This window comes from Gallibacterium sp. ZY190522, assembly GCF_054166015.1.
On the sequence record NZ_CM135118.1, the window covers coordinates 2,240,858 to 2,298,528 of the forward strand.

At 39.7% G+C, this 57,671-nt stretch carries 46 protein-coding genes and 1 pseudogene (2 of these 47 running past the window's edge); 25 read left to right on the forward strand and 22 right to left on the reverse strand.

Annotated features, from left to right (window positions below; genetic code table 11):
• Nucleotides 1–91: the 5' end (the start) of a DNA repair protein RecO gene (gene recO, locus ACXPAV_RS10860; RefSeq protein ID WP_302508653.1), read on the reverse strand. Its footprint begins 641 nt before the window's first position; 91 of the gene's 732 nt are visible here — the first part of the coding sequence; the start codon lies at nucleotides 89–91; its stop codon lies beyond the left edge, outside the window.
• Between the two features lie 180 nt (nucleotides 92–271).
• On the opposite strand from recO, the pseudogene ACXPAV_RS10865 reads away from it, so the two are divergent.
• From ACXPAV_RS10865 to ACXPAV_RS10880, 4 genes and pseudogenes are all read left to right on the forward strand, one after another.
• A pseudogene (locus tag ACXPAV_RS10865) lies at nucleotides 272–1,296 on the forward strand (YeeE/YedE thiosulfate transporter family protein).
• 38 nt (nucleotides 1,297–1,334) lie between these two features.
• Entirely contained in the window at nucleotides 1,335–1,556 is a 222-nt protein-coding gene (locus ACXPAV_RS10870; RefSeq protein WP_039094712.1) for a sulfurtransferase TusA family protein, read from the forward strand.
• Nucleotides 1,557–2,094: 538 nt separating this feature from the next.
• Nucleotides 2,095–2,601: a hypothetical protein gene (locus tag ACXPAV_RS10875; RefSeq protein ID WP_264779969.1), complete on the forward strand. Its 507-nt coding sequence runs from the start codon at nucleotides 2,095–2,097 to the stop codon at nucleotides 2,599–2,601.
• On the forward strand, nucleotides 2,496–12,545 hold the full coding sequence (locus tag ACXPAV_RS10880) for a GA-like domain-containing protein (RefSeq protein ID WP_458003468.1): 10,050 nt from the start codon (nucleotides 2,496–2,498) through the stop codon (nucleotides 12,543–12,545). The genes ACXPAV_RS10875 and ACXPAV_RS10880 overlap by 106 nt, the downstream gene beginning before the upstream one ends.
• 184 nt (nucleotides 12,546–12,729) lie before the next feature.
• Here the strand turns inward: ACXPAV_RS10880 and ACXPAV_RS10885 are convergent, their stop codons facing one another.
• The 11 genes from ACXPAV_RS10885 to rhlB form a co-directional block, all read right to left on the reverse strand.
• Nucleotides 12,730–14,268 carry a YifB family Mg chelatase-like AAA ATPase gene (locus tag ACXPAV_RS10885; RefSeq protein WP_458003469.1) on the reverse strand — a complete coding sequence of 513 codons (1,539 nt, stop codon included), beginning with the start codon at nucleotides 14,266–14,268 and terminating at the stop codon, nucleotides 12,730–12,732.
• A gap of 144 nt (nucleotides 14,269–14,412) precedes the next feature.
• Nucleotides 14,413–15,375, reverse strand: coding sequence for a lipoyl synthase (gene lipA / locus ACXPAV_RS10890; RefSeq protein ID WP_039094271.1), 963 nt, complete (start codon nucleotides 15,373–15,375; stop codon nucleotides 14,413–14,415).
• A 9-nt stretch (nucleotides 15,376–15,384) separates the two neighbouring features.
• Nucleotides 15,385–16,095, reverse strand: a complete 711-nt coding sequence (lipB, locus tag ACXPAV_RS10895) for a lipoyl(octanoyl) transferase LipB (RefSeq protein WP_458003470.1) — start codon at nucleotides 16,093–16,095, stop codon at nucleotides 15,385–15,387.
• 13 nt (nucleotides 16,096–16,108) lie between these two features.
• Entirely contained in the window at nucleotides 16,109–16,384 is a 276-nt protein-coding gene (gene ybeD / locus ACXPAV_RS10900) for a DUF493 family protein YbeD (protein ID WP_039133744.1), read from the reverse strand.
• Nucleotides 16,385–16,521: 137 nt separating this feature from the next.
• Nucleotides 16,522–17,706 carry a serine hydrolase gene (locus tag ACXPAV_RS10905; RefSeq protein WP_458003471.1) on the reverse strand — a complete coding sequence of 395 codons (1,185 nt, stop codon included), beginning with the start codon at nucleotides 17,704–17,706 and terminating at the stop codon, nucleotides 16,522–16,524.
• Between the two features lie 22 nt (nucleotides 17,707–17,728).
• The gene (locus ACXPAV_RS10910; RefSeq protein ID WP_458003472.1) at nucleotides 17,729–18,565 is read right to left on the reverse strand and encodes a septal ring lytic transglycosylase RlpA family protein; all 837 of its coding nucleotides are present in this window, start codon (nucleotides 18,563–18,565) and stop codon (nucleotides 17,729–17,731) included.
• A gap of 43 nt (nucleotides 18,566–18,608) precedes the next feature.
• Nucleotides 18,609–19,721 (reverse strand): rod shape-determining protein RodA, encoded by a 1,113-nt coding sequence (gene rodA, locus ACXPAV_RS10915; protein ID WP_458003473.1) that lies wholly within the window; start codon nucleotides 19,719–19,721, stop codon nucleotides 18,609–18,611.
• Nucleotides 19,718–21,628, reverse strand: a complete 1,911-nt coding sequence (gene mrdA, locus ACXPAV_RS10920; RefSeq protein WP_458003474.1) for a penicillin-binding protein 2 — start codon at nucleotides 21,626–21,628, stop codon at nucleotides 19,718–19,720. Before mrdA ends, rodA begins: the two co-directional genes overlap by 4 nt.
• Before the next feature lie 5 nt (nucleotides 21,629–21,633).
• Nucleotides 21,634–22,104, reverse strand: a complete 471-nt coding sequence (rlmH, locus tag ACXPAV_RS10925; protein ID WP_458003475.1) for a 23S rRNA (pseudouridine(1915)-N(3))-methyltransferase RlmH — start codon at nucleotides 22,102–22,104, stop codon at nucleotides 21,634–21,636.
• A 2-nt stretch (nucleotides 22,105–22,106) separates the two neighbouring features.
• On the reverse strand, nucleotides 22,107–22,409 hold the full coding sequence (gene rsfS, locus ACXPAV_RS10930) for a ribosome silencing factor (RefSeq protein ID WP_039133722.1): 303 nt from the start codon (nucleotides 22,407–22,409) through the stop codon (nucleotides 22,107–22,109).
• A gap of 60 nt (nucleotides 22,410–22,469) precedes the next feature.
• Nucleotides 22,470–23,669 (reverse strand): ATP-dependent RNA helicase RhlB, encoded by a 1,200-nt coding sequence (rhlB, locus tag ACXPAV_RS10935; protein ID WP_458003476.1) that lies wholly within the window; start codon nucleotides 23,667–23,669, stop codon nucleotides 22,470–22,472.
• Nucleotides 23,670–23,832: 163 nt separating this feature from the next.
• On the opposite strand from rhlB, the gene rho reads away from it, so the two are divergent.
• Nucleotides 23,833–25,095, forward strand: coding sequence for a transcription termination factor Rho (gene rho, locus ACXPAV_RS10940; protein ID WP_013746151.1), 1,263 nt, complete (start codon nucleotides 23,833–23,835; stop codon nucleotides 25,093–25,095).
• Between the two features lie 151 nt (nucleotides 25,096–25,246).
• Here the strand turns inward: rho and proA are convergent, their stop codons facing one another.
• The 3 genes from proA to ACXPAV_RS10955 all read right to left on the reverse strand — a co-directional run bounded on the left by proA (nucleotide 25,247) and on the right by ACXPAV_RS10955 (nucleotide 28,912).
• The gene (proA, locus tag ACXPAV_RS10945; RefSeq protein ID WP_458003477.1) at nucleotides 25,247–26,506 is read right to left on the reverse strand and encodes a glutamate-5-semialdehyde dehydrogenase; all 1,260 of its coding nucleotides are present in this window, start codon (nucleotides 26,504–26,506) and stop codon (nucleotides 25,247–25,249) included.
• 9 nt (nucleotides 26,507–26,515) lie between these two features.
• Nucleotides 26,516–27,610, reverse strand: coding sequence for a glutamate 5-kinase (gene proB, locus ACXPAV_RS10950; protein ID WP_458003478.1), 1,095 nt, complete (start codon nucleotides 27,608–27,610; stop codon nucleotides 26,516–26,518).
• A gap of 105 nt (nucleotides 27,611–27,715) precedes the next feature.
• The gene (locus ACXPAV_RS10955) at nucleotides 27,716–28,912 is read right to left on the reverse strand and encodes a sugar transporter (RefSeq protein WP_065231276.1); all 1,197 of its coding nucleotides are present in this window, start codon (nucleotides 28,910–28,912) and stop codon (nucleotides 27,716–27,718) included.
• Between the two features lie 199 nt (nucleotides 28,913–29,111).
• Here ACXPAV_RS10955 and ACXPAV_RS10960 point away from each other — a divergent pair, with 199 nt between their 5' ends.
• The 10 genes from ACXPAV_RS10960 to rpoC all read left to right on the forward strand — a co-directional run bounded on the left by ACXPAV_RS10960 (nucleotide 29,112) and on the right by rpoC (nucleotide 42,469).
• Nucleotides 29,112–29,888 carry a threonine/serine exporter family protein gene (locus tag ACXPAV_RS10960; protein ID WP_039133707.1) on the forward strand — a complete coding sequence of 259 codons (777 nt, stop codon included), beginning with the start codon at nucleotides 29,112–29,114 and terminating at the stop codon, nucleotides 29,886–29,888.
• Nucleotide 29,889: 1 nt separating this feature from the next.
• Nucleotides 29,890–30,357: a threonine/serine exporter family protein gene (locus tag ACXPAV_RS10965; protein ID WP_039133705.1), complete on the forward strand. Its 468-nt coding sequence runs from the start codon at nucleotides 29,890–29,892 to the stop codon at nucleotides 30,355–30,357.
• Nucleotides 30,358–30,500: 143 nt separating this feature from the next.
• Complete coding sequence (secE, locus tag ACXPAV_RS10970) at nucleotides 30,501–30,917, forward strand: preprotein translocase subunit SecE (RefSeq protein WP_458003479.1); 417 nt, start codon at nucleotides 30,501–30,503, stop codon at nucleotides 30,915–30,917.
• Nucleotides 30,918–30,919: 2 nt separating this feature from the next.
• Complete coding sequence (nusG, locus tag ACXPAV_RS10975) at nucleotides 30,920–31,471, forward strand: transcription termination/antitermination protein NusG (RefSeq protein ID WP_039133699.1); 552 nt, start codon at nucleotides 30,920–30,922, stop codon at nucleotides 31,469–31,471.
• Between the two features lie 107 nt (nucleotides 31,472–31,578).
• Nucleotides 31,579–32,007, forward strand: coding sequence for a 50S ribosomal protein L11 (rplK, locus tag ACXPAV_RS10980; protein ID WP_458003480.1), 429 nt, complete (start codon nucleotides 31,579–31,581; stop codon nucleotides 32,005–32,007).
• A 3-nt stretch (nucleotides 32,008–32,010) separates the two neighbouring features.
• The gene (gene rplA, locus ACXPAV_RS10985; protein ID WP_458003481.1) at nucleotides 32,011–32,700 is read left to right on the forward strand and encodes a 50S ribosomal protein L1; all 690 of its coding nucleotides are present in this window, start codon (nucleotides 32,011–32,013) and stop codon (nucleotides 32,698–32,700) included.
• 258 nt (nucleotides 32,701–32,958) lie between these two features.
• A complete protein-coding gene (rplJ, locus tag ACXPAV_RS10990) occupies nucleotides 32,959–33,456 on the forward strand; it encodes a 50S ribosomal protein L10 (RefSeq protein WP_013746164.1) in 498 nt (165 codons plus the stop codon).
• A gap of 52 nt (nucleotides 33,457–33,508) precedes the next feature.
• A complete protein-coding gene (rplL, locus tag ACXPAV_RS10995; protein WP_458003482.1) occupies nucleotides 33,509–33,880 on the forward strand; it encodes a 50S ribosomal protein L7/L12 in 372 nt (123 codons plus the stop codon).
• A 248-nt stretch (nucleotides 33,881–34,128) separates the two neighbouring features.
• On the forward strand, nucleotides 34,129–38,166 hold the full coding sequence (gene rpoB, locus ACXPAV_RS11000) for a DNA-directed RNA polymerase subunit beta (protein WP_039172822.1): 4,038 nt from the start codon (nucleotides 34,129–34,131) through the stop codon (nucleotides 38,164–38,166).
• Between the two features lie 73 nt (nucleotides 38,167–38,239).
• Nucleotides 38,240–42,469, forward strand: a complete 4,230-nt coding sequence (rpoC, locus tag ACXPAV_RS11005; protein ID WP_458003483.1) for a DNA-directed RNA polymerase subunit beta' — start codon at nucleotides 38,240–38,242, stop codon at nucleotides 42,467–42,469.
• A gap of 91 nt (nucleotides 42,470–42,560) precedes the next feature.
• Here rpoC and ACXPAV_RS11010 read toward each other — a convergent pair whose 3' ends face one another.
• Complete coding sequence (locus ACXPAV_RS11010) at nucleotides 42,561–43,163, reverse strand: IS256 family transposase, variant Zn-binding type (protein ID WP_458003484.1); 603 nt, start codon at nucleotides 43,161–43,163, stop codon at nucleotides 42,561–42,563.
• Nucleotides 43,164–43,168: 5 nt separating this feature from the next.
• Nucleotides 43,169–43,483, reverse strand: a complete 315-nt coding sequence (locus ACXPAV_RS11015) for a transposase (RefSeq protein WP_458004428.1) — start codon at nucleotides 43,481–43,483, stop codon at nucleotides 43,169–43,171.
• Nucleotides 43,484–44,001: 518 nt separating this feature from the next.
• Here ACXPAV_RS11015 and ACXPAV_RS11020 point away from each other — a divergent pair.
• Together ACXPAV_RS11020 and ACXPAV_RS11025 are read left to right on the forward strand one after the other, a co-directional pair.
• Nucleotides 44,002–44,226: a hypothetical protein gene (locus ACXPAV_RS11020; RefSeq protein ID WP_458003485.1), complete on the forward strand. Its 225-nt coding sequence runs from the start codon at nucleotides 44,002–44,004 to the stop codon at nucleotides 44,224–44,226.
• Nucleotides 44,227–44,301: 75 nt separating this feature from the next.
• Nucleotides 44,302–44,580: a hypothetical protein gene (locus ACXPAV_RS11025; RefSeq protein ID WP_458003486.1), complete on the forward strand. Its 279-nt coding sequence runs from the start codon at nucleotides 44,302–44,304 to the stop codon at nucleotides 44,578–44,580.
• Nucleotides 44,581–44,745: 165 nt separating this feature from the next.
• Here ACXPAV_RS11025 and zapB read toward each other — a convergent pair whose 3' ends face one another.
• The gene (gene zapB / locus ACXPAV_RS11030; RefSeq protein ID WP_039172829.1) at nucleotides 44,746–44,985 is read right to left on the reverse strand and encodes a cell division protein ZapB; all 240 of its coding nucleotides are present in this window, start codon (nucleotides 44,983–44,985) and stop codon (nucleotides 44,746–44,748) included.
• Nucleotides 44,986–45,152: 167 nt separating this feature from the next.
• On the opposite strand from zapB, the gene glpX reads away from it, so the two are divergent.
• Together glpX and ACXPAV_RS11040 are read left to right on the forward strand one after the other, a co-directional pair.
• The gene (gene glpX, locus ACXPAV_RS11035) at nucleotides 45,153–46,169 is read left to right on the forward strand and encodes a class II fructose-bisphosphatase (RefSeq protein ID WP_458003487.1); all 1,017 of its coding nucleotides are present in this window, start codon (nucleotides 45,153–45,155) and stop codon (nucleotides 46,167–46,169) included.
• 280 nt (nucleotides 46,170–46,449) lie between these two features.
• Nucleotides 46,450–47,130, forward strand: coding sequence for an IS256 family transposase, variant Zn-binding type (locus ACXPAV_RS11040; RefSeq protein ID WP_458004429.1), 681 nt, complete (start codon nucleotides 46,450–46,452; stop codon nucleotides 47,128–47,130).
• Between the two features lie 371 nt (nucleotides 47,131–47,501).
• Here ACXPAV_RS11040 and adhE read toward each other — a convergent pair whose 3' ends face one another.
• Nucleotides 47,502–50,117, reverse strand: a complete 2,616-nt coding sequence (gene adhE / locus ACXPAV_RS11045) for a bifunctional acetaldehyde-CoA/alcohol dehydrogenase (protein WP_458003488.1) — start codon at nucleotides 50,115–50,117, stop codon at nucleotides 47,502–47,504.
• A gap of 248 nt (nucleotides 50,118–50,365) precedes the next feature.
• Between adhE and ACXPAV_RS11050 the strand changes: the two genes are divergently transcribed.
• The 6 genes from ACXPAV_RS11050 to ACXPAV_RS11075 all read left to right on the forward strand — a co-directional run bounded on the left by ACXPAV_RS11050 (nucleotide 50,366) and on the right by ACXPAV_RS11075 (nucleotide 54,252).
• The gene (locus tag ACXPAV_RS11050) at nucleotides 50,366–50,722 is read left to right on the forward strand and encodes a DUF4870 family protein (RefSeq protein ID WP_021462147.1); all 357 of its coding nucleotides are present in this window, start codon (nucleotides 50,366–50,368) and stop codon (nucleotides 50,720–50,722) included.
• Nucleotides 50,723–50,793: 71 nt separating this feature from the next.
• The gene (gene rraB / locus ACXPAV_RS11055; protein ID WP_065231546.1) at nucleotides 50,794–51,192 is read left to right on the forward strand and encodes a ribonuclease E inhibitor RraB; all 399 of its coding nucleotides are present in this window, start codon (nucleotides 50,794–50,796) and stop codon (nucleotides 51,190–51,192) included.
• A 21-nt stretch (nucleotides 51,193–51,213) separates the two neighbouring features.
• Nucleotides 51,214–51,747, forward strand: a complete 534-nt coding sequence (locus tag ACXPAV_RS11060; protein ID WP_458003489.1) for a topoisomerase DNA-binding C4 zinc finger domain-containing protein — start codon at nucleotides 51,214–51,216, stop codon at nucleotides 51,745–51,747.
• Nucleotides 51,731–52,294: a Sua5/YciO/YrdC/YwlC family protein gene (locus tag ACXPAV_RS11065; protein WP_458003490.1), complete on the forward strand. Its 564-nt coding sequence runs from the start codon at nucleotides 51,731–51,733 to the stop codon at nucleotides 52,292–52,294. Before ACXPAV_RS11060 ends, ACXPAV_RS11065 begins: the two co-directional genes overlap by 17 nt.
• Before the next feature lie 2 nt (nucleotides 52,295–52,296).
• Complete coding sequence (gene aroE, locus ACXPAV_RS11070) at nucleotides 52,297–53,127, forward strand: shikimate dehydrogenase (RefSeq protein ID WP_458003491.1); 831 nt, start codon at nucleotides 52,297–52,299, stop codon at nucleotides 53,125–53,127.
• Between the two features lie 234 nt (nucleotides 53,128–53,361).
• Complete coding sequence (locus tag ACXPAV_RS11075; protein ID WP_458004430.1) at nucleotides 53,362–54,252, forward strand: IS256 family transposase, variant Zn-binding type; 891 nt, start codon at nucleotides 53,362–53,364, stop codon at nucleotides 54,250–54,252.
• 159 nt (nucleotides 54,253–54,411) lie between these two features.
• On the opposite strand, the gene ACXPAV_RS11080 is transcribed toward ACXPAV_RS11075, so the two are convergent.
• From ACXPAV_RS11080 to ACXPAV_RS11090, 3 genes are all read right to left on the reverse strand, one after another.
• The gene (locus ACXPAV_RS11080; RefSeq protein ID WP_458003492.1) at nucleotides 54,412–55,980 is read right to left on the reverse strand and encodes an AbgT family transporter; all 1,569 of its coding nucleotides are present in this window, start codon (nucleotides 55,978–55,980) and stop codon (nucleotides 54,412–54,414) included.
• 146 nt (nucleotides 55,981–56,126) lie between these two features.
• The gene (gene araD, locus ACXPAV_RS11085; RefSeq protein WP_039136804.1) at nucleotides 56,127–56,822 is read right to left on the reverse strand and encodes an L-ribulose-5-phosphate 4-epimerase; all 696 of its coding nucleotides are present in this window, start codon (nucleotides 56,820–56,822) and stop codon (nucleotides 56,127–56,129) included.
• A protein-coding gene (locus tag ACXPAV_RS11090; protein WP_065231552.1) for an L-ribulose-5-phosphate 3-epimerase crosses the window boundary here: on the reverse strand, nucleotides 56,816–57,671 show its 3' portion. The gene runs 5 nt beyond the window's last position; only the last 856 of its 861 coding nucleotides appear in the window; its start codon lies beyond the right edge, outside the window; the stop codon is at nucleotides 56,816–56,818. Before ACXPAV_RS11090 ends, araD begins: the two co-directional genes overlap by 7 nt.

The window sequence follows — 57,671 nt, forward strand, 5'->3', positions numbered from 1 at the left end:
CAGTAAACAGATCCACCAGCAAACTGGTTTCACTATATGCCCGGCGATGTAATACAAAGCCACGTTGCCAATTATCGATGATACACCTCATAGAGAAGAAAAAACGATATTTATTTTAACAGAAAACATTGTGTATTAAGTTGAGAAAGAACTTTTTTATAACAAATTTCCATATAAATGATGAATTTATTATTAGACGTCTGGCAATCTATATGGATAAATATAACGCACATCAAACATTAATTAAGTTCTATGAGTGAGGAAAAAGACTATGTTAAGTGGATTAATTATCGGAGTTTTGCTCGGCTTTGTGCTGCAACGAGGTCGGTTCTGTGTTACTGGCGCATTTCGAGATTTATATGTGAGTAAAAATAGTCGGATGTTCACTGCATTCTTAATCGCGATTGCAGTGCAATCTGTCGGCTTATATAGCTTACAAGCATTCGGAATGTTTACTGTGCCGGAAGGAACCTTGGCGTTAAACGCGGTCATTATCGGCGGATTTCTTTTTGGTGTTGGCATTGTTTATGCTGGTGGATGTGCTACTGGAACTTAGTATCGAGCAGGTGAGGGATTATTCGGTAGCTGGGTGGCATTATTGACTTATGCTTTATCAGCGGCAGCGACAAAATATGGTTTATTAAAAAGTGTTAACCAAGAACTAAAACAGAACCCATTTCCTGATCATACTATTGATCAAACTTTAGGCATTTCAGCGTGGTGGTTGGTATTGGTTTTAGTAACGGTAACAGCGTGGTTGACTTAAAAATGAAAATTGCTACTTTACCGGCAAAACGTTCTGGTTTAGCACATTTATTATTTGAAAAACGTTGGCATCCTTTCTTTACAGCGGTTCTAGTTGGTGTAATTGCATTATTAGCGTGGCCACTTAGTACTGCTACCGGTCGTCATCACGGTTTAGGCATTACTTCACCGACTGCTGGGTTAGTTCAATTTCTCACCACTGGCGATAGTCAATATATCAATTGGGCGACTTTTTTAGTGCTTGGTATTTTAGTTGGCTCATTTATTGCAGCAAAAGGCGCTAATGAATTTAAATTCCGTATTCCAGATCAAACCACAATTATTCGCAGTGCTTTTGGAGGAGTGTTAATGGGATTTGGAGCCAGTTTAGCAGGAGGTTGCTCAATTGGAAACGGTTTAGTCGAAACGGCAATTTTTTCTTGGCAGGGCTGGATTTCATTAATTGCAATGATATTAGGTACTTGGTTTGCTGCTTATTTCACCATTATTCGTCCAAGAAAAAATAAGGTATTAAAACCACAATTAGCTTAATTACAACTTAATGACAAATAGAAAAAAGGAAATTTATTATGCGTGTTGAATTAGAAACTTCAGGTTTAGTTTGTCCATTCCCATTGGAAGAAGCGAAAGAGGCGATTGCCAAATTGAATAAAGATGATGAGTTAGTTATTACCTTTGACTGTACTCAAGCAACTGAATCGATCCCACAATGGGCTGCCGAATCAGGCTATCAAGTGACAGAGTTTGAACAGACTGGTGAAGCAAGCTGGCGAATTGTTATTCAAAAATAATGTTACAAATTTAAATTTTATCCCATTAAGGAAGTATTTCTTAATGGGATACCTGTATGACAACCATCATTAAATAACTCCATAACAAAGAAACATTTCTCCTGAAAGATATAGTTATATTTATTGATAGATATTACCTTCTTTACTGATTGTTATTATTTATCAATATAGTTAATAACTCTTATTTTATACATATGAATACAGATCTTTTGTTTAAAAAATAGATAATATTATATTAATAATATGTAAAAAAATATCATATTTTTATAAATAAAATAACTGGTTAAGATTTGAAAAAGTGTTTGTTTTAATGCAAACGTTTTCTATCATCGCCTACTACTACTACTACTACTACTACTACTTTCCTATTTTGACAACCTTGCATTTATTAGATAGCATGCACGCTTTTGTGGATAGTTTAATCTATTTTCATTGTAGATAACTATAACGAATAGGGATCATCTTCAATTTTTATAGATTAGATGGCACAAGAAAAACGTTAAATAAATTTATCATCAGCCAAAAAAGGAGGACTCTAATGAGTCTAATTTTAATCAAAGCAAAATCAGGACAGCGAATTGATTTAAGCAAAGTTGCCAAAAAAGGCAAATATGTAGAATTGGCCGTTGCCGGAGAAGAGTATCACGTTATAGACAGTGAAACAGGAAAAACCCCAGAAGATTTACAAGTTTCCCGATCAGGTAACGATCTTGTTATAAAAAGCCAAAAAGACAAGATTGAAGTTATCATAGATGAATTTTGGGGCGAATGCAGCGCAGAACAGCAATGCTTTGCAGTGTTTGATAGTGCGGCACAAGGCGCTGAGCAAGGCAAGGTTATCGTTACCCAAGTTGAAGCAGAAATGAGTGGTTTTAGTAGCAACGATATTGCCAGTGGAACATTAACAACCAGCTTAGAAAATGGACAAAGTTTTAGTCCTTGGACATATGTAGCCGGTGCAGCAGCATTGCTCGGAGGCATTGCATTAGCCGCAGGCGGTGGAAGCAGTGGTGGCAAGGGATCATCCCATACGGGGGGGGGGTAGAAAGCACTAAGATTACCGCCGCCGAAGAAGCAGTTAAAGCCGCTGAAAAAGCCTACCAACAAGCCAAAGATCTTCTTGAAAAAGCAAAAGAAGATAATCAAATCACAGCAGAAGAAAACGCTGCCATTAAAGAAGCAAATCAAGCAATAAAAGACGCAAAAACAAAGGCAGAAGAAGCACTAAACAACCTACCTAAAGATAAAGAACAAGAAGCACTGAAAGAAAGATTAGATGCCGTTAATCCCATTGAAATTCCCGAGAATGGCGGAAATCCGTCAACAGATCCAGAACAACCAACTCCAACAGACCCTACAGACGATCAAGGCAACACAGGAAAAGACAAACCGGATGTTGGAGAACAGGATAAAGATCCTGCGTTAGAAAATGCAGAAAAATTAGTCAAGGCAGCAGAAGACGCAGAAACAAAAGCGGAAGAAGCATTAAAAGAGGCTAAGAAAGATGGCGTGATTTCTCAAGAAGAGAAAGATAAATTAGATAGTCTAAATGAAGAAATCACTAAAGCAAAAGAAGATGCAGAAAATGCATTAAAAGATCTACCTAATGATAAAGACAAAGATGATCTAAAAGAGCGTTTAGATAATGTTAATAATGTTAGCGTACCGACCGACAACGACAAGAACCCTACGAATGGCGTACAAGATGAGATTGATGCCAAAATCCAAGCAGCTGTTGATGCGAAAACCAAAGCAGATAATGCGGCACGTGATGCTAACACCGATGGTGTGGTGACAGCGGAAGAAGCGGCTGCGGTAGAAACTGCAAATCGAGAGTTAGCCGAGGCGAAAGCGGAAGCTAAAGAAGCGATTAAAGCAGCGCCAGCAGAGAAGCAAGGGGAATTAAACGCGAAGATAGACGAATTAGCACCAGCAACTGTGCCGACCGTCAACGACAAGAACCCTGCGAATGGCGTACAAGATGAGATTGATGCCAAAATCCAAGCAGCTGTTGATGCGAAAACCAAAGCAGATAATGCGGCACGTGATGCTAACACCGATGGTGTGGTGACAGCGGAAGAAGCGGCTGCGGTAGAAACTGCAAATCGAGAGTTAGCCGAGGCGAAAGCGGAAGCTAAAGAAGCGATTAAAGCAGCGCCAGCAGAGAAGCAAGGGGAATTAAACGCGAAGATAGACGAATTAGCACCAGCAACTGTGCCGACCGTCAACGACAAGAACCCTGCGAATGGCGTACAAGATGAGATTGATGCCAAAATCCAAGCAGCTGTTGATGCGAAAACCAAAGCAGATAATGCGGCACGTGATGCTAACACCGATGGTGTGGTGACAGCGGAAGAAGCGGCTGCGGTAGAAACTGCAAATCGAGAGTTAGCCGAGGCGAAAGCGGAAGCTAAAGAAGCGATTAAAGCAGCGCCAGCAGAGAAGCAAGGGGAATTAAACGCGAAGATAGACGAATTAGCACCAGCGACCGTGCCGACCGTCAACGACAAGAACCCTGCGAATGGCGTACAAGATGAGATTGATGCCAAAATCCAAGCAGCTGTTGATGCGAAAACCAAAGCAGATAATGCGGCACGTGATGCTAACACCGATGGTGTGGTGACAGCGGAAGAAGCGGCTGCGGTAGAAACTGCAAATCGAGAGTTAGCCGAGGCGAAAGCGGAAGCTAAAGAAGCGATTAAAGCAGCGCCAGCAGAGAAGCAAGGGGAATTAAACGCGAAGATAGACGAATTAGCACCAGCAACTGTGCCGACCGTCAACGACAAGAACCCTGCGAATGGCGTACAAGATGAGATTGATGCCAAAATCCAAGCAGCTGTTGATGCGAAAACCAAAGCAGATAATGCGGCACGTGATGCTAACACCGATGGTGTGGTGACAGCGGAAGAAGCGGCTGCGGTAGAAACTGCAAATCGAGAGTTAGCCGAGGCGAAAGCGGAAGCTAAAGAAGCGATTAAAGCAGCGCCAGCAGAGAAGCAAGGGGAATTAAACGCGAAGATAGACGAATTAGCACCAGCAACTGTGCCGACCGTCAACGACAAGAACCCTGCGAATGGCGTACAAGATGAGATTGATGCCAAAATCCAAGCAGCTGTTGATGCGAAAACCAAAGCAGATAATGCGGCACGTGATGCTAACACCGATGGTGTGGTGACAGCGGAAGAAGCGGCTGCGGTAGAAACTGCAAATCGAGAGTTAGCCGAGGCGAAAGCGGAAGCTAAAGAAGCGATTAAAGCAGCGCCAGCAGAGAAGCAAGGGGAATTAAACGCGAAGATAGACGAATTAGCACCAGCAACTGTGCCGACCGTCAACGACAAGAACCCTGCGAATGGCGTACAAGATGAGATTGATGCCAAAATCCAAGCAGCTGTTGATGCGAAAACCAAAGCAGATAATGCGGCACGTGATGCTAACACCGATGGTGTGGTGACAGCGGAAGAAGCGGCTGCGGTAGAAACTGCAAATCGAGAGTTAGCCGAGGCGAAAGCGGAAGCTAAAGAAGCGATTAAAGCAGCGCCAGCAGAGAAGCAAGGGGAATTAAACGCGAAGATAGACGAATTAGCACCAGCAACTGTGCCGACCGTCAACGACAAGAACCCTGCGAATGGCGTACAAGATGAGATTGATGCCAAAATCCAAGCAGCTGTTGATGCGAAAACCAAAGCAGATAATGCGGCACGTGATGCTAACACCGATGGTGTGGTGACAGCGGAAGAAGCGGCTGCGGTAGAAACTGCAAATCGAGAGTTAGCCGAGGCGAAAGCGGAAGCTAAAGAAGCGATTAAAGCAGCGCCAGCAGAGAAGCAAGGGGAATTAAACGCGAAGATAGACGAATTAGCACCAGCAACTGTGCCGACCGTCAACGACAAGAACCCTGCGAATGGCGTACAAGATGAGATTGATGCCAAAATCCAAGCAGCTGTTGATGCGAAAACCAAAGCAGATAATGCGGCACGTGATGCTAACACCGATGGTGTGGTGACAGCGGAAGAAGCGGCTGCGGTAGAAACTGCAAATCGAGAGTTAGCCGAGGCGAAAGCGGAAGCTAAAGAAGCGATTAAAGCAGCGCCAGCAGAGAAGCAAGGGGAATTAAACGCGAAGATAGACGAATTAGCACCAGCAACTGTGCCGACCGTCAACGACAAGAACCCTGCGAATGGCGTACAAGATGAGATTGATGCCAAAATCCAAGCAGCTGTTGATGCGAAAACCAAAGCAGATAATGCGGCACGTGATGCTAACACCGATGGTGTGGTGACAGCGGAAGAAGCGGCTGCGGTAGAAACTGCAAATCGAGAGTTAGCCGAGGCGAAAGCGGAAGCTAAAGAAGCGATTAAAGCAGCGCCAGCAGAGAAGCAAGGGGAATTAAACGCGAAGATAGACGAATTAGCACCAGCAACTGTGCCGACCGTCAACGACAAGAACCCTGCGAATGGCGTACAAGATGAGATTGATGCCAAAATCCAAGCAGCTGTTGATGCGAAAACCAAAGCAGATAATGCGGCACGTGATGCTAACACCGATGGTGTGGTGACAGCGGAAGAAGCGGCTGCGGTAGAAACTGCAAATCGAGAGTTAGCCGAGGCGAAAGCGGAAGCTAAAGAAGCGATTAAAGCAGCGCCAGCAGAGAAGCAAGGGGAATTAAACGCGAAGATAGACGAATTAGCACCAGCAACTGTGCCGACCGTCAACGACAAGAACCCTGCGAATGGCGTACAAGATGAGATTGATGCCAAAATCCAAGCAGCTGTTGATGCGAAAACCAAAGCAGATAATGCGGCACGTGATGCTAACACCGATGGTGTGGTGACAGCGGAAGAAGCGGCTGCGGTAGAAACTGCAAATCGAGAGTTAGCCGAGGCGAAAGCGGAAGCTAAAGAAGCGATTAAAGCAGCGCCAGCAGAGAAGCAAGGGGAATTAAACGCGAAGATAGACGAATTAGCACCAGCAACTGTGCCGACCGTCAACGACAAGAACCCTGCGAATGGCGTACAAGATGAGATTGATGCCAAAATCCAAGCAGCTGTTGATGCGAAAACCAAAGCAGATAATGCGGCACGTGATGCTAACACCGATGGTGTGGTGACAGCGGAAGAAGCGGCTGCGGTAGAAACTGCAAATCGAGAGTTAGCCGAGGCGAAAGCGGAAGCTAAAGAAGCGATTAAAGCAGCGCCAGCAGAGAAGCAAGGGGAATTAAACGCGAAGATAGACGAATTAGCACCAGCAACTGTGCCGACCGTCAACGACAAGAACCCTGCGAATGGCGTACAAGATGAGATTGATGCCAAAATCCAAGCAGCTGTTGATGCGAAAACCAAAGCAGATAATGCGGCACGTGATGCTAACACCGATGGTGTGGTGACAGCGGAAGAAGCGGCTGCGGTAGAAACTGCAAATCGAGAGTTAGCCGAGGCGAAAGCGGAAGCTAAAGAAGCGATTAAAGCAGCGCCAGCAGAGAAGCAAGGGGAATTAAACGCGAAGATAGACGAATTAGCACCAGCGACCGTGCCGACCGTCAACGACAAGAACCCTGCGAATGGCGTACAAGATGAGATTGATGCCAAAATCCAAGCAGCTGTTGATGCGAAAACCAAAGCAGATAATGCGGCACGTGATGCTAACACCGATGGTGTGGTGACAGCGGAAGAAGCGGCTGCGGTAGAAACTGCAAATCGAGAGTTAGCCGAGGCGAAAGCGGAAGCTAAAGAAGCGATTAAAGCAGCGCCAGCAGAGAAGCAAGGGGAATTAAACGCGAAGATAGACGAATTAGCACCAGCAACTGTGCCGACCGTCAACGACAAGAACCCTGCGAATGGCGTACAAGATGAGATTGATGCCAAAATCCAAGCAGCTGTTGATGCGAAAACCAAAGCAGATAATGCGGCACGTGATGCTAACACCGATGGTGTGGTGACAGCGGAAGAAGCGGCTGCGGTAGAAACTGCAAATCGAGAGTTAGCCGAGGCGAAAGCGGAAGCTAAAGAAGCGATTAAAGCAGCGCCAGCAGAGAAGCAAGGGGAATTAAACGCGAAGATAGACGAATTAGCACCAGCAACTGTGCCGACCGTCAACGACAAGAACCCTGCGAATGGCGTACAAGATGAGATTGATGCCAAAATCCAAGCAGCTGTTGATGCGAAAACCAAAGCAGATAATGCGGCACGTGATGCTAACACCGATGGTGTGGTGACAGCGGAAGAAGCGGCTGCGGTAGAAACTGCAAATCGAGAGTTAGCCGAGGCGAAAGCGGAAGCTAAAGAAGCGATTAAAGCAGCGCCAGCAGAGAAGCAAGGGGAATTAAACGCGAAGATAGACGAATTAGCACCAGCAACTGTGCCGACCGTCAACGACAAGAACCCTGCGAATGGCGTACAAGATGAGATTGATGCCAAAATCCAAGCAGCTGTTGATGCGAAAACCAAAGCAGATAATGCGGCACGTGATGCTAACACCGATGGTGTGGTGACAGCGGAAGAAGCGGCTGCGGTAGAAACTGCAAATCGAGAGTTAGCCGAGGCGAAAGCGGAAGCTAAAGAAGCGATTAAAGCAGCGCCAGCAGAGAAGCAAGGGGAATTAAACGCGAAGATAGACGAATTAGCACCAGCAACTGTGCCGACCGTCAACGACAAGAACCCTGCGAATGGCGTACAAGATGAGATTGATGCCAAAATCCAAGCAGCTGTTGATGCGAAAACCAAAGCAGATAATGCGGCACGTGATGCTAACACCGATGGTGTGGTGACAGCGGAAGAAGCGGCTGCGGTAGAAACTGCAAATCGAGAGTTAGCCGAGGCGAAAGCGGAAGCTAAAGAAGCGATTAAAGCAGCGCCAGCAGAGAAGCAAGGGGAATTAAACGCGAAGATAGACGAATTAGCACCAGCAACTGTGCCGACCGTCAACGACAAGAACCCTGCGAATGGCGTACAAGATGAGATTGATGCCAAAATCCAAGCAGCTGTTGATGCGAAAACCAAAGCAGATAATGCGGCACGTGATGCTAACACCGATGGTGTGGTGACAGCGGAAGAAGCGGCTGCGGTAGAAACTGCAAATCGAGAGTTAGCCGAGGCGAAAGCGGAAGCTAAAGAAGCGATTAAAGCAGCGCCAGCAGAGAAGCAAGGGGAATTAAACGCGAAGATAGACGAATTAGCACCAGCAACTGTGCCGACCGTCAACGACAAGAACCCTGCGAATGGCGTACAAGATGAGATTGATGCCAAAATCCAAGCAGCTGTTGATGCGAAAACCAAAGCAGATAATGCGGCACGTGATGCTAACACCGATGGTGTGGTGACAGCGGAAGAAGCGGCTGCGGTAGAAACTGCAAATCGAGAGTTAGCCGAGGCGAAAGCGGAAGCTAAAGAAGCGATTAAAGCAGCGCCAGCAGAGAAGCAAGGGGAATTAAACGCGAAGATAGACGAATTAGCACCAGCAACTGTGCCGACCGTCAACGACAAGAACCCTGCGAATGGCGTACAAGATGAGATTGATGCCAAAATCCAAGCAGCTGTTGATGCGAAAACCAAAGCAGATAATGCGGCACGTGATGCTAACACCGATGGTGTGGTGACAGCGGAAGAAGCGGCTGCGGTAGAAACTGCAAATCGAGAGTTAGCCGAGGCGAAAGCGGAAGCTAAAGAAGCGATTAAAGCAGCGCCAGCAGAGAAGCAAGGGGAATTAAACGCGAAGATAGACGAATTAGCACCAGCGACCGTGCCGACCGTCAACGACAAGAACCCTGCGAATGGCGTACAAGATGAGATTGATGCCAAAATCCAAGCAGCTGTTGATGCGAAAACCAAAGCAGATAATGCGGCACGTGATGCTAACACCGATGGTGTGGTGACAGCGGAAGAAGCGGCTGCGGTAGAAACTGCAAATCGAGAGTTAGCCGAGGCGAAAGCGGAAGCTAAAGAAGCGATTAAAGCAGCGCCAGCAGAGAAGCAAGGGGAATTAAACGCGAAGATAGACGAATTAGCACCAGCAACTGTGCCGACCGTCAACGACAAGAACCCTGCGAATGGCGTACAAGATGAGATTGATGCCAAAATCCAAGCAGCTGTTGATGCGAAAACCAAAGCAGATAATGCGGCACGTGATGCTAACACCGATGGTGTGGTGACAGCGGAAGAAGCGGCTGCGGTAGAAACTGCAAATCGAGAGTTAGCCGAGGCGAAAGCGGAAGCTAAAGAAGCGATTAAAGCAGCGCCAGCAGAGAAGCAAGGGGAATTAAACGCGAAGATAGACGAATTAGCACCAGCAACTGTGCCGACCGTCAACGACAAGAACCCTGCGAATGGCGTACAAGATGAGATTGATGCCAAAATCCAAGCAGCTGTTGATGCGAAAACCAAAGCAGATAATGCGGCACGTGATGCTAACACCGATGGTGTGGTGACAGCGGAAGAAGCGGCTGCGGTAGAAACTGCAAATCGAGAGTTAGCCGAGGCGAAAGCGGAAGCTAAAGAAGCGATTAAAGCAGCGCCAGCAGAGAAGCAAGGGGAATTAAACGCGAAGATAGACGAATTAGCACCAGCGACCGTGCCTGAAGTCACACCAATAGAACCACTTGCCTTTGATAGCGAATCGAAGACACCGGCTGTAGCAGACGGAAATAAAGTTATCCTTAATTTAAATGGTAAGGCAGAGTCTGATCATTCAGCGGATACTTTTGATGGTAATAAAGCTACTTTGATCTTTGGTGATGCCACTTTACCTACTGAGAAAGTACATACTCTGACTGGCTCAGGAAACAACGGTAAAATTGCGGTATATAATCCAAAACTTGACTGGGATATGCGTATTGCTGATGAGTATCCTGATAATCCAGCGGATAAACAAGAAGATCACGCACCGGGTTGGGATTTAGATAAAGAAGCAGCTAAACAGGATGAAATATATAATGATGTAGCTCCTGGTAGCTATCGTAAGTACTTTTATAAATGGACGGGCGCTGAGGATGCTGCGGATATTATTCTTGTAGAGAATGTACAAACTGATCCTGGTAATAACGATACGAAAGTACAAGGTATGATTGCTTCGGAAGCAAAAGGTTCGGAAACAAAACAAATTCGTTTTGCTCTTGATACGCTTGCTGGTGGCAATGATTATATTAAAGCCAAAGGTGTGGGCGGACACGTGAAAATTAAAACTAACGAGGGTGATGATGTCATTGAGTTAGCTTATATGAATGGACGTAAAGGCCCTTTCGTGCCGTTCTATGATGGTTCTAACCAAATTGATATGGGTGACGACAATGATAAATTGTTAGTAACGAGCCATTCCGGAGACCAAGGTGTTGGGGCGTCTCTTTATGATAATGGTTCATTGTATTACACCAATGCGAAAATCGATATGGGCGAAGGCAATAATGAAGTGAGTATTTATCATAATATTATTGCTGGAGCTGAAGACGGTTCGGGGAACTATATTCGCTTTGGTAGCGGTGATGATAAGCTTACCGTAGGTGGATATATAGGTGGTGAATCAGCATCAGTTGCTACTGGTTATAAATCTTCGAATATTATTGATTTAGGTGGCGGACATAATACGGTTCAAGTGGACGGTGGTATATATGTATCTGATACAACTAAATTTTTAATGGTATCCGATGGTTCAAGTAACGTGACTTTTAATAGCAATATTGGTGGACGTTCCTCAATGATGATGGGAGACGAAGCTGATACGGTTGTTGTTAAGGGTAATGCTGAGTTTAATTCAGATCCTTATTATTGGTTAGATGGTGCTTTTATTAAAAACATGGAAGAAGGTGCAAAAAATGATATGTACAAAGGTTTTTATGAAACAGCATTTAAACAAAAAGTAAGTGATAAATTGGTTTCTGCTATTAACCGTGCCGGAGCAGGCAGTGAAGCTGTATTAGGTGCAAAAGGGTTGAATCCAAATGAAACGAAAATAGGTAATGCAAAAGACATTGGCACACGTATTGACTTAGGCAATGGTGAAAATACATTATCAATTACTGGTTCAGTATTGAGATTGAATTATCTTGGTGGTACTAATAGTGACACTGTTACTCTTGGCGCAACATCAGAGTCTCGTTTCTGGATGGGAGATGGAACTAATATGCTTTCATTAGGATCAAGCAGTAGTGTTGGTTATTCCGGTGGTACTGGTACAGATACAATTACGATTAAGGGTAATGTTAACAATAGTACCTTTAATATTGGTTCCGGTGATAACAGCATAACGATTACAGGTAATGCTGAACAAACTTGGATCGGTGTGAGCAACAATGATCAAGGTTTTGCCCAAAGTGGAAATGATACAGTAACGATTAATGGTAGCCTCGTTGGAAAAGGAATAGAAACTGAGGTTATCAATTTAGGCGCTGGTCAAGATAGGGTAACCATCTCAGGTAAGCTCCAAGACTCACTTATCCGAATGGGTGATGAGAATGATAACATTACCATACATGGTATTATCGATGGCTCAAATCGTATTGATGCAGGTAAAGGTGATGATGTGATTACTGTGACCAATACAATTAATAGTACGAATACTTACCTTATGGGTGGAGAAGGTAATGATACTTTCACTGTGCAGTACTTTAGAGGCGATAATCAGAATGCAGTATCAGGGGGAACGGGTACGGATACCTTAAATATTACAGGACGTAATAACCAGTTTATCGTAGGATATAGCAGTGGATGGACTAATTTATGGTCGATTGAAGAAATTGTCTTTAAAAATTCTACAGGAAAAAATACTATTCGTATTGATGAAACGAGCTTAACTGAAGATAATGGTAAATCGCTATATATTAAAAAAGACCAATCTAGTTCAACACTTAATACTGTAGATGTTAATGTAAGAGGAAGCCAAACTAAAACAACTCAGTATGAAGATAGAGATGGAGATGGTCACTCTGAGTCCTATAGTTATAAGGTTTATACATTTAGTGGAGGATACAAACTTTATATTGAAGATGGTATTAATATTATTTAATGTTTAATCACATTTAAGTTTGAATATACTTTTGTATAAATAAACTGATAATGAACCCATCAAGCTGAGCTTGGTGGGTTTTTTTAAGATTTTGTTAGGTAGAAGGTAGTACCTTTAAATTTAAGATGGCGACAAGTGGGGAAAGCTTCCTGTTGTGTTTGTGAAATTTGAGAATAATTGGCGGTTAAATGGCGTTATTAATATTAGCGGTTAAACGCTGTAATAACCTGTCCATAGCACGATAACCTAGTGCTTCAGCTAGATGAATGCGTTGGATTTGCTCTTCACCTGCCAGATCGGCGATAGTGCGAGAAACTCGTAAAATGCGATGATAGGCTCTAACAGAAAGCCCAAGTTTATTCAATGCATTTTCAAGAAAAATGGCATCATCTTGTATTAATTTGCAATATTGTTCGATCTCTTTGCCAGATAAATGGGCATTAATTTTTCCGCAACGAGAGAGTTGTTTTTTCCTCGCCTGTATCACGATATGTTTTAATTTTTCACTGCTGTTTTCGTCTTTAGGTAATTGTTGCAAAGTGCCTTGTGGCAGTAACGGCACTTCAATTGAGAGATCAAAGCGGTCAAGAAATGGACCGGATAACCGATTAAGGTAGCGCATAATCTGTTGCGGCGAGGTACGGTTATGTGTGCCTTGATAATGCCCTGTCGGGCTTGGGTTCATTGCGGCAATGAGTTGAAATTTTGCAGGAAAAGTCACTTTTGCCGCTGTACGTGAGATCACGATTTCGCCACTTTCCAGCGGTTCTCGTAAGGCGTCAAGCACTTTGCGATCAAACTCAGGCAATTCGTCCAAAAAAAGCACGCCATTATGGGCAAGGGAAATTTCTCCCGGTTTAGGAATAGTGCCGCCACCAACTAATGCTGCCATTGACGCACTGTGATGGGGTGAGCGAAAAGGGCGTTGTTTCCAATGCTGATAATCCACACAACGTTGTACTAAGCTATTAATGGCAGCCGTTTCAATCGCTTCTTGTTCTGTCATCTCTGGCAATAGTGTTGTTAATCGACTTGCCAACATAGTTTTGCCTGTACCGGGTGGCCCTAAAAAGAGGAGATTATGCTGTCCGGCAGCAGCAATGAGTAAAGCTCGTTTAGCGTGTTGTTGTCCGATAATATCGGTCATATCCAGTAAATGGGGGTTTTTAGAATGGGAAACTGGCGGTAATTGTTGTGCTATCGGCAATTTTTGTTGCTGATTCAAAAAACTGACAACATCTAATAGCGAGTCGGCAAAATAGGTTTGTGTGTTGGCAACTAAGGTTGCTTCTTGAGCATTTTGTTTGGCGATAATTAATTCACGTTTTGCGTTATTCGCCGCCAAAATAGCCGGAATAACGCCTTGTACGCCACGTAAATTTCCAGTAAGTGCCAGTTCTCCAATAAATTCAAAGGATTGTAACTTTTGAGCATCGATTTGCCCTGAAGCTGCTAAGATACCTAATGCAATTGGTAAATCAAATCTTCCTCCTTCTTTCGGTAGATCTGCCGGTGCAAGATTAACGGTGATTCGTTGAGTCGGATAGATAAAATTAGCATTCATTAATGCACTACGAACACGATCTCTTGCCTCTTTTACGGTGGTTTCCGGTAAGCCGACCAAGGTTAACCCCGGCGCGCCGTTACTCATATGAACTTCGATCGTGATTAATGGTGCCTGCACTCCGATAGAGGCACGGCTGTAAACAACTGCTAATGACATAACATTCCTCAATGCAAAATAAGGACAAGCATAGAGAAAAAGTGCAAATATAGAAAAGCGTTGTGAGTAGTTTTGTGATGATGATCGAAAAAAGAAAATTTTGTGATAATGATGGGCGCTATTTTCTACCCATCATTAATGAAATTATTTAACTTCTACGCCTTTTGCTTGTAAGTCGGCGTGGTAGGAGGAACGAACGAAAGGGCCACAAGCTGCGTGTTCAAATCCCATCTCTTTTGCCTTGCTTCTGAATTGATCAAATTCACTTGGTGGCACATAACGTGCTACTGGTAAGTGGTGGCGACTTGGTTGTAAATATTGACCTAATGTCAACATAGTGACGCCGTTATCGCGTAAATCTTGCATTACTTGCAAAATTTCTTCGTTGGTTTCTCCTAAGCCAACCATTAATCCGGATTTGGTCGGAATATTTGGGAACATTTGTTTAAATTCGCGCAGTAAGCGTAAAGACCATTGGTAATCTGCACCCGGACGAACTTCTTTATATAAGCGAGGAATATTTTCAAGGTTATGATTAAAAACATCCGGTGGATTTTGCGCTAATTTTTCAAGTGCTACTTCAATACGGCCACGAAAATCCGGCACTAAAATTTCAATTTTAATATTTGGATTTAAGGCGCGGATTTCTTTCACACATTCGGCAAAATGACCGGCTCCACCGTCACGAAGATCATCACGATCGACAGACGTGATAACCACATAGCGTAATCCCATATCGTGAATAGTCTGTGCCAATTTTTTTGGTTCTTCCGGATCAGGCGGTAACGGTTTGCCGTGTGCTACATCACAGAACGGGCAACGACGAGTACAGATAGCACCTAAAATCATAAAAGTTGCAGTGCCGTGATGGAAGCATTCAGCCAGGTTCGGGCAAGAGGCTTCTTCACATACAGAGTTCAAGCCGTTCTTACGCATTGCCTTTTTGATATTTAAGATTTTTTCAGTATTCGCTGGAAGTTTAATTTTCATCCATTCTGGCTTGGGTAACAGCTCTTGGTTAGGATCAATATTTTTTACTGGAATAATTGAAGTCTTAGCGGCATCACGATATTTAACGCCACGTTCCATTTTAAACGGAGTGCCCATATTTTTTCCTTATTGTGTGTTGTCCAGACCATCAACAAAGGTGAGTTGTTGATAGCCGATTAAGCGGGTGAAATGTTCGATTAATTTAGGTGCGACATCGGCACAGGTAATAGGTTCTTTAACAAAATCTTGTAATTGGCACATTTCCAAGCCGGCGTAACCACAAGGATTAATGTTATGAAACGGCGAGAGATCCATATGAATATTGAATGCTAACCCGTGGAATGAACAGCCTTTACGGATACGCAAACCAAGAGAACAGATTTTTTTGCCGTTAATATAAACACCAGGTGCATCCGGTTTTGGATAGCCTTCAATGCCATAATCAGCTAAGGTTTTAACTACACATTGTTCCAAGTCAGTAACAAGATCTCTTACTGAAAGTGGCGATTCTTTGCCGGATAATTTATCAATTGCTTTGCGGCGTTTAATATCAACCAGAATGTACATCACTTGTTGCCCCGGTCCGTGGTAGGTAACTTGCCCGCCACGGTCGGATTGAACGATAGGAATGTTGGTTTTGGTTAGAATGTGTTCCGGTTTACCTGCCTGACCTTGGGTAAACACCGGCGGATGTTGCACTAACCAAATTTCATCAATCGTATCGGCAGTACGCTGATCAGTAAATTGTTGCATACGATGCCAAACAGTGTCATAAGGTTGCACACCAAGCTGACGAATAATCACTTTTTGCTTAATCTGTTCTATTGTACTTTCCATAGTACTACCTTGGTTATAACACCATTTTGACTAATTCAATTTCGGCCAATTCTTTATATAAACGTTCTATCTGTTCGATATTCTGAGCGTTAATGGTAAAGGAAACGGAGTGATATTTACCATTTCGGCTTGGCTTTACAGAAGGAGTGTAATCGCCCGGTGCGTGTTGTTGTACAACGGCAAGGACGCGATCAGTGAGTTCAGGATGTGCGAGTCCAACAACTTTGTATGGGAAATCACACGGGAATTCGAGTAAATCTTTAAGTTTTGGTTGTTCTTGTTGTTGCATAATTTCCTCTCTTAACTGTGATTTTATCTTTGGTATTAATTTCTACCCTAAAGATAATGCAATTTAACCCACCCTAAATAAGGTGGGTTAGCAAAATTTCAAGGGTTATTGTTAAATAAGTGTTAAAGCAAACTTATCTAACTAAAAATGCTTTTTACGGTCAGCACTAACCAATCCCACGCTTTGCCGAAGAAACCAGCTTCTTCAACATTATTCATTACTTGAAGATCGGCTTTTTGAATATCTTTACCATCAAGCTGATAAACGATAGAACCAACAACTTGCCCCTGTTTTAACGGTGCTTCAAGGAATTTTTGATTGAGTTGGTAGCGTGCTTTAATGGCTTGACTTTTGCCTTTCGGAATAACTAAATAAACATCGGAAAGTGTGCCGAGTTTGATTTTGCTTTCTTTACCGTAATAAACCGGCTGTTCGGAAACAACTTGATTAGCGGCGAGCGGTTTCACATTCTCAAAATTGGCGAAGCCCCATTGCAATAGTTTTTTGCTTTCAATTTCACGGCCTTTAAACGAGTTTACGCCCATCACCACCGAGATTAAACGCATATTATTGTTAACTGCGGAAGCGACTAAATTATAACCTGCTTCATCGGTATGTCCGGTTTTTAAGCCATCAACGGTGAGATTTTTGTCCCATAATAAGCCGTTACGGTTAGGTTGTTTAATGTTGTTGAAGGTGAACTCTTTTTCGGCATAAATATGATACTCTTCCGGCAAATCACGAATAATTCGTGCGCCGATAAGTGCCATATCACGTGAGGTGGAGTATTGATTTTCGTGATCAAGGCCGTGTACTGTTTCAAAGTGTGTATTCTTTAAGCCAAATTGATCGACATATTGATTCATCATATTGATGAAATTTGCTTGAGAGCCGGCAAGGTATTTTGCCATTGCTACGCAAGCATCATTTCCTGAAGCAATAATAATGCCCCGATTTAAGTCGGAAACGGAAACTTGTTGATTGACATTCAAAAACATTTTTGATGATCCTGGGAAATTTTTCCCCCAAGATTCTTCGTCAATCGTTACCATATCGGTATTATGGATTCTCCCTTCTTTCAAGGCTTGACCGATAACATAACTTGTCATCATTTTGGTTAATGATGCCGGATAATGTTTCTGATCGGGATTGAGTGCCGCCAATACGGCACCGCTATTGTAATCCATTAAAATATAGGTCTGAGCATTAATTTGCGGTGGAGCAATATCATAAAGACCTTCCGCAAAAGCAACAGAGATACTGGAAAAACCGAGTAAACCGGCAAAGGCGAGTTTTTTCAGTTTTTTAGAATACAGCGACATTTTTTCATCCTTACAACGTTAATTAGTAGCGATAAGTATAGAGCTGACTATCATCCGTTTGTAAACGAGAAAAAGCGAGTTTGATGCTGTTTACTTTATTGGGGTCGAGAACAGGCCCAATATGAATGTTATATTTATCCCCTTCTTGGGTAATTTCTGTTTTTATATCATCAATAGCTAATGCAGAAATTAGCTGTTCCGCTTTCTCTTTGCTTACAATGTTATTGGCAGTCAATCTAAATTGTTTGCTTACCCTTTGGTTATTAACAATAACGTTGTTCTCTTTCTGTGTATTAAGGCGAGAGGCAATGAGTGTTTTTCCGCCTTTACCAGAGAGATTACCGTTACGGTCAATAATCACCATATCAAGTTTTACATTAGCAACGCCGTGACTGGTCATTCCCAGTTCTTTGGCTGCTGCTTTTGATAGATCAATAATCCTATTTGAATGGAATGGACCTCGATCGTTAATTCTGACAACCACTTTTTTGTGATTGCGTAAGTTTGTTACCAGCACATAACTGTTTAAAGGCAATGTTTTATGTGCGGCAGTAAACAGTTTCTCATTATAAACTTCACCGCTGGAGGTTCTTTGTCCCACAAATTTAGGATGATAAAAACTGGCTTTACCTTGCTTGGCATAGGTTTTCGCCTCTTTTGTGGTCACTGTGCGATAACGTACTCCTTTGACGGTGTAAGTTTTACTTTTTGTTTTTTTAGGATGATATTGCAGTTTCGGACCGGCAATACCATAAATTTTTTTCGTTTCGTTATGAATTCCTGTTTTGGCTATTGCAAAAGAACTTTGAAAAAGAAAAAGCAAAATAGCCAACATAGCAAAATGTTTCTTTAGTTTCATATTAAATATGTTCCCTAACTTTCTTTGATTGCTCAAATGGAAATTAGCTTCCATGAGAAAGCATTCGTCGATGTGTATGAATTGACATAATTAAGCCGAAACCGGCCATTAATGTCACAAACGATGTTCCACCGTAGCTTACTAGCGGCAATGGAACGCCAACAACAGGCAAAATACCACTCACCATACCAATATTAACAAAGACATAAACAAAGAATATCAATGTTAAAGCGCCGGCCAAAATACGACCGAAGGCGTCTTGTGCTTTCGCACCAATGATTAATCCTCTCCCAATAATAAATAAGTAAATGATTAATAAAACGATAATCCCAATTAATCCGTACTCTTCACTTAATACTGCAAAAATAAAGTCAGTATGAGGTTCAGGCAGAAATTCTAACTGAGATTGTGTTCCCATCATCCAACCTTTACCGAACAAACCTCCTGAACCGATAGCGATTTTTGATTGAATAATGTGATACCCTGCACCTAAAGGATCTTTTTCAGGATCAAGCAGGGTTAATACCCGTGTTTTTTGGTAATCGTGCATCAAGTAAAACCATAACACGGGAATAAAACCGGCAACACCGATAACGGCTGTTGCGATCAATTTCCAACTCATTCCGGCAAGAAACACCACAAAAATGCCTGATGCCGCAACAAGAATAGAGGTTCCTAAATCGGGCTGTATTGCCACCAATAGCGTAGGCGCAATAATTAAAACCAATGCAATGACAGTATTACCGAAACTTGGCGGTAGTTGTCGTTTGCCTAAAAAGGTCGCCACCATCAGCGGCACGGACAATTTTATCAGCTCCGATGGCTGAAAGCGAAACAGCCCTAAATCCAACCAGCGTTGTGCGCCTTTACTGGTTGTACCGATTAAATCTACCAAAATCAGCAAGATAATACCGACTAAATATAAGTACGGTGCTAATTTTTGATAGAAGCGGGGCGGCAGTTGTGCAAAAACAAATAGCACGGTAAACCCTATTGCTACCTGCATTATTCGATTATCGAACATTTTTTCACTGCCACCTGAAGCACTGTAAAGCACAATTAAACCATAAATTACCACGATTATTAAGCCTAAAAGTAGCTTTAAATCAATGTGCAATCTCTGCCACAAAGTAGTTATTGTATGCTTTTCTGTCATTGTGTCGATACTCCGCTTGGATTAACTGGGGATGTTTGTGGTTGATGCGCAAAATAATAATCAAAAATTTGTCTGACGATAGGTGCGGCATTTCCTGAGCCTCCGCCAGCGTTTTCCATAATAATAGTCACGATCACTTCCGGATCATTAAATGGTGCGTAAGCGTTAAACCAAGCGTGATCGTGCAGATGTTTAGACAAGTTTTTTGAGTTATAAGTTTCGTTTTCTTTTAAACTGAACACCTGTGCTGTCCCTGATTTGCCTGCCACTTTGTAAGGCGTACCGGCAAACGCTTTACGAGCCGTGCCGTTTGGGCTGTTTACTACGCCGTACATTCCCTGTTTTGCAATATTCCAATAAATATCATTTGGTTCGGTAATATCAGGATATTGATGTTTATCTTGATAATATTCGACCTGATTGCCGATAATTTCTTGCATTAAATGCGGAGTATTAACTTTGCCGTTATTAATCAGAATAGATAATGCTTTTGCTAACTGTAACGGTGTTGCTGTCCAATAACCTTGCCCAATACCAACTGGAATGGTATCCCCTTGGAACCAAGGCTTTTTATAGCGTTTTTGTTTCCAAGCTCTGGTTGGCATAACACCGTTGGTTTCTTCTAAAATATCGATTCCAGTGAGTTGACCGAAGCCGAATTTCATCATCCAATCCGACAGACGATCAATTCCCATTTGGTAGGCAACATTATAGAAAAAGGTATCTGATGATTCGGTAATGCCTTTGATAACATTAGTAGCACCGTGACCTGTTTTTAGCCAATCACGGAAACGCTTATTAGTGTTTGGGATCATAAAGTAACCGGGATCATAGAAAGTGGTATTGGGTGTAATAACACCTTCGGTTAATGCGGCAACCGCAATAAAAGGTTTTACTGTTGATGCTGGTGGATAAGCACCTTGTAATGCACGACTGTATAATGGACGCTCTGGATCATTCAATAATCTTTGATAATTTTGATAGGAAATACCGTCCACGAATAGATTATTGTCATAGCTTGGTGTTGAAACCATCGCTAAAATGCTGCTGTCTTTTGGGTTCATTACCACGACCGCTGCTTTTTGATTGCCGAGGAGATTAAAAATATAACGTTGTAAATCAACATCTAAGGTTAAACGAATATTTTTACCAGCAACAGCAGGTTGTTCACGTAATTTACGAATAACTTTGCCTTGGCTGTTCACTTCCACCTCTTCAAAACCGACTTGACCGTGTAGTTCATCTTCATAATAACGTTCAATACCGAGTTTGCCGATGTCGTGTGTGCCAGAATAATTGGCTTCTTTTTCTTCTTGTTTCAAGCGTTCAACATCACGGTCATTAATTCGTGCAACATAACCGAGAATATGTGTGAGTGGCTCGCCATATAGATAATGTCTTTTAAAATAAGGCTTTACTTCTAAACTTGGAAATGCATATTGATTAACGGAAAAACGTGCAATTTGATCTTCGCTTAAATCAGCTTTTAATAAAATCGGTGTATAACGTTGTGAACGGCGACGTTCTTTTTTAAAAGCATCAATATCGTCATCAGTCAAGCCAACAATTTGCCGTAATTGATTGAATGTTTGTTCTAAATTATCCACTTTTTCCGGTATGATGTATAAACCGAAAAACGTGAGGTTTTCTGCTAAGATCTTGTTATTTCTGTCGTAAATAATGCCACGAGTCGGCGCAATCGGGAGCAGTTTAATGCGGTTACCGTTGGAACGCGTTTGGTAGGCGTCATAATTCACAACTTGCAAATTATATAGGTTGGTTAAAAGTACACCGGTGAGAATCAGTACACCAATAAATGAAATTAATGCACGGCGCGCAAACAGATTGCTTTCTGCTTGATTGTCGCGAATGGTCTCTTTTTCCTGCAAAAATTTCATTAATTTCATCTGGATTACTCTCGATGATAAGGGTGATTTGTGGTTAAACTCCAGGCGCGGTATAAACTTTCCGCAACCACAATGCGCACTAACGGGTGCGGCATAGTGAGGGCTGAAAGTGACCAACTGCGTTCAGCAGCCTGTTTGCACTCAGGAGATAAACCTTCAGGTCCACCGATTAATAAACAGACATCACGCCCGTCCTGTTTCCAACTTTCAAGTTGTTGTGCTAATTGAGGTGTTGTCCAAGTCTTACCGGGAATATCAAGGGTTACAATTAAGCTATTTTTAGGGCAAGCTGCTAGCATTGCCTCACCTTCTTTCTCTAAAATGCGTTTTATATCTGCGTTTTTTCCGCGTTTACCGGCAGGAATTTCAATTAACTCTAAGGGTAAATCTTTCGGGAAGCGGCGTTGATATTCAATAAAACCTTCATTAACCCAAGTAGGCATTTTTGTACCGACGGCAATTAACTGTAATTTCATTTTTATGCCCACAGTTTTTCTAATTGGTAAAGAGAACGAGCCTCTTCTTGCATAATATGTACCATCACTTGCCCAAAATCGACCACAATCCAGTCGCTAGTATTAAAGCCTTCTGCACCGAAACTCTCAATTTGATGTTTTTTACAATAAGCAATCAAATTTTCAGCTAGAGAGGCGACGTGGCGACTCGAATTACCAGTACAGATTATAAGATCATCGGTGATCGGAGATTTTCCTTTTACATTAAGTACTAAAATATCTTTTGCTTTTAGATTGTCCAGTTGTTCGACAATAGTTTCTAACACGTAAAAACCCTTTTTTGGTTAAAAAATAGTCCTAATTAAAATTTTAAGGCGCGAATTGTATCACGATCTTGCTTTGCGTGGAAATTTCCGTTTAGGAAGTGGCAAGAGTGCGGATGAATCGTAATGGCTTACTGGAATGGAATGTCCAATGTATTGCTCAATCGCTGGCAGATTAACCGCATAATCTTCACAAGCAAAACTGATTGAAATTCCGTTTTCTCCGGCACGTCCAGTTCGACCGATACGGTGTACATAATCTTCATAGTCATCGGGTAAATCATAATTGAAAACGTGCGTTACTTGCGGAATGTGTAATCCTCTAGCAGCAACATCCGTAGCAACGAGAATATCTAGTTGTCCATTAGCAAATTGTTCTAGTAAGTCAAAACGTTTTTTCTGAGGAACATCGCCAGTTAATAAGCCGACCCTTAGTTGATCAGCAACTAAATATTGCCAAATTTTTTCACATTGATGCTTGGTATTAGCAAAAATGATGCAACGTTCTGGCCATTCTTCTTCTATAAGCGTTAATAGTAATCTCATTTTGTCTTGATTAGATGGATAAAACAGTTCTTCTTTTATTGTATCCGCTGTTTTATATATCGATTCAATTTCAATGTAATGTGGATCATTCATATCTTCAAATGCTAACTCGCGAACTTTAAATGAGAGTGTGGCGGAAAATAACATTGTTAGGCGTTCACTTGGTGGTGGACAATGGCGTAAAATGTATCGAATATCGCGGATAAAGCCGAGGTCAAACATTCTATCTGCTTCATCAAGCACGATACATTGAATGTGGTTAAGAGAAATAATACGCTGTTTTATATAATCAATTACACGACCGGTTGTACCGATCAGAATATTGACACCTTGTTGTAAAACTTGAAGTTGTTTGTCGTAACCATCGCCGCCATAAGCTAAACCAAGTTTTAATCCTGTTGTTTGCGCAAAATGTTGAGCATCATGATAAATTTGTACTGCAAGCTCACGTGTCGGTGCGAGGATAATAGCAGCTAATGTATGGTGTGATGATGGTTCTTGAATAAGTTTCTGAAAAAGTGCGGTTAAAAAGGCAACAGTTTTCCCCGTTCCTGTTTGTGCTTGTCCAGCGATATCTCTGCCTGCTAATGAGTAAGGCAAGGAATTGGCTTGAATCGGTGTGCAATACTCCATTCCCATTTTTTGCAAGGCTGAGAGGATGTTTGGATGAAGATTAAAATCACTGAATTTTGTTGAAGTTAAATATTGATGTTCCATAATAAATTAAAAAATCTCTGCTAAATAGGCTGAATTCGGTGAGAAATTCTACTCTAAAACTGGACATTAGTCTTATTTAATGGTAACTTTGCGCCATTAAATTTTTCTCATATCCAACTTTACAATTCGTTTTTTAATCTAATCTAACAACATTTCAGTCATTATGAATTTAACAGAATTAAAAAATATGCCCGTTTCTGAGCTAGTTAAATTAGGCGAAGAACAAATGGGGCTAGAAAATTTAGCACGTCTAAGAAAACAGGACATTATTTTTGCTATTTTAAAGCAGCATTCAAAGAGCGGAGAAGACATCTTTGGAGATGGTGTTTTGGAAATTTTGCCAGACGGTTTCGGTTTTTTGCGTTCCGCAGATAGTTCTTATTTGGCTGGACCAGATGATATTTATGTTTCGCCGAGTCAGATTCGCCGTTTTAATTTGCGCACCGGTGATATGATTGAGGGGAAAATCAGACCGCCGAAAGAGGGTGAACGCTATTTTGCCTTATTAAAAGTGAATCAAGTCAATGATGACCGTCCTGAAATTTCCCGCAATAAAATCCTATTTGAAAATTTAACGCCGCTTCACGCTAATTATCGTTTACGAATGGAACGTGGTAACGGTTCAACCGAAGATTTAACCGCGCGTATTCTTGATTTGGCTGCGCCGATTGGTAAAGGGCAACGTGCATTAATTGTTGCGCCACCGAAAGCAGGGAAAACAATGTTTTTGCAAAACATTGCACAAAGCATCACTTATAACTATCCGGAATGTATTTTAATGGTTCTGCTGATTGATGAACGTCCGGAAGAAGTGACAGAAATGCAGCGTTTGGTGAAAGGTGAAGTAGTGGCTTCCACTTTCGATGAACCGGCGGCACGCCACGTGCAAGTAGCTGAAATGGTGATTGAGAAAGCAAAACGTTTGGTTGAGCATAAGAAAGATGTGGTCATTTTGTTAGATTCCATTACACGTTTAGCGCGCGCTTACAACACAGTCACTCCGGCTTCGGGCAAAGTGTTGTCCGGAGGGGTAGATGCAAATGCCTTGCATCGTCCGAAACGTTTCTTTGGTGCTGCGCGTAATGTTGAAGAGGGCGGCAGCTTAACTATTATCGCTACTGCATTGGTTGATACCGGCTCTAAAATGGATGAAGTGATTTACGAGGAGTTCAAAGGAACCGGTAATATGGAGCTTCACCTATCTCGTAAGATTGCGGAAAAACGCGTCTTCCCGGCGATTGATTTCAATAGCTCAGGTACACGTAAAGAAGAGTTGCTTACTACTCCAGATGAATTACAAAAAATGTGGATTTTACGCAAAATTGTGCATCCTATGGGTGAAATTGAAGCGATGGAATTCTTAATTGATAAATTGTCGATGACGAAAACCAATGAAGAATTTTTTGAAGCGATGAAACGCTCTTAGTTAAAAAATATTTTGATAAAAACCACCTTATTTTGTTTTGAACTTAGCGATAAATAGGGTGGTTTTTTTATATCTGAATAACTTACTATGTAACATTTTTTCTATTTATCAGAATAATCTATAAATCCCCGCCCTTTAAGGCGGGAGGATGTTAAGCTCTGGTGGCGTAATCGCCTTGGCAGATCCATTTGTAGGTGGTGAGTGCTTCCAATCCCATCGGGCCTCGAGCGTGCAGTTTTTGAGTGCTGACCGCAACTTCTGCACCTAAGCCGAACTCGCCTCCGTCAGTGAAGCGTGTACTTGCATTGAGATAAACAGCAGCTGAGTCAACCTGTTGGGCGAATTGCATTAATCGTTGTGGATTTTGACTTAAAATGCCGTCAGAGTGTTGACTTCCATAGTGGTGGATATGGGCGATTGCTTGTTCAATATCTTTCACAATCACCACATTCAAATCATAAGACAGCCACTCTTCAGAGAGTGATTTTTCATCTAATGCATAAACGCGTTTGCAGTGCTGTTGTAATATTGCTTTGGCAGCCGTATCTGCGTGGAAGGTGATTTGTGGCGCTTGGTTATAAGCCGCAAGTCGAGGCAAGAATGTTTCGGCAATACTTTCCTGCACTAATAATGTTTCTAGCGTATTACAAGTGCTTGGGCGTTGAGTTTTTGCGTTGTGGATCACTTTTAATGATTTTTCAATATCAGCACTTTCTTCTACAAAAAGATGACAAATGCCAATACCGCCAACAATCACCGGAATAGTGGATTGCTCTTTACACAGTTTGTGCAAGCCGGCACCACCGCGCGGGATAATCATATCGACATAACGATCCAGTTTTAATAGTTGTGTGATTAGGTTTCGATCCGGATCGGTAATAGCCTGTACTGCAGTTGCAGGCAGTTGCGATTGGAGCAAGGCTTGTTGGATGATCTCAACTAAAATCCGGTTGCTATGGGTGGTTTCTTTACCGCCACGCAAAATAACCGCATTGCCAGTTTTTAAACATAAGCAGGCAACATCTACGGTCACATTCGGTCTGGCTTCATAAATTACACCGATAACGCCTAGCGGCACGCGTTTACGCTGGATACGGATGCCACTGTCCAACTCAGCGCCATCAATAATGTTACCAACCGGGTCGGCAAGCGAAATAATATGTTTTACTTCGTGAATAATACTGTCCAAGCGACTTTCTGTAAGCAGTAGCCGATCGATTAATGCGTCGCTAAGCCCTTGTTGGCGTGCATTTTCAATATCTTTAGCATTGGCGGCAAGAATATCACTCTGACGATCTTTTAATTGTTCGGCAATTTTTGCCAATGCACTGTTTTTTTGTTGATGAGAGAGCGTTGCAAGCTGATAAGAAGCCTGTTTGGCTTGTTGCCCTATTTGTTGTAAATCTATCATTTCCACTCCTTATAATAAGACCAGATCGTCGCAATGCACTACTACCGATCCATATTCATAACCTAGAATATCGTTAATTTTGCTTGATTGTTGTCCTTTAATACGTTGCAGTGCATCGCTGTTATAGCGCACCATTGCTCTGGCTAAAGCTTTACCCTGCTGGTTTTGTAACAGTACCACTTCCCCACGAGAAAAAGTACCTTCAACAATACGAATCCCAGCCGGTAGTAATGATTTATGTTGTATCGTCAATGCCTGCTCTGCACCATTATCGACCGTTATATAACCGGTAATCGGTGCGGCAAATAACCACTGTTTACGGCTTTCGATACCATGTGACGCTACTGTAAATTTTGTGCCGATTTCTAAATTATTGGCTAAATCAATAATCACATTCTTACGTCCACCAGGTGCGATAATGGTTTCGATACCGGAACGAGTAGCAATATCGGCAGCGGTAATTTTAGTAGACATTCCACCCGTACCTAAGCCGGATACGCTACCTCCAGCAATTGCTTTGGTATCTTCAGTAATTTTCTCTACAACAGGAATCAGTTTTGCATTTGGGTTATTGCGTGGGTCGCAATTGAATAAACCTTGTTGGTCGGTTAATAAATAGAGCTGATCAGCGTGTGCTAAAATTGCAGTTAATGCTGAGAGATTGTCATTATCACCGACTTTAATTTCTGCTGTTGCCACGGCATCATTTTCATTGATTACAGGGATAATCTGATTTTCTAACATTGCCATTAGTGTATCGCGTGCATTAAGAAAGCGTTCACGATCTTCAAAGTCAGCACGAGTTAACAGAATTTGCCCGATTTTAATATCATAAATTTGAAACAGTTGTTCCCAAGTTTGAATGAGCTGGCTTTGACCAACGGCAGCTAATAACTGTTTAGAGGCGATTGTTGCTGGTAATTGAGGATTATTAAGATAATAACGACCAGCAGCAACTGCACCGGAAGTGACAATAATAAGACGATAGCCTTGCTGATGTAGCGTGGCACATTGACGTACGATTTCAAGCATATGTGGTCGATTCAGTTTTGATGAGCCCTGAGTCAGTACGCTGGTACCGAATTTTAAGACAATAGTTTTCATAATAACGAGTGATTGATTTGAAAGCGATTAAGTTAGCATTAAATACTTTAAAAAGCGAATAAAAGTCAACGTGTTTAAGATATAGGAGGTACGTTTTCGGACACGCTAATTTTTATGCGGTATTTTTACTAACGTATGTGCAAATTTGAGCTGTATAAAGATAAACCAGAGTACTGCAATAATGGCTAGGAGCGCACCGATTGAGCCAATATAACTCAGTCCTAAATAGTGCATTACCTGATTGCCTATCAACGCACCTGCACCAATACCAACATTATAGATACCGGAAAAAATAGATGTTGCTACATCAGTTGCATCGGGAGACAGTTGTAGAACACGCATTTGCATACCTAAACCGAGAGCTGAGATGCCGATCCCCCATATAAATACTAATAAAAATATCGCTGTTGAATGTGTTCCGATTTGGTTTAATAGTGCGAGAGACAGCAGTAATATCAGCATCGAACTGAGTAGAAATTTATTTGGGTTAAGATGATAAAAAAGGTTAAACAATAGACTGGCGACTAAGCCAGATAACCCAAAAATTAATAATGCTGCTGTTGCTACATTGTCAGAGATATGACTGATTTGTATCATAAACGGTTCAATGTAGCTGTAAGCCGTGAAGTGGGCGGCAATCACAATGGCAGTGAGTAGATAAATACCCATTAACATTGGACGGCGAGCTAATATTGGCAAACTTTCGATTGAACCCGCGTTTTTACTTGGCAGGTGAGGAAGTAATTTAGCAATAGTGATCATAATGATTATCGCAGCGATGGCTATAATGGCGAAGGTAGTGCGCCAGCTTAACCATTGCCCTATCACTCTGCCCAGTGGTAAACCAAGAACCATTGCTAATGCTGTACCCATTTCCAATAAACCTAATGCCTGAGTGCGCTTATCTCGTGGTGCAACACGCATTACTAAGGAAGCTGTGATTGACCAAAATATTGAATGAGTTAGGGCGATGCCGGCTCGGGAAAGCAACAAAATCCAATAGTTCCAAGCGCAGGCGGATAAAATATGGCAGGCAACAAAAACAATAAAGAGTTTAACGAGCAAACTGCGGCGCTCCAATGCTGAAGTCATCAACATACAAGGCAATGACATCAATGCCACAATCCAAGCATATACCGTAATCATCAAGCCAACTTCAGAAACCGGCATATGAAAACTGTCGGCAATATCACTCAAGAGCGCGACAGGAATATATTCTGTGGTATTGAATACAAAAGCGGCAAATGCCATGACTATGACACGAGTATATTCAATACGGCGAACAACATTTTTGGCTAACATCTAAATTAACTGTTCCTATTTTTTATTTATTGTATTTCTGAGCGTCGGCTAATAGTAGTACTTAATGAAAACTTCGTATACTGATTTTTCATTTATTCAGAGTAGAAAAATGTAGCTTTAAAAAGGTTTGATCTGGGTTAAGTGTTGTTAAGGAAAGTTTCTTTTATAATAGCGACTCAAAATTTATAGGGTAAAAAGTATGGCTAAATTATCACAAGAAGATCAGCAAGAGATAACGCGACTTTGCGCTAAAGCGGCATTGTTAATGTTGCAGTATGGCGCAGAAAGTATTTTAGTCGATCAGGCTGCGACTAGATTAGGAATGGCTTTGGGAATGGATAGCGTTGAATGTGCTTTAACACCGAATGCAATTGTTGTCACTACACGTTATCAGGATCATTGTATTACCACTACTAGAAGAAATTATGATAGCGGAATTAATATGGCGGTAGTGACACAGGTTCAGCGCATAATAATTGCGGCTGAACATAAAATTTATGGTATATATCAAGTACATAAGAAATTAGAACAAGTAAAACCACTGAAATATAATCGCTGGTTTGTCGTGTTAATGGTGGGATTGTCCTGTGCCAGTTTTGCTAGATTGGCTGGAGGTGATGTAATGATCTCTTTTATTACTTTTTGGGCTTCTGCAGTGGCAATGTTTGTCAGACAGGAGATTGGTAAACGTCATTATAATCCGTTAATTAACTTCTCGGTAACCGCTTTTGTGGCTTCCTGTATTTCCGGTCAAGCATTACTTCATCATCTAGGAAACGCTCCTGAAATTGCTTTAGCATCGAGTGTATTATTATTGGTTCCCGGTTTTCCATTAATTAATTCACTTTCAGATGTATTAAAAGGATATGTCAGTATGGGAATCAGTCGTTGGGCAGTTGCGACAGTACTGACATTCGGAGCTTGTATTGGTATCGTGTTTGCATTAGCGTTTCTGCATATTAATGCTTGGGGGTAAAATGGATATTTTATTAACATTGCTAGATGATCTTTTTTTTGCTGCGATACCGGCGGTCGGTTTTGCTTTAATTTTTAATGTACCTCCTAAGGCTTTGAAATATTGTGCTACTCTAGGTGCATTGGGGCATTGTTTTAGAACTGTTTTGGTGAATTATTGTGATGTTCCAGTAGTTTTCAGCACATTTTTTGCGGCAGCATTGATCGGTTTTATTGGAGTTTATCTTTCACAACGTTTTTTGGCTCATCCGAAAGTGTTTACTGTTGCTGCTATTATTCCGATGATTCCCGGTGTTTATGCTTATAAAGCAATGATTGCGATTGTGCAAATTCACCATTACAGCTATAGCGAAGCGTTATTGGCACAGGCATTGGAATATTTCATTAAAACCGGTTTTATTCTTGCAGCGTTGGTATTTGGTTTGGCACTGCCAGGACAACTCTTCTACCGCAGAAAACCGGTGGTTTAAAGATAGAATGCGCTTTTATGGTGTGATTGAGCAAAAATTAAAACAACAAATAATTTTTGTATGAAAACTGGCAATAAAATGCTAGAATTGCGAGCTTAAAAAATCTCCCTATAAGTTAGTTATTAGGTTTTAGTGGGTTTAGAATGAGTGTAGAAATCGAGAAAAAGAAAGCATCTGCATCCTCGGTAGAGGATGGAGTGAAAAGCAAAGGGCTTAATAGCACATTATGGATTAGCTGTGTGATATTAGTTCTTATTGCAGCGGTCGGTAATATCTATTTTGGTGATCAATTCTCTTCTGTTGTGCGTGTTCCGGCAATGGTTGTGCTCTTGTTGTTGGCATTATTCGTTGCGGCAATCACTAATCAGGGAACTATTGCAAGAACATTTTTAAAAGAATCTCGCATTGAGTTAAGAAAAATTATTTGGCCTACTCGCCAAGAAGCAACGCAAACTACGTTAATCGTAATGGGAGTAACAGTAGTCGTTTCTTTAATTTTGTGGGGATTAGATTCGATCATTGTTTCTTTGATTAACTTTATCACCAACTTGAGGTTCTAATTATGAGTGAAAATACAACACAAAAACGTTGGTATGTGTTGCAGGCGTTTTCAGGTTTTGAATCACGTGTTGCAACTGTATTGCGTGAATATATTAAGTTGCACAATATGGAAGAGCTGTTCGGTGAAGTGTTAGTTCCAACTGAAGAAGTTGTTGAAAATGTGGGTGGAAAACGCAGAAAGAGTGAAAGAAAATTTTTCCCGGGCTATGTATTGGTTCAAATGGTAATGAATGATGATACTTGGCATTTAGTACGTAGTGTCCCTAGAGTGATGGGATTTATTGGTGGAACACCGGATAATCCAGCACCAATTTCCAACCGTGAAGCAGAAATGATCCTAAATCGTTTAGAGCAGAGCAGCGATAAACCAAGACCAAAAACAATGTTCCAGCCTGGAGAAGAGGTGCGTGTTAAAGAAGGACCATTTGCCGACTTTAATGGAACAGTAGAAGAAGTGGACTATGAAAAGAGCCGCTTGAAAGTGTCCGTTTCTATTTTCGGTCGAGCAACACCTGTCGAATTGGATTTTAGTCAAGTTGAAAAATTGAGCTAATTTTTTAACTGATTTACTTGAAAAACGCTATTTCTTTATTTAGAATAGCGAGCTTTTGAAACAACGGGGAGCTGAAAAGCGTTATCACCCATAACGAGGAAATTAAAATGGCAAAGAAAGTTCAAGCCTACGTTAAGTTGCAAGTTGCAGCAGGTATGGCTAACCCTTCACCACCAGTTGGTCCAGCATTAGGTCAACAAGGTGTGAATATTATGGAATTCTGTAAAGCATTCAACGCGCGTACTGAAAGCTTAGAAAAAGGTTTACCGATTCCTGTTGTTATTACTGTTTATGCAGACCGTTCTTTTACTTTTATCACTAAAACTCCTCCGGCAGCAGTATTATTGAAAAAAGCAGCTGGTATTAAATCTGGTTCAGGTAAACCGAACAAAGATAAAGTGGGTAAAGTAACTCAAGCACAAATCCGTGAAATTGCTGAAACTAAAGCAGCGGATATGACGGGTGCAACAATTGAAACTAAGATGAAATCTATTGAAGGTACTGCACGTTCAATGGGTTTGGTAGTGGAGGACTAATCAATGGCTAAACTAACCAAACGTATGAAAGCGATCAAAGCAGCAGTAGATTCAACTAAAGCGTACGAAATTAACGAAGCGGTTGCTTTATTAAAACAATTGGCAACAGCTAAATTTGTTGAAAGTGTTGATGTAGCTGTAAATTTAGGTATTGATGCGCGTAAGTCAGATCAAAACGTTCGTGGTGCAACTGTATTGCCACACGGAACAGGTCGTTCTGTGCGTGTTGCAGTATTTACACAGGGTGCAAATGCTGAAGCAGCTAAAGAAGCTGGCGCTGATTTAGTAGGTATGGAAGATTTAGCAGATCAAGTGAAAAAAGGCGAAATGAACTTCGATGTGGTTATTGCTTCTCCGGATGCAATGCGTGTTGTTGGTCAATTAGGTCAGATCCTTGGTCCACGTGGTTTAATGCCAAACCCTAAAGTGGGTACTGTAACCCCTAATGTTGCAGAAGCTGTTAAGAATGCAAAATCCGGTCAGGTTCGTTACCGTAATGATAAAAACGGTATCATCCACACAACTATCGGTAAAGTAAACTTTGAAGTTGATCAAATCAAAGAAAACTTGGAAGCGTTGTTGGCTGCATTAAATAAAGCAAAACCAAGCACAGCGAAAGGTGTTTACATCAAAAAAGTGAGCCTTTCAACTACTATGGGTGCTGGTGTTGAAATCGATCAAAGCAGTTTATAATTTGCTTTACTTTGTCGTAGGTTATATCTATAATCTACGACCTTAACTTTTTAGTAAGATTCTGGTTGGTGCTTGACCTATTCAAGCCTCATCCAAGACCGTAGGGGAAAGAAATTTCTTAATTATCCTACGTAGATGGTGTACAGATAAGAATTTTTCTGCTTCTGGCACCGAAATTCGTCCCTTTCTGTTAAGTTGTCAGATAGGGTTTTTTATGTCTAGGAAACTAGATTGATGTATTTCAGGAGCTAAAAGCCAATGGCATTAAATCTTCAAGATAAACAAGCAGTTGTTGCTGAAGTAAGCGAAGTTGCCAAGGGTGCGTTATCTGCTGTTGTTGCCGATTCTCGCGGTGTAACAGTAGACAAAATGACTGAATTACGTAAATCAGCTCGTGAAGCTGGCGTGTATATGCGTGTTGTACGTAATACTTTATTACGTCGTGCCGTAGAAGGTAGCGCATTTGAATGCATGAAAGATACGTTTAAAGGTCCGACTCTTATCGCATTCTCTAACGAACATCCAGGTGCTGCAGCACGTTTGTTCAAAGAATTTGCTAAAGCAAACGATAAGTTCGAAATTAAAGGCGCAGCCTTTGAAGGTGAGTTCATCGAAGCAAAAGCTATCGATCGTCTAGCAACTCTACCAACATACGAAGAAGCAATTGCACGTTTGATGGGTACAATGAAAGAAGCTGCGGCTGGAAAACTTGTACGTACTATTGCGGCGATTCGCGATCAAAAAGAAGCTGCTTAATATTAGCAGTTTATTGGTTTAAAACTTTTACTTATTTTAGGAAACGATTGTTATGTCATTAACTAACGAACAAATCATTGAAGCAATTGCTGAAAAATCAGTAATGGAAATTGTAGAACTTATTTCTGCAATGGAAGAAAAATTCGGTGTTTCTGCAGCGGCAGCAGCAGTAGCAGTAGCAGCAGGCGGTGACGCAGCGACAGCAGAAGAAAAAACTGAATTTGATGTTGTATTAGCAGAAGCTGGCGCAAATAAAGTTGCAGTAATCAAAGCAGTTCGTAGCGCAACTGGCTTAGGATTAAAAGAAGCTAAAGATTTAGTTGAATCTGCACCAGCAACCTTGAAAGAAGGCATTGCTAAAGCAGAAGCAGAAGCACTTAAGAAAGAATTAGAAGATGCTGGTGCAAAAGTTGAAATTAAATAATTGATATTATTTGATTTTTAGCAAAAATGGCTGGTGATTTTATCATCAGCCATTTTGTGCCTTTCAGAAACTATGAGAAATTACCGTTTAACTCTCGTAGTTTTAGTAAAAATGAAGTCAGTTATGACGGAATTTAAGTTATTGTTTTTATATAAAACAATCCTAACGGTATCAATTTTACACTGCCACCTTGTATAATACAGCGAGAGTGTGTGGATTGTGGGTCTGAACAGCAAGCAGAGGAACCTATGGTTTACTCCTATACCGAGAAAAAACGTATTCGTAAAGACTTCGGCAAACGTCCGCAAGTTCTAAATATCCCTTATTTATTAACTATCCAAATAGATTCTTTCGAGAAGTTTATCCAGAAAGATCCTGAAGGTCAGCAAGGTTTAGAGGCTGCATTCCGTTCAGTATTTCCAATTGTAAGCAATAATGGCAATACTGAGTTGCAATATGTAGATTATAAGTTAGGTGAGCCTGTATTTGATGTTAGAGAATGCCAAATTCGAGGCACAACTTATGCAGCGCCATTACGTGTGAAACTACGCCTTGTCAGCTATGATAAAGATGCCGCACCCGGTACAGTAAAAGATATAAAAGAACAAGATGTGTATATGGGTGAAATTCCATTGATGACCGATAATGGTACATTTGTGATCAATGGAACAGAGCGTGTTATTGTTTCTCAGTTACACCGTAGTCCGGGAGTATTCTTTGATAGCGACAAAGGTAAAACACATTCTTCAGGAAAAATTTTATATAACGCACGAATTATTCCTTATCGTGGTTCGTGGTTAGATTTTGAATTTGATCCAAAAGATAATCTGTTTGCGCGTATTGACCGTCGCCGTAAATTACCGGCAACAATTATCTTGCGTGCATTAGGTTATACAACCGAAGAAATTTTAAATTTATTCTTCGAAAAAATTGTATTTGAAATCAAAGATAATCAATTATTAATGACCTTAGTTCCGGATAGATTGCGTGGTGAAACTGCAACATTTGACATCGAAGCTAATGGTAAAATTTATGTTGAACGTGGTCGTCGTATTACAGCACGCCATATTCGTCAATTAGAAAAAGATGGTGTTACTCAGGTCGTTGTACCAGCAGAATACATTGTTGGTAAAGTTGCTGCCAAAGATTATGTGGATTTAACAACAGGCGATATTATCTGTCCAGCAAATACAGAATTAAGTTTAGAATTATTGGCGAATTTAAGCCAAGCTGGTTATAACACAATTGAAACACTATTCACAAATGATCTTGATTACGGTCCATATATTTCAGAAACATTAAGAGTGGATCCATCTTATGATCGTCTTAGTGCTTTAGTTGAAATTTATCGTATGATGCGTCCGGGTGAGCCACCAACAAAAGAAGCAGCAGAAGGATTATTTGATAATCTATTCTTCTCACCAGATCGTTACGATCTTTCTGCTGTCGGACGTATGAAATTTAATCGTTCTTTAGATATTCCTGAAGGTGAAGGTACAGGTATTCTAAGTAAAGAAGATATTATCCTAGTAATGAAGAAATTAATCGACATTCGTAATGGTCGAGGTGAAGTGGATGATATTGATCATTTAGGAAATCGTCGTATTCGCTCAGTGGGAGAAATGGCGGAAAACCAATTCCGTATTGGCTTAGTTCGTGTTGAACGTGCGGTTAAAGAGCGCCTTTCATTGGGTGATCTTGATTCTGTGACACCACAGGATCTAATCAATGCAAAACCAATTTCAGCTGCAGTTAAAGAATTTTTCGGTTCATCACAACTTTCTCAGTTTATGGATCAAAATAACCCACTTTCAGAAGTAACGCATAAGCGTCGTATTTCTGCATTAGGGCCGGGTGGTTTAACCCGTGAGCGTGCAGGTTTTGAAGTGCGTGATGTTCACGCAACTCACTATGGTCGTGTATGTCCAATTGAAACTCCTGAAGGGCCGAATATCGGGTTGATTAACTCATTATCTGTTTATGCGCGAACCAATGATTACGGTTTCTTAGAAACTCCGTATCGTAAAGTGGTTAATGGTCAGGTAACTGAAGAAATTGAATATTTGTCTGCAATTGAAGAAGGTAATTATGTTATTGCGCAGGCAAACTCTAATTTAGATGAAAATTTCCGCTTTACCGATACTTTCGTTACTGCACGTGGTGAGCATGGTGAATCCGGTTTATATCGTCCGGAAGAGATCCAATATATGGATATTTCAACTCAACAGATCGTATCTGTTGCGGCAGCGTTGATCCCGTTCCTAGAGCACGATGATGCGAACCGTGCTTTGATGGGAGCGAACATGCAACGTCAAGCAGTGCCTACATTAAGATCCGATAAACCGTTAGTCGGTACCGGTATTGAAAAAGCGGTTGCGGTGGATTCCGGGGTAACAGTGGTTGCTAAACGTGGTGGTTATATTCAATACATTGATGCTTCTCGTATCGTGGTTAAAGTGAATGAAGATGAAACCATTCCGGGTGAAGCAGGTATTGATATTTATAATTTAACTAAATATACCCGTTCAAACCAAAATACCTGTATTAACCAAGTGCCTTGTGTCTCTTTAGGTGAACCTATTGGACGCGGCGAGGTGTTAGCAGATGGTCCGTCGACTGACTTAGGTGAATTGGCGTTAGGGCAGAATATGCGCGTGGCGTTTATGCCTTGGAACGGTTATAACTTTGAAGATTCAATGTTAGTTTCTGAGCGTGTGGTTCAGGAAGATCGTTTCACTACTATTCATATTCAGGAACTTTCCTGTATTGCTCGTGATACTAAATTAGGTGCGGAAGAAATCACTGCGGATATTCCGAATGTCGGGGAGGCTGCATTAAGTAAGCTAGATGAATCTGGGATCGTTTATATCGGTGCGGAAGTAAAAGGCGGAGATATTCTAGTGGGTAAAGTTACACCAAAAGGTGAAACACAACTTACTCCTGAAGAAAAATTATTACGTGCTATCTTCGGTGAAAAAGCATCTGATGTAAAAGATTCTTCATTACGTGTACCGAACAGTACAACAGGTACTGTTATTGATGTTCAAGTGTTTACACGCGATGGCGTAGAAAAAGATAAACGTGCGTTAGAAATTGAAGAGATGCAGTTAAAACAAGCGAAGAAAGATTTAACTGCGGAATTGGATATTCTTGAAGCTGGTTTATTTACCCGTGTCCGTAATTTGTTGTTAGCGAACGGATTTAGTGCGGATAAGCTTGAACAGATGAATCGTATGAAATGGCTTGAGCAATCTCTTGCGGATGAAGAGAAACAAGCTCAGTTAGAACAGCTTTCCGAACAGTTGGATGAGTTACGCAAAGAATTTGATCATAAATTAGAGGTTAAACGTAATAAGATTATCCAAGGTGATGATCTTGCACCGGGTGTGTTGAAAGTCGTTAAAGTATACCTTGCAGTGAAACGTCAAATTCAGCCGGGTGATAAAATGGCAGGTCGTCACGGTAATAAAGGGGTTATTTCTAAGATTAATCCAATCGAAGATATGCCATATGATGAGAATGGACAACCAGTGGATATCGTGTTAAACCCATTAGGGGTACCATCTCGTATGAATATCGGTCAGATCTTGGAAACTCACTTAGGATTTGCAGCGAAAGGTATTGGTGATCAAATTAACCGTATGATCAAAGAAAAACAGGAAGTTGCCAAATTACGTGAATATATTCAAAAAGCGTATGACCTAGGTGATGCTTGCCAAAAAGTTGATCTCAGTACCTTTACTGATGAAGAAGTGATGCGTTTGGCACAAAACTTGCGTAAAGGCTTACCTCTTGCAACACCGGTGTTTGATGGTGCAGAAGAGAAAGAAATTAAAGGCTTGTTGGAATTAGCTGGATTACCGACCTCTGGACAAATTACGCTTTATGATGGTCGTACTGGTGAGAAATTTGAACGTCCAGTAACAGTAGGTTATATGTATATGCTCAAATTGAATCACTTAGTTGACGATAAGATGCACGCTCGTTCAACCGGTTCTTATAGTCTTGTTACGCAACAACCTCTTGGAGGTAAGGCACAATTCGGTGGTCAACGTTTCGGGGAAATGGAAGTTTGGGCATTAGAAGCATATGGTGCTGCATACACCTTACAAGAGATGTTAACAGTTAAATCGGATGACGTGAACGGTCGTACCAAGATGTATAAAAATATTGTTGATGGTACTCACCAAATGGATCCGAGTATGCCTGAATCATTTAATGTATTGCTTAAAGAAATTCGTTCTTTGGCAATTAATATTGATTTGGACGACGAACAAACTGAATAATCAAGTTCAAAATTAGCCCAAGTGCGGTATAAGCCGCACTTGAATTAAGTTTAACTCCGATGGGAGCAAATCTGTGAAAGACTTAGTTAAGTTTTTAAAAACACAATCTAAATCAAGAGAAGATTTTGATGTGATCAAAATCGGTTTGGCTTCGCCTGATATGATTCGTTCGTGGTCATATGGAGAAGTAAAAAAACCGGAAACAATCAATTACCGTACTTTTAAACCGGAACGTGACGGTCTATTCTGTGCGCGTATTTTCGGGCCGGTCAAAGACTACGAATGTTTATGCGGAAAATATAAACGTTTAAAACATCGTGGTGTGATTTGTGAAAAATGTGGTGTTGAAGTTACTCAAGCTAAAGTTCGTCGTGAACGTATGGGGCATATTGAATTAGCTTCACCTGTTGCACATATTTGGTTCTTGAAATCTTTGCCATCCCGTATCGGTTTATTATTGGATATGCCGTTGCGTGATATTGAACGTGTGCTTTATTTTGAATCATATATTGTTATTGAAGCTGGAATGACCGATTTAGAAAAAGGTCAATTGCTTACTGAAGAACAATTTTTAGAAGCTGAAGAGCGTTGGGGCGATGAATTTGAAGCGAAGATGGGGGCAGAAGCAATTCAAGCCTTACTTCGTGATATGGATCTTGAACACCAATGTGAAACTTTACGTGAAGAGTTACAAGAAACCAATTCAGAGACGAAACGTAAAAAAATTACTAAACGTTTGAAATTATTGGAAGCATTTATTCAATCTGGCAACAAACCGGAATGGATGGTGTTGACCGTGTTGCCGGTATTGCCACCGGATTTACGTCCGTTAGTACCGCTCGATGGTGGTCGTTTTGCGACATCTGATTTGAATGATTTATATCGCCGAGTGATCAACCGTAACAATCGTTTAAAACGTTTATTAGATCTTATTGCACCAGATATCATCGTACGTAATGAAAAGCGTATGTTGCAAGAATCTGTTGATGCGTTGTTGGACAATGGTCGTCGCGGTCGAGCAATCACAGGTTCAAATAAACGTCCATTAAAATCATTAGCGGATATGATCAAAGGTAAACAAGGTCGTTTCCGTCAGAACTTATTGGGTAAACGTGTTGACTATTCCGGTCGTTCTGTAATTACAGTGGGGCCATACTTACATTTACATCAATGCGGTTTACCGAAAAAAATGGCATTGGAATTATTCCGTCCATTTATTTATTCAAAATTAGAAAGTCGTGGTTTGGCATCAACCATTAAAGCAGCTAAGAAAATGGTTGAACGTGAAGATGCGATTGTTTGGGATATTTTGGCGGAAGTTATTCGCGAACATCCAATCCTTCTAAACCGTGCTCCGACTTTGCACCGTTTAGGTATTCAGGCATTTGAGCCGATTTTGATTGAAGGTAAAGCGATTCAATTACATCCATTAGTATGTGCGGCGTTCAATGCGGACTTCGATGGTGACCAAATGGCGGTGCACGTACCATTAACGTTGGAAGCGCAGTTAGAAGCGCGTGCGTTAATGATGTCTACCAATAACATTTTATCGCCAGCAAACGGTGATCCGATTATCGTTCCGTCACAAGACGTGGTGTTGGGGCTTTATTATATGACCCGCGAAAAAGTGAACGGTAAAGGCGAAGGAATGTTGTTGCAAGATCCACGCGAAGCTGAAAAAGCGTATTGTACTGGGCGTGCTGAACTTCACTCTCGTGTAAAAGTTCGTATAACTGAATATGAAAAGAATGAAAACGGTGAATTTGAAGCAAAAACCACATTGACAGATACCACAGTCGGTCGAGCTATTTTATGGATGATTGCTCCGAAAGGTATGCCATTTAGCTTATTTAATCAAACATTAGGTAAGAAACAAATTTCTAAATTGATCAACGAAAGTTATCGCCGTTTGGGAATGAAAGACAGTGTGATCTTTGCTGACCAAATTATGTATACTGGTTTTGCTTATGCGGCACGCTCAGGTTCATCAGTTGGTATTGACGATATGGTTATTCCGGAGAAGAAATATGAAATTATCTCTTCTGCCGAAGAAGAAGTTGCTGAAATTCAAGAACAATTTAACTCAGGTTTGGTAACTGCCGGTGAACGTTACAACAAAGTGATTGATATTTGGGCGGCAGCTAACGAACGTGTTGCGAAAGCGATGATGGAAAACCTTTCAACAGAAGAAGTAGTCAATCGTCAAGGAGAGTTAGAAAAACAAGCATCATTTAACAGTATCTTTATGATGGCTGATTCGGGTGCTCGTGGTTCTGCGGCTCAGATTCGTCAGCTTGCCGGTATGCGTGGTTTGATGGCTCGTCCGGACGGCTCGATCATTGAAACACCGATTACGGCAAACTTCCGTGAAGGTTTGAACGTATTGCAGTACTTTATTTCAACACACGGTGCGCGTAAAGGTTTGGCAGATACTGCATTAAAAACAGCAAACTCAGGTTATTTGACTCGTCGTTTGGTTGATGTGGCACAAGATTTAGTCGTTGTTGAAGATGATTGTGGTACTCACGAAGGTATCGTGATGACCCCATTAATTGAAGGTGGTGATGAAAAAGTCAGTTTGAAAGAGTTAGTATTGGGACGTGTAACAGCAGAAGATGTGTTGCAACCGGGTACAGAAGAAGTATTAATCCCTCGTAATACACTATTAGATGAAAAATGGTGTGAAGTGATTGATAAATACTCTGTAGACAGCATTAAAGTGCGTTCTGTTGTAACTTGTGATACTGATTTTGGTGTTTGTGCGAAATGTTATGGGCGTGATCTTGCACGCGGTCACTTAATTAACCAAGGTGAAGCAATAGGTGTTATCGCGGCACAATCTATCGGTGAGCCGGGTACACAGTTGACAATGCGTACTTTCCATATTGGTGGTGCGGCATCTGCGGCAGCTAAAGAATCAAGTATCCAAGTTAAAAATACCGGTACTATCCGTTTAACCAATGCGAAATTCGTGACTAATCACGAAGGTAAATTGGTGATTACTTCACGTAATACCGAATTAACAGTGATCGATACTTTCGGACGTACTAAAGAGCATTATAAATTGCCATACGGTTCAGTTTTAAACAAAGCGAATGGTGAGGAAGTCACCGCCGGTGAAACTGTAGCTAACTGGGATCCACACACTATGCCGGTTGTTTCGGAAGCACAAGGTTTTGTGAAGTTTGTTGATATCATTGATGGTCTAACCGTAACTCGTCAAACTGATGAATTGACCGGTTTGTCTTCTATTGTCGTTCAAGATGTTGGTGAACGAGCGACAGCAGGTAAGGACCTTCGTCCGGCATTAAAATTAGTGGATGCTCAAGGCAATGATGTCTTAATTCCGGGAACGGAAGTGGCTGCACAATACTTCCTACCGGGTAAAGCCATTGTGACATTAGATGACAATGCTGAAGTGAATATCGGGGATTCTTTAGCACGTATTCCACAAGAATCATCAGGTACTAAAGATATTACCGGTGGTCTTCCACGTGTTGCAGATTTGTTTGAAGCACGTAAACCTAAAGAGCCGGCAATCCTTGCAGAAATTTCTGGGGTTGTTTCATTCGGTAAAGAAACCAAAGGTAAACGCCGTTTGGTAATCACACCGAGTGAGGGCGAAGCACACGAAGAGATGATTCCTAAATGGCGTCAACTTAACGTGTTTGAAGGTGAAATGGTTCAACGCGGTGATATTATTTCTGATGGTCCGGAATCTCCACACGATATTCTACGCTTAAGAGGCGTGCGTGCCGTTACTGAATATATCGTTAATGAAGTTCAAGATGTTTACCGCTTACAAGGGGTAAAAATTAACGATAAACATATTGAAGTTATTGTGCGCCAAATGTTACGTAAATGCATCATCACAAATCCATATGATTCTGAATTCCTTGAAGGAGAACAGGTTGAAGTGGCTCGTGTGAAAGTAGTGAATCGTAAACGTGCGGAAGAAGGTAAACCATTAGTGGAATTCCAACGTGAATTGCTTGGTATCACTAAAGCATCATTGGCAACAGAATCCTTTATTTCTGCGGCATCATTCCAAGAAACGACGCGTGTTCTTACCGAAGCAGCGGTTGCCGGTAAACGTGATGAGCTACGTGGCTTAAAAGAAAACGTGATTGTTGGACGTTTAATTCCTGCTGGAACGGGTTTTGCTTATCACCAAAGCAAAGCGAAAAAACGTGCTGCAACAGCTAATAATAACAATGAATTGGTAATAGAAGAACCTGCTACTATTACTGCGGAAGAAGCAACAGCGAACTTAGCAGAAATGTTAAATATGGTAGAGGATTAATTTAGTAGGCATAGTAGACAAAATTGTTGCTGATCTATCAAAAACTATGCCATGTGGACAATTTTGTTGCTAATATTTATTTTTCAAAATATTAGCAACTCTTTTTATTTAAAAAATCCTTTATAAACATAATCTTATGCTGTTTTGTTAAGCCATTATGATTATTTAATTGACGTTTTAGATGTTTAAATAATCCTTCAATCCTATTTGTCGTCTTTTCAATATTTATTTCAGTATACTTTTCAAAAGAGAATAAATAATTCATATACCATTTTAAACTGGCATAAGCGCCTCTTATGTTTCGATGCTTATATGGGAAATAGCCTTTTTCATTCGCTTTTTCACTTCGTTCTTTTAAAAAAATCTCGTGCTTTAAATACCATATATGTAAGCGAAGATAAAATTCATTTTTTGTGCTTTCTGTTATTGTTTTAGTGATAATTTTTAATTCCTTACCTGCTGATGATTGATGTTTTTTTCTTAATTTTCTCATTACAATAGCTATCATATGAAATTGACACATCTGTACCGGAGTATTAAAAAGATCTTTCATTAATCCTCTTCTCCCATCACAAGTAATAGCTTGAATTATATAGCCTTTTTCTCTTAGTCGATTTAATGCTAATTTGTAATAAATATCCTTTTCTGTTCGTATAAAGTGATAACAAACTACCTTATTTGTTTTTGAATCCATCAGCACTAAAACGCCAAAATAACGACCAAAAAAGTGGTGTCCATAATAATGTTCAAGTATCGATTTTGAGGTAATTTTAATGGCGTTTTGGGGGATTTATCTATATATCTTTGAATGGTTCTAACGGAACAATGATATTTAATTGCAAGTTGTTGATAGGTTTGTTTTCCACTAGTGTAATCAGACCAAATTTTTATTGGCTCTAATTTCTTTTTGAACGTAAATGTTTTATGGCATTGGTGACAAAAATAACGTTGAAAATTATTTAATTTGCCATGTTTCTTTATTTCTGCACTTTGGCAAAATGGGCAGTTTTTTATTCATATTTCAAAAAGAGGGCTTAAAGCCTTGTACTATAAGGCTTTAAGCCACTTTTTAGCAACAATTTTGTCTACTATGCCAACTCTTTATTTTCTACCATCACTTGTAAATGGTCTTAATTATACAATAGCTCCATATTAATAGTTAAATTCTATTTATTTCATATAAAAAAAACTATTGAAATGTAACATAAAGTTAATAAATTCTGATATTTTCTACAGACTATAATTTAATTACTTCATATAAAACATAGAATTAAATAGCATTTAATAAAAATATCAAAAAAGCACATTATTTTTAAATTACTAAAAATATTTTTAGTTTTTTTAATAATTAATACAATTAAATATAATTTATACAAAATAAATTAATGATGATTTTTTGACTAGATAAGTTCCTTTAGGTAATATGAGATACCTATACTATTAAGTTAATAGTATAGCTAGAAAAATCAAGATCTATCTATTTATATACAAAGTACTTAATCAATAATTTCAGAATAAAGGATATTATCTGAATGAGTTTAATATTAGCTAAGAAATATCCCAAACAACAGATTAATTTATTAAAAGTAATAGAAGATGGTAGATATATAGAAATGGCTATTATTGGAGAAGAATATTCTGTAATAGATGATATCACCAAGAAAACACCTGAAGATATCATATTATTCAGGCAAGGCAATAATCTGATTATCAGTAGTAAAAATGAAAATATAGATGTAGTTATTCACCAATTTTAGCACAAAGCAGTACCTAGCAAACCTTGCTTTGCTATCTTTGATCTACCAGCAGAGGAAGAAAATCAACCCAATAAATTGATTGTCACGGAAGTAAATGAACAGTTAATTGATCTTATTAGAGATTGTACCGGTAAAAATATAGTAATAAATTTAGCTAATAATCAGCGTATTATGCTTAAAGAACACAAAATATCAGCATCTGATTTAAGTAATACCTCTCTTAGAAACAATTGCACTGAAGAGGATTTTAGAACTAAAGAGACTATAGATGCATTGCGAAAAAAAATCGAATTAATTCAAGATAATCAACGTAATCAAATTGCTCATCTACAAAATAAATTGGTTGGAAAATAATAGAACTTAAGACGATTTAATGTTTTCATCTACAATTAATGGAATACAAAGTAAAATTCAATATAGTTATTCAAAAACTTAAAAGTTTCATTCCCCTACATACTAAAAACCCCACAAGCCAAATCAGATTGTGGGGCGACGAAAATGAATAATTAGCAGAATAAATTAAACATTCTCAATTTGACCAATTAATGAGCGTAAACGTTCTTGCCAACGTTGTTGCTCTTCTTTTAATTGCTGATTTTCAGCATTAAGTTGATCTTTTTCAGATTGAAGAGTTTGATTCGCTTGTTCGACATTTGCCTTTTGCTCTTTCAATTCTTCAATTTCCATTTGCAGTAGTTGAATAGTTTCAACTGCTTGTTTAATTTTGGATTCAAGTTGATCTAAAATTTCTAAAGACATAATTATTATTCCTCATTTGTTATCCAATACATCAGAATGGATAACATTCTATCCTAGATAGCACCGCATTTCATCTAAATTAAAAAAACTTCAATAAATTATTTAAGCAAACGTTTGCTAGGTGCTAGAATTAGGCAATTTTTTAGTTAACTCAATAAGGAAAGTATATGAAAAGAGCATTGGCTATCGAATTTTCTCGTGTTACAGAAGCAGCTGCACTTGCAGGCTTTGCCTGGTTAGGGCGTGGTGATAAAAATGCAGCTGATGCAGCCGCAGTAAAAGCAATGCGCACAATGTTGAATCAAATTGAGATGAACGGCGAGATCGTAATTGGTGAAGGTGAAATTGATGAAGCCCCTATGCTCTATATCGGTGAAAAATTAGGCAAAGGAGGTAATGAAGAAGAAATTGCGATTGCAGTCGATCCTATTGAGGGAACTCGTATGGTGGCAATGGGACAAGCAAATGCTATTTCTGTGTTGGCTGCCGGTGGTAAAGAGACTTTTTTACGCGCTCCAGATATGTATATGGAAAAATTGGTAGTTGGTCCTGAAGTGAAAGGAATGATTGATCTCAATCTTCCATTAGAACAAAATCTACGACGTGTTGCGTCTAAAATGGGGAAACTACTTTCTCAACTTACCGTTGTAACGCTTGATAAACCTCGCCATCAAACCGTAATTTATAAAATGCAACAACTTGGCGTGAAAGTATTAGCTATTTCTGATGGTGATGTTGCCGCTGCACTCTTATGCTGTTTGCCGGATACTGGTGTAGATATGATGTATTGTATCGGCGGAGCGCCGGAAGGGGTGGTGGCTGCTGCCGGCATCCGCGCATTAGGGGGTGATATTCAAGCACGTCTATTAACAAGGGAAGTAGTGAAAGGTGACAGCGAAGAAAATCGAGCTTTTGCAGAAAGTGAACGTCGTCGTTGTCAAGAAATGGGCGTAGAAGTAAATAAAGTTCTCACATTGGATCAGCTCGTTCGTGACGATAATTTGATTCTCTCTGCCACCGGTATTACACACGGCGACTTATTAAAAGGGGTTCACCGTAAAGGCGATGTTGCTACCACTGAAACTTTGCTTATTCGTGGACATTCACGTACGATCCGCCGCATTCAATCATTCCATTATTTAGATCGCAAAGATCCTGAAATTTATCGTTTGATCAATGCATAACCTGGATAAGATGTAAAATTTATTGGCCCATTAGATTATTCTGATGGGGTTTGTTTATTTTACAATCAATAAATTCTCTCTTATCTTACTGCTTAGCAAAATAAAAAAATACCGAACAGATTACTCTATTCGGTATTTTTGCATCAGTATTAGAAGAATACTAAATGGCATAGTAGACAAAATTGTTGCTAAAAAGTGGCTTAAAGCCTTATAGTACAAGGCTTTAAGCCCTCTTTTTGAAATATGAATAAAAAACTGCCCATTTTGCCAAAGTGCAGAAATAAAGAAACATGGCAAATTAAATAATTTTCAACGTTATTTTTGTCACCAATGCCATAAAACATTTACGTTCAAAAAGAAATTAGAGCCAATAAAAATTTGGTCTGATTACACTTGTGGAAAACAAACTTATCAACAACTTGCAATTAAATATCATTGTTCCGTTAGAACCATTCAAAGATATATAGATAAATCCCCCAAAACACCCTTAAAATTACCTCAAAATCGATACCTGAACATTATTATGGATACCACCTTTTTTGGTCGCTATTTTGGTGTTTTAGTGCTGATGGATTCAAAAACAAATAAGGTAGTTTGTTATCACTTTATACGAACAGAAAAGGATATTTATTACAAATTAGCATTAAATCGACTAAGAGAAAAAGGCTATATAATTCAAGCTATTACTTGTGATGGGAGAAGAGGATTAATGAAAGATCTTTTTAATACTCCGGTACAGATGTGTCAATTTCATATGATAGCTATTGTAATGAGAAAATTAAGAAAAAAACATCAATCATCAGCAGGTAAGGAATTAAAAATTATTACTAAAACAATAACAGAAAGCACAAAAAATGAATTTTATCTTCGCTTACATACATGGTATTTAAAGCACGAGATTTTTTTAAAAGAACGAAGTGAAAAAGCGAATGAAAAAGGCTATTTCCCATATAAGCATTGAAACATAAGAGGCGCTTATGCCAGTTTAAAATGGTATATGAATTATTTATTCTCTTTTGAAAAGTATACTGAAATAAATATTGAAAAGACGACAAATAGGATTGAAGGATTATTTAAACATCTAAAACGTCAATTAAATAATCATAATGGCTTAACAAAATAGCATAAGATTATGTTTATAAAGGATTTTTTAAATAAAAAGAGTTGCTAATATTTTGAAAAATAAATATTAGCAACAAAATTGTCCACATGGCATAGTTTTTGATAGATCAGCAACAATTTTGTCTACTATGCCTAAAAATCCTCACTGTTGTAAGGATTTTAAATCATTGGAAAATCCCCGTTGGTTACGGGGATTTTTATTAATTGGTGTTATTCACCATAATAAGATTTGGTTAAAATCTCAATCATATCTTCAACCATCGGTAAGCGAGGATTTGCCGGTGAACATTGATCTTCAAACGCCAATAAAGCTAAATCACGGCGCGCTTCCATAAACTCTTGTTCATTGATGCCCTGCTCTTTGAATGACATCTTAATGCCGACTTTTTGCCCTAACTCTTTACACGCGTTGGCATAGGCTTCCACCGCTTCTTCAGGTGTTGAACAAGGTAAGCCTAACATTCTAGCGATTTCCTGATATTTCACATCCGCTTTGTAGTAATTATATTTTGGCCAAGTCGCTGTTTTAGTAGGGCGAGTGCCGTTATAACGAATCACGTAAGGCATCAAAATGGCATTAGTTCTGCCGTGTGGTGTGTGGAAGCGACCACCTACTTTGTGAGCTAAAGAGTGGGTCATCCCTAAGAACGCATTGGCAAAAGCCATTCCGGCAATAGTTGATGCATTATGCATTCTTTCGCGTGCTTCTGGATCGCTTGCACCGTTTTTCACAGAGCGTTCTAAAAATTCAAAGACTAGTTTAATCGCTTGCAATGCTAGACCGTCAGTGAAATCGTTAGCTAAAGTAGATACATAAGCTTCTGTTGCGTGAACTAACACATCATAACCAGAATCTGCGGCAACGTGTGCAGGTACAGTCATTGTTAATGCCGGATCGACAATAGCAATAGTCGGAGTTAATGAGTAGTCAGCAATTGGATATTTTTTATCGCCTTCGCTAATGACAGCAAAAGGTGTTACTTCAGAACCAGTACCTGATGTGGTTGGAATGCCGATAAATTTAGCTTTACGTCCCAATTGTGGGAATTTAAAGGCACGTTTGCGAATATCCATAAATTTCTGTACTAAATCGCGGAAATCAACTTCAGGCTGTTCATAGAATAACCACATTACTTTAGCTGCATCCATAGCTGAACCACCGCCTAGGGCAATAATGGTATCCGGTTGGAAATTACGCAATAACTCAACACCACGGCGTACGGTTGCAATGCTCGGATCCGGCTCAACATCGGCGAAAAGTTGATAAGTGACGTGATCCCCTCGCATTGTGAGTTGTTTGGCGATTTTCTCTACAAAACCAAGATCAACCATTACACGATCGGTAACGATAACGACACGTTCAACGCCTTTCATTGATTGTAAATATTGGATTGAATCACGTTCAAAATAGATTTTTGAAGGCACTTTGAACCACTGCATATTATTTCTCCGTCTTCCTACCCGTTTGATATTTAATAAATTCACTGCGCTGACATTGTTGCCCACAGAATTTTTACCGTAAGAACCACAGCCTAAGGTCAATGAAGGTAGGAACGAGTTATAGACATCACCGATACCGCCAAAAGTTGAAGGGGAATTCCAAATTACACGAATGGCTTTGACACGTTCACCGAATACTTTTGCCAATTCCGCATCGGAAGTGTGAATGGCGGCGGAATGCCCTAAACCGTGAAATTCAACCATTTGTTCGGATTTTGTTAAACCATCTTCTGTGCTTTCTGCTTTCAATAAAGCTAATACTGGTGAGAGTTTTTCTCGAGTTAATGGTTCTTTCACTCCCACTTCTTTACATTCTGCCAACAAAATATTGGTATTTGCCGGTACGCTGAATCCTGCCTGCTCTGCAATCCACGCTGCCGGTTTACCAACTACAGCGGCATTGAGTTTTGCCATAGAACAGCTGCTGCTGTTGGCTTTTGCACCGAAGATAAACTCTTCAAGTAATGCTTTCTCTTTTTTATTAACGAGATAAACGCCGTAAGATTGCATCTCTTTAATAAAATCATCATAAATTTCTTTGTCAACAATCGCTGCCTGTTCACTGGCACAGATCATTCCGTTATCAAACGATTTTGACATCACAATGTCGTGTACTGCCTGTTTTAAATTTGCACTTTTTTCCACATAAGCAGGAACGTTTCCGGCTCCAACACCTAAAGCCGGCTTACCACAGGAATAAGCGGCTTCCACCATTGCATTACCACCGGTGGCTAGAATAGTGGCAATACCGGGATGTTTCATTAATGCTTGTGTACCTTCCATAGATGGTGTTTCAATCCATTGAATACAGTTTTTCGGTGCACCGGCAGCAACAGCCGCTTCATAAACAACGCGTGCGGCGTGAGCGGAACTTTGTTGAGCAGATGGATGAAATGCGAAAACAATTGGGTTACGAGTTTTTAAGGAAATTAATGCTTTAAAAATTGCAGTAGAAGTTGGGTTTGTGGTTGGTGTAATACCACAAATTACTCCAACTGGATCGGCAATTTCTGTAATACCAGTAACATCATCTTCACTAATGACACCAACGGTTTTCAAATGACGCATATTGTTTACAACATATTCACAAGCAAACAGATTTTTTGTTGCTTTGTCTTCAAATACGCCTCGACCGGTTTCTTCATAGGCGTGCATTGCCAACACGCCGTGTTGATCCAACGCTGCGACAGAAGCCTTCGCAACGATATAATCAACTTGTTGCTGATTAAGCTGACGGAACTCTTCCAAGGCGGCTAAGCCATTGGCGACGAGTTGATCCACTTCTGCCTGAGCAGGACTTACCACCACTTCGGATGTTTTACTCATAAGATTTCTCCCAAAAATTAAAAATTATTTTAACTAATAAAATTATAACTATTTGAAGTTACCTTTTTTGGGGTATCGGCAGATAACCTGATCTAGCTCAATTTCGCTGTTAGCTAAATGTTAAAGTGATTTAAAAGTTGTTTGAAATAGGTTTGAAATTCTTGATTAATCAAGAAAAATTATGTGATCTTTCGATTTTTTCGTTTTATATTAGTGATTGATTATGTTCAATAATAGGAGCGCAAATAATGATGGAACCGACAATTTATAAAATGAATGATACAAAAAAATGGGCGATGATAGGTTATTGGCTTTATATCGCATCGTTTTTGATCACTTTTTTAAGCATTGTCGCGATCGTGATTGCTTATGTTTTTCGTGATGATGTTCGTGGCACCTATTTGGAAAGCCATTTTAATTATCAAATCCGCACATTTTGGATTGGTCTGTTGTATGCCATTATCTGTACGGTGCTATGTTTAGTGATGATTGGTTATATTCTCTTTATTGGCTGGGCGATCTGGTTGCTGGTGCGTTCCATCAAAGGATTGCGTCTGCTAAATCGTGATCAGGCTATCATTAATGAAAAAACGTGGTTATTTTAAGTGCTTGACTTGTTTAACGTTACGATAGCCCATAGAATAAAGTCTTTCCAACATTACAAGAGGCAAGCATTATGTCAGCATTGACAGCACTGCAACAAGAAACCCGTGAAATTATCGATGATTTGCTAAATGACGGCAGCGATCCGAATGCACTTTATATTATTGAGCATCATATTTCTCACCACGATTTTGACAAGCTAGAAAAAATTGCATTGGATGCATTTAAACTCGGTTATGAAGTCTCCGAAGCGGAAGAGTTTGAAAATGAGGATGGTGGAGAAGTCTATTGCTTTGATATTATTAGTGAAATTGAATTAAAAGCAGAACTGATCGATGCACAGCAAAATGAATTGTTGCCGTTAATAAAGAAACATCAAGGTGTTTATGACGGTTGGGGAACCTATTTTGAAGATCCTAATGCCAATGAAGATGAGTATGGTAATGACGGTGAATTTTTTGACGAAGATTAATGATAGGGTTCTCACTTGCATATGAATGAATCAGCAGAAAAATGCCCTCAATGTGGGCATTTTTTACAACTTAAACGAGGTAAAAAGGGGTTATTTCTTGGTTGCAGCAATTACCCAGAATGTGATTACCTTAGACCGTTACAAAACCAAACTTTAGGCGAAATTTTGAAGGTATTACCAGAGAATTGCCCTGAATGTGCTCATCCATTAGTATTGCGGCGAGGGCAGTTTGGTATGTTTATCGGCTGTAGCAACTATCCTGAATGTCATTTCATTGTCAGTGATGAGCCACAGAAAACTGATTATCAAGCGGTAACTTGCCCATCTTGTCGTAGAGGAAAATTGGTTGCGAAGCGTGGTGCTAGAGGAAAAGTATTTTTTGCCTGTAATCAATATCCGCATTGTCGTTTTAATGTAGCACAACAGCCGCTGGAAAGAAGTTGTCCAAAATGCGCTTTCCCATTAGTGTTTGTGAAAAAACGGAATGAAAAGCAGATCAGCTATCAATGTTTGAATAAAAGTTGTAAGCATATTTTTTATGAAAGGAATGAATAATTTAGACTTTATTGTCTCCCAATTGAAACAGGGAAAAGTGATTGCCTATCCAACCGAAGCGGTGTTTGGTTTAGGTTGTGATCCTTTTAATGAACAGGCGATTGAAAAACTGCTTAAATTAAAACAACGTCCAAAAGAAAAAGGGCTAATTTTAATTGCACCATATTTAGATTTTTTTAAGCAAATTATTGATTTTGATAGATTTTCTTTGAGAGATTTAAAACGATTACAACAAACCTATACCAGACCGACCACTTGGATTGTGCCAGTACAAAAACAGGTTTCTCCTCTTCTCACTGGGCGTTTTGAGACGATTGCGATTCGACTTTGTCGCCATCCATCGGTTGAAAATTTGTGTCAACTTGCAGAAATGCCGATTACTTCAACCAGTGCAAACCTTAGTGGTCAAGAGCCGTGTAGAACTTATTTGCAAGTGCAAGAGCAGTTCGGTGAAAACTTTCCAGTGTTACAAGCGGAAGTAGGTGATGCAAAAAATCCATCAGAAATTAGAGATCTCTTTACAAACCAAATTGTTAGACAAGGATAATTATGAGTACACAACATCACTACGCTGTCTGGGGAAACCCGATTTCACAAAGCAAATCACCATTAATTCACGCTATATTTGCCAAAACTACAGGAAAAAAGCTAGATTATGTTGCAAAATTAGGCAATCTTGAGCAGTTTGAGCAACAATTAATAACCTTTTTCCAACAAGGGGCGAATGGTTGCAATATTACCGCTCCTTTCAAAGAACGTGCATTTAAGTTGGCTGATCAACATAGTGAACGTTGCCGTTTAGCGCAAGCTTGCAATACATTAAAACGGCTGGAAGATGGCAGTTTGTTTGCAGACAATACGGATGGTGCCGGATTGGTTACTGATTTACAGCGATTGGGGTGGTTACAACCAGATCAACAAATTTTATTATTAGGGGCAGGCGGTGCGACCAAAGGTGTACTGTATCCCTTGTTACAGGCTAAACAGAAAATTATTTTGGCAAACCGGACATTAGAAAAAGCGAAGGCATTGGCTGAAAAATTTTCTGTTTATGGCAATATTCAAGCAACGACTTTGCAGGATATTCCTTATCAACATTTTGACGTGGTGATTAATGCTACATCCAGTGGATTACACGGGCAGGTTGCTCCAGTTGCGGATAATGTGTTAATGAAGTGTGCAGCCGTTTATGATATGCAATATACACCAAGTGCAATAACGCCTTTTATCCAACATTGCAGACAATTAGGGCTTCAGCATTGTAGTGATGGTTTAGGAATGTTGGTGGCTCAAGCCGCTCACTCTTTCTTGTTATGGGAAGGTGTTATGCCACACATTAATGAAATGGTGAATGAGAGAAATTGGTTGGAAATAATGTAGAGGTATTATTAAGACCCTATTTAAACTTCAGATAAAGCACTAGAAAAAAGTTAGCCCTTTGAGCTAGTAAGAGTAACTTCCGATTACTTTTTTGTTTGATAGATGAAGTGGATAAAAACAGGCATAGTAGACAAAATTGTTGCTAAAAAGAGGCTTAAAGCCTTATAGTACAAGGCTTTAAGCCCTCTTTTTGAAATATGAATAAAAAACTGCCCATTTTGCCAAAGTGCAGAAATAAAGAAACATGGCAAATTAAATAATTTTCAACGTTATTTTTGTCACCAATGCCATAAAACATTTACGTTCAAAAAGAAATTAGAGCCAATAAAAATTTGGTCTGATTACACTTGTGGAAAACAAACTTATCAACAACTTGCAATTAAATATCATTGTTCCGTTAGAACCATTCAAAGATATATAGATAAATCCCCCAAAACACCCTTAAAATTACCTCAAAATCGATACCTGAACATTATTATGGATACCACCTTTTTTGGTCGCTATTTTGGTGTTTTAGTGCTGATGGATTCAAAAACAAATAAGGTAGTTTGTTATCACTTTATACGAACAGAAAAGGATATTTATTACCAATTAGCATTAAATCGACTAAGAGAAAAAGGCTATATAATTCAAGCTATTACTTGTGATGGGAGAAGAGGATTAATGAAAGATCTTTTTAATACTCCGGTACAGATGTGTCAATTTCATATGATAGCTATTGTAATGAGAAAATTAAGAAAAAAACATCAATCATCAGCAGGTAAGGAATTAAAAATTATCACTAAAACAATAACAGAAAGTACAAAAAATGAATTTTATCTTCGCTTACATACATGGTATTTAAAGCACGAGATTTTTTTAAAAGAACGAAGTGAAAAAGCGAATGAAACAGGCTATTTCCCATATAAGCATCGAAACATAAGAGGCGCTTATGACAGTTTAAAATGGTATATGAATTATTTATTCTCTTTTGAAAAGTATACTGAAATAAATATTGAAAAGACGACAAATAGGATTGAAGGATTATTTAAACATCTAAAACGTCAATTAAATAATCATAATGGCTTAACAAAACAGCATAAGATTATGTTTATAAAGGATTTTTTAAATAAAAAGAGTTGCTAATATTTTGAAAAATAAATATTAGCAACAAAATTGTCCACATGGCATAGTTTTTGATAGATCAGCAACAATTTTGTCTACTATGCCTAAAAACAAACCTACGATGAAGTATCCGTAGGTTTGTTAGTAACTGATACAATGAAATATTACTGCATTTTTATACTATGGGGTGTAATAAGTGGCTGAGCCTGGGCCTACAGGCAACCCAAAAACAAATACCCAGATAAAAAAGAGTGCAGACCAAGCAATAAGGAATGCAATGGAATAAGGTAGCATCATTGAAACAATTGTTCCTACGCCAGCATCTTTTCTATACTTAATAACCGTTGCCATAATCAAACCGAAATAGCTCATCATTGGGGTGATAATATTGGTTACAGAGTCACCAATACGATATGCTGCTTGAATTACTTCTGGTGCATACCCCGCAAGCATTAGCATTGGCACGAAAATAGGTGCTGTTACAGCCCATTGTGCTGAGGCTGAGCCAATCATTAAGTTAATGAAAGCACAAATTAGAATAAAACCAATAAATAATAAGCCACCGTGTAAGTCTAGTTCATTCAGTAAATTCGCGCCTTTTACTGCAATAATTTGCCCAATATTTGTCCAACCAAAGAAAGCGATAAATTGTGCAGCAAAGAAAATAATTACTAAATAAAGCCCTAAAGAACTCATTATTTCTGCCATTGCATTGACGACATCTTTATCATTACGAATGCTTTTCACCACCATACCATATATGATTCCAGGGATAGCAAATAAAACAAAAATAAAGACGACAATAGATTTTAAAAATGGTGAACCTGCCACTAAACCTGTAGTTGGGTTACGTAGAATACCATTTTCTGGTACAACGCTGATCGCAAGTAAAATACAACAGAATAAGAAAGCTAAGCCAGCAAATATTAAGCCTTTACGCTCTAAAGGAGTAACGTTAGCTGAACGTTGCTCATCAATTTCATCTTGGCTTAATAAACCTTTGTATTCACCTAATTGTGGCTCTACAATTTTTTCAGTAATCAAATAACCAATGACAGAAATAATGAAAGTACTGATACACATAAAGTACCAGTTTGCTTCTGCTCCAACTAGATAATTCGGATCAATGATTTGTGCAGCTTGTTGCGTAATCCCAGCTAATAATGGATCGATAGTACCCAATAATAAATTGGCAGAATAACCACCTGATACCCCAGCAAATGCAGCGGCTAAGCCTGCTAATGGGTGTCGCCCTAAAGAATGGAAAATAATTGCAGCTAACGGAATAAGTACTAAATAGCCTAATTCAGCAGCCATATTCGACATAATACCAGCAAAAACTACAGCTAATGTAGTAAGTTTTCGTGGAGCTTTTAACACGAGCAAACGCATTGCGGCAGAAATTAGCCCTGATTTCTCAGCAATTCCAACACCAAGCATTGCAACTAATACTGTACCGAGTGGAGCAAAGTTGGTAAAGTTTTTCACCAAATTGGTGAGAATTTTAATTAATCCTTCCTGATTTAATAGGCTAACTACATAAATTACCCCATCAACACTACGTCCTTTAGCTCCTTCAGGACGAGGATCTATAGCAGAAACTCCAAAATATTCTCCTAATGCTGACGCAATTAATAGTAAAGTAATTAAAATTACAAATAATGTTACTGGATGGGGCAGTGCATTCCCTAACCATTCAACAGTTCTTAGGAATTTACTTCCTTTAGGTGGAGTTTTTGTTACTGTCATATCATACCTCGCCTTGTGTTTCTAACAATAAATTAACAATAGTTAATTTAATCAGTTTTGAACAAAAAATCCACACTATATAGAACAAAATATCTAACCTTTTAAAATTTAAGAAAAAGAGACTCTATTAAAGTATCTATAGCTATTTACTGTCCGTAATAGGCATTTTTACCATGTTTACGTAAATAGTGTTTATCTAATAGCACTTGTTGCATTGAGTCAATTTTACTATTTAGTTGATAAGTAAATAAATTCATACAAGCAATTTCTTCTAATACAACAGCATTGTGAACGGCATTGTGAGGATCTGTTCCCCAAGCAAATGGTCCGTGAGAATGTACTAATACTGCCGGAATATCTTTGGCTTCGATCTTTCTATTCAGGAATGTTTCAACAATAACTTTCCCTGTTTCTAACTCATATTCACCATTAATTTCCTGTTCTGTCATTTTCCTAGTACAAGGAATTGCACCATAAAAATAATCTGCATGCGTTGTTCCTAATGCTTTTAAATCTATACCTGCTTGAGCCCAAGCAGTGGCGTGGCGTGAATGTGTATGGACAATACCGCCAATAGTCGGAAATTGTCGATATAATTCTAAATGTGTTGGAGTATCAGAAGATGGTTTTTTATTGCCTTCTATAACTTTGCCTGTTATTAAATCAACAACCACCATATCATTGATAGTCATTGTGTCATAGCTTACTCCTGAAGGTTTAATAACGACAAGATTATTTTCTCTATCAATGCCACTAACGTTCCCCCAAGTAAAAGTGACTAGTCCATATTTTGGTAAATCTAAATTTGCTTCAAAAACCTGTTGTTTTAAGTGTTCTAACATTCAAATTCTCCTTCTTTCATTTTATTTTCTATCCAACGTCTAGCATTAATAATTTCAGAAATTGGCTCTTCAGCTTTCTCTGTCCACATCTCAATAAGGAAAGCACCACGATAATTTAAACTTTTTAAGATTTTAAAAGTGCTAACAAAGTCAACACAACCTTGACCGAATGGAACGTCTCTAAATTGACCTTTGCAATCGTTTGTTACTTTAAAAGTATCTTTTAGATGGATTGCAGAAATTTTATTGATACCAAGTCGTAATTCTTCTTCAATATTATCATTCCAAGCAGATAGATTGCCAATATCGGGATAAACAGTAAACCATGGTGATTGAATTAAGTTATCCCACAACTTCCAACGACTGATAGAACTCATAAATTTAGTATCCATAATTTCGACCGCAAGTGTCACTTGATTGCTTGCTGCCAGTTTTACAGCCCATTCCAAACCTTGTTGGAAGCGTTTAATCGTACCTTCATCTTGTTCTTCATAATAAACATCATAACCAGCTAATTGTATTGTTCTTATACCAATATCAACTGCTAATTGAATAGCCTTTTCCATAATTTCATAAGCTTTTTGTCTTGTTTTTTCATCATGAGAACCAAAGGGAAAACGTCTATGCCCTGAAAGGCACATAGACGGTATTGTAATCCCAGTGTTGATAATTGCTTTGACAATTTCAATTCTCTCTTGTTTGCTCCAATCTAGTCTAGAAAGACGTTCATCAGTTTCGTCAATAGAAATTTCTACGAAATCAAAGCCACAAGCTTTAGCGGTAGAAAGACGATCTTGCCAGCTAAGGTGTTTTGGTAAAGCTTTTTCATAAATACCTAATTTATGTGTT

Excerpts from the sequence above, each read along its gene's own strand:
- ACXPAV_RS10870 (WP_039094712.1), top strand. The coding sequence starts at position 1,335 with ATGCGTGTTGAATTAGAAACTTCAGGTTTAGTTTGTCCATTCCCATTG.
- ACXPAV_RS10875 (WP_264779969.1), top strand. The coding sequence starts at position 2,095 with ATGAGTCTAATTTTAATCAAAGCAAAATCAGGACAGCGAATTGATTTA.
- ACXPAV_RS10885 (WP_458003469.1), bottom strand. The coding sequence starts at position 14,268 with ATGTCATTAGCAGTTGTTTACAGCCGTGCCTCTATCGGAGTGCAGGCA.
- lipA (WP_039094271.1), bottom strand. The coding sequence starts at position 15,375 with ATGGGCACTCCGTTTAAAATGGAACGTGGCGTTAAATATCGTGATGCC.
- lipB (WP_458003470.1), bottom strand. The coding sequence starts at position 16,095 with ATGGAAAGTACAATAGAACAGATTAAGCAAAAAGTGATTATTCGTCAG.
- ybeD (WP_039133744.1), bottom strand. The coding sequence starts at position 16,384 with ATGCAACAACAAGAACAACCAAAACTTAAAGATTTACTCGAATTCCCG.
- ACXPAV_RS10905 (WP_458003471.1), bottom strand. The coding sequence starts at position 17,706 with ATGTCGCTGTATTCTAAAAAACTGAAAAAACTCGCCTTTGCCGGTTTA.
- ACXPAV_RS10910 (WP_458003472.1), bottom strand. The coding sequence starts at position 18,565 with ATGAAACTAAAGAAACATTTTGCTATGTTGGCTATTTTGCTTTTTCTT.
- rodA (WP_458003473.1), bottom strand. The coding sequence starts at position 19,721 with ATGACAGAAAAGCATACAATAACTACTTTGTGGCAGAGATTGCACATT.
- mrdA (WP_458003474.1), bottom strand. The coding sequence starts at position 21,628 with ATGAAATTAATGAAATTTTTGCAGGAAAAAGAGACCATTCGCGACAAT.
- rlmH (WP_458003475.1), bottom strand. The coding sequence starts at position 22,104 with ATGAAATTACAGTTAATTGCCGTCGGTACAAAAATGCCTACTTGGGTT.
- rhlB (WP_458003476.1), bottom strand. The coding sequence starts at position 23,669 with ATGGAACATCAATATTTAACTTCAACAAAATTCAGTGATTTTAATCTT.
- rho (WP_013746151.1), top strand. The coding sequence starts at position 23,833 with ATGAATTTAACAGAATTAAAAAATATGCCCGTTTCTGAGCTAGTTAAA.
- proA (WP_458003477.1), bottom strand. The coding sequence starts at position 26,506 with ATGATAGATTTACAACAAATAGGGCAACAAGCCAAACAGGCTTCTTAT.
- proB (WP_458003478.1), bottom strand. The coding sequence starts at position 27,610 with ATGAAAACTATTGTCTTAAAATTCGGTACCAGCGTACTGACTCAGGGC.
- ACXPAV_RS10955 (WP_065231276.1), bottom strand. The coding sequence starts at position 28,912 with ATGTTAGCCAAAAATGTTGTTCGCCGTATTGAATATACTCGTGTCATA.
- ACXPAV_RS10960 (WP_039133707.1), top strand. The coding sequence starts at position 29,112 with ATGGCTAAATTATCACAAGAAGATCAGCAAGAGATAACGCGACTTTGC.
- ACXPAV_RS10965 (WP_039133705.1), top strand. The coding sequence starts at position 29,890 with ATGGATATTTTATTAACATTGCTAGATGATCTTTTTTTTGCTGCGATA.
- secE (WP_458003479.1), top strand. The coding sequence starts at position 30,501 with ATGAGTGTAGAAATCGAGAAAAAGAAAGCATCTGCATCCTCGGTAGAG.
- nusG (WP_039133699.1), top strand. The coding sequence starts at position 30,920 with ATGAGTGAAAATACAACACAAAAACGTTGGTATGTGTTGCAGGCGTTT.
- rplK (WP_458003480.1), top strand. The coding sequence starts at position 31,579 with ATGGCAAAGAAAGTTCAAGCCTACGTTAAGTTGCAAGTTGCAGCAGGT.
- rplA (WP_458003481.1), top strand. The coding sequence starts at position 32,011 with ATGGCTAAACTAACCAAACGTATGAAAGCGATCAAAGCAGCAGTAGAT.
- rplJ (WP_013746164.1), top strand. The coding sequence starts at position 32,959 with ATGGCATTAAATCTTCAAGATAAACAAGCAGTTGTTGCTGAAGTAAGC.
- rplL (WP_458003482.1), top strand. The coding sequence starts at position 33,509 with ATGTCATTAACTAACGAACAAATCATTGAAGCAATTGCTGAAAAATCA.
- rpoB (WP_039172822.1), top strand. The coding sequence starts at position 34,129 with ATGGTTTACTCCTATACCGAGAAAAAACGTATTCGTAAAGACTTCGGC.
- ACXPAV_RS11010 (WP_458003484.1), bottom strand. The coding sequence starts at position 43,163 with ATGGATTCAAAAACAAATAAGGTAGTTTGTTATCACTTTATACGAACA.
- ACXPAV_RS11020 (WP_458003485.1), top strand. The coding sequence starts at position 44,002 with ATGAGTTTAATATTAGCTAAGAAATATCCCAAACAACAGATTAATTTA.
- zapB (WP_039172829.1), bottom strand. The coding sequence starts at position 44,985 with ATGTCTTTAGAAATTTTAGATCAACTTGAATCCAAAATTAAACAAGCA.
- glpX (WP_458003487.1), top strand. The coding sequence starts at position 45,153 with ATGAAAAGAGCATTGGCTATCGAATTTTCTCGTGTTACAGAAGCAGCT.
- adhE (WP_458003488.1), bottom strand. The coding sequence starts at position 50,117 with ATGAGTAAAACATCCGAAGTGGTGGTAAGTCCTGCTCAGGCAGAAGTG.
- ACXPAV_RS11050 (WP_021462147.1), top strand. The coding sequence starts at position 50,366 with ATGATGGAACCGACAATTTATAAAATGAATGATACAAAAAAATGGGCG.
- rraB (WP_065231546.1), top strand. The coding sequence starts at position 50,794 with ATGTCAGCATTGACAGCACTGCAACAAGAAACCCGTGAAATTATCGAT.
- ACXPAV_RS11060 (WP_458003489.1), top strand. The coding sequence starts at position 51,214 with ATGAATGAATCAGCAGAAAAATGCCCTCAATGTGGGCATTTTTTACAA.
- ACXPAV_RS11065 (WP_458003490.1), top strand. The coding sequence starts at position 51,731 with ATGAAAGGAATGAATAATTTAGACTTTATTGTCTCCCAATTGAAACAG.
- aroE (WP_458003491.1), top strand. The coding sequence starts at position 52,297 with ATGAGTACACAACATCACTACGCTGTCTGGGGAAACCCGATTTCACAA.
- ACXPAV_RS11080 (WP_458003492.1), bottom strand. The coding sequence starts at position 55,980 with ATGACAGTAACAAAAACTCCACCTAAAGGAAGTAAATTCCTAAGAACT.
- araD (WP_039136804.1), bottom strand. The coding sequence starts at position 56,822 with ATGTTAGAACACTTAAAACAACAGGTTTTTGAAGCAAATTTAGATTTA.